The sequence below is a fragment of the Pseudonocardia alaniniphila genome, from assembly GCF_022524485.1.
GTDB classification, from domain to species: Bacteria; Actinomycetota; Actinomycetes; order Mycobacteriales; family Pseudonocardiaceae; genus Pseudonocardia; species Pseudonocardia alaniniphila.
The window spans coordinates 55,996-113,666 of sequence record NZ_JAKXMK010000019.1 but is presented as its reverse complement, the minus strand read 5'-3'; the positions used below and the strand labels follow the sequence as shown (position 1 = coordinate 113,666).

General features: G+C 71.8%; 52 protein-coding genes and 1 pseudogene (1 of these 53 running past the window's edge). 35 read left to right on the top strand and 18 right to left on the bottom strand.

Going from position 1 to position 57,671, the window contains the following annotated elements; all coding sequences use genetic code 11:
* The 7 genes from ruvA to MMF94_RS21935 all read left to right on the top strand — a co-directional run.
* Positions 1–477, top strand: partial view of a Holliday junction branch migration protein RuvA gene (ruvA, locus tag MMF94_RS21965; protein WP_241039008.1) — the 3' portion only. The gene continues 129 nt to the left of window position 1, outside the view; only the last 477 of its 606 coding nucleotides appear in the window; its start codon lies off the left edge, out of view; the stop codon is at positions 475–477.
* Positions 478–505: 28 nt separating this feature from the next.
* Entirely contained in the window at positions 506–1,537 is a 1,032-nt protein-coding gene (gene ruvB / locus MMF94_RS21960; RefSeq protein ID WP_241039007.1) for a Holliday junction branch migration DNA helicase RuvB, read from the top strand.
* A gap of 51 nt (positions 1,538–1,588) precedes the next feature.
* Complete coding sequence (gene yajC / locus MMF94_RS21955) at positions 1,589–1,996, top strand: preprotein translocase subunit YajC (protein WP_241039006.1); 408 nt, start codon at positions 1,589–1,591, stop codon at positions 1,994–1,996.
* A 36-nt stretch (positions 1,997–2,032) separates the two neighbouring features.
* Positions 2,033–3,835 (top strand): protein translocase subunit SecD, encoded by a 1,803-nt coding sequence (gene secD / locus MMF94_RS21950; protein ID WP_241039005.1) that lies wholly within the window; start codon positions 2,033–2,035, stop codon positions 3,833–3,835.
* Between the two features lie 3 nt (positions 3,836–3,838).
* On the top strand, positions 3,839–5,077 hold the full coding sequence (gene secF, locus MMF94_RS21945) for a protein translocase subunit SecF (protein ID WP_241039004.1): 1,239 nt from the start codon (positions 3,839–3,841) through the stop codon (positions 5,075–5,077).
* A 222-nt stretch (positions 5,078–5,299) separates the two neighbouring features.
* The gene (locus tag MMF94_RS21940) at positions 5,300–5,851 is read left to right on the top strand and encodes an adenine phosphoribosyltransferase (RefSeq protein WP_241039003.1); all 552 of its coding nucleotides are present in this window, start codon (positions 5,300–5,302) and stop codon (positions 5,849–5,851) included.
* A gap of 97 nt (positions 5,852–5,948) precedes the next feature.
* Positions 5,949–8,303: a RelA/SpoT family protein gene (locus MMF94_RS21935; RefSeq protein WP_241039002.1), complete on the top strand. Its 2,355-nt coding sequence runs from the start codon at positions 5,949–5,951 to the stop codon at positions 8,301–8,303.
* 43 nt (positions 8,304–8,346) lie between these two features.
* Here MMF94_RS21935 and MMF94_RS21930 read toward each other — a convergent pair whose 3' ends face one another.
* Complete coding sequence (locus tag MMF94_RS21930) at positions 8,347–9,987, bottom strand: carboxylesterase/lipase family protein (protein ID WP_241039001.1); 1,641 nt, start codon at positions 9,985–9,987, stop codon at positions 8,347–8,349.
* 8 nt (positions 9,988–9,995) lie between these two features.
* On the bottom strand, positions 9,996–10,826 hold the full coding sequence (locus MMF94_RS21925) for a peptidylprolyl isomerase (protein ID WP_241039000.1): 831 nt from the start codon (positions 10,824–10,826) through the stop codon (positions 9,996–9,998).
* Between the two features lie 150 nt (positions 10,827–10,976).
* On the opposite strand from MMF94_RS21925, the gene MMF94_RS21920 reads away from it, so the two are divergent.
* Genes MMF94_RS21920 through MMF94_RS21910 form a run of 3 tightly spaced genes read left to right on the top strand, consistent with a single transcriptional unit; the run spans position 10,977 to position 13,541 of the window.
* The gene (locus MMF94_RS21920; protein WP_241038999.1) at positions 10,977–11,666 is read left to right on the top strand and encodes an MBL fold metallo-hydrolase; all 690 of its coding nucleotides are present in this window, start codon (positions 10,977–10,979) and stop codon (positions 11,664–11,666) included.
* 32 nt (positions 11,667–11,698) lie between these two features.
* Positions 11,699–12,973, top strand: coding sequence for a histidine--tRNA ligase (gene hisS / locus MMF94_RS21915; protein ID WP_241039144.1), 1,275 nt, complete (start codon positions 11,699–11,701; stop codon positions 12,971–12,973).
* 10 nt (positions 12,974–12,983) lie between these two features.
* Positions 12,984–13,541, top strand: a complete 558-nt coding sequence (locus MMF94_RS21910) for a class I SAM-dependent methyltransferase (RefSeq protein ID WP_241038998.1) — start codon at positions 12,984–12,986, stop codon at positions 13,539–13,541.
* A 14-nt stretch (positions 13,542–13,555) separates the two neighbouring features.
* On the opposite strand, the gene MMF94_RS21905 is transcribed toward MMF94_RS21910, so the two are convergent.
* Together MMF94_RS21905 and MMF94_RS21900 are read right to left on the bottom strand one after the other, a co-directional pair.
* Entirely contained in the window at positions 13,556–15,079 is a 1,524-nt protein-coding gene (locus tag MMF94_RS21905) for a YibE/F family protein (protein ID WP_338104303.1), read from the bottom strand.
* Positions 15,080–15,130: 51 nt separating this feature from the next.
* On the bottom strand, positions 15,131–15,694 hold the full coding sequence (locus tag MMF94_RS21900; RefSeq protein WP_241038997.1) for a gluconokinase: 564 nt from the start codon (positions 15,692–15,694) through the stop codon (positions 15,131–15,133).
* An 86-nt stretch (positions 15,695–15,780) separates the two neighbouring features.
* Here MMF94_RS21900 and MMF94_RS21895 point away from each other — a divergent pair, with 86 nt between their 5' ends.
* The 7 genes from MMF94_RS21895 (at position 15,781) to MMF94_RS21865 (ending at position 26,075) form a co-directional block, all read left to right on the top strand.
* Positions 15,781–17,913 carry an intein-containing Rv2578c family radical SAM protein gene (locus MMF94_RS21895; RefSeq protein WP_241038996.1) on the top strand — a complete coding sequence of 711 codons (2,133 nt, stop codon included), beginning with the start codon at positions 15,781–15,783 and terminating at the stop codon, positions 17,911–17,913.
* A gap of 429 nt (positions 17,914–18,342) precedes the next feature.
* The gene (locus tag MMF94_RS21890; protein WP_241038995.1) at positions 18,343–19,404 is read left to right on the top strand and encodes a CHRD domain-containing protein; all 1,062 of its coding nucleotides are present in this window, start codon (positions 18,343–18,345) and stop codon (positions 19,402–19,404) included.
* 145 nt (positions 19,405–19,549) lie between these two features.
* Positions 19,550–21,358: an aspartate--tRNA ligase gene (aspS, locus tag MMF94_RS21885; RefSeq protein WP_241038994.1), complete on the top strand. Its 1,809-nt coding sequence runs from the start codon at positions 19,550–19,552 to the stop codon at positions 21,356–21,358.
* A gap of 46 nt (positions 21,359–21,404) precedes the next feature.
* Positions 21,405–22,346: a DUF389 domain-containing protein gene (locus MMF94_RS21880; protein ID WP_241038993.1), complete on the top strand. Its 942-nt coding sequence runs from the start codon at positions 21,405–21,407 to the stop codon at positions 22,344–22,346.
* Positions 22,347–22,357: 11 nt separating this feature from the next.
* Entirely contained in the window at positions 22,358–23,551 is a 1,194-nt protein-coding gene (locus tag MMF94_RS21875; protein ID WP_241038992.1) for a hypothetical protein, read from the top strand.
* Positions 23,552–23,732: 181 nt separating this feature from the next.
* Positions 23,733–24,515 (top strand): SGNH/GDSL hydrolase family protein, encoded by a 783-nt coding sequence (locus MMF94_RS21870; protein ID WP_338104302.1) that lies wholly within the window; start codon positions 23,733–23,735, stop codon positions 24,513–24,515.
* 162 nt (positions 24,516–24,677) lie between these two features.
* Complete coding sequence (locus MMF94_RS21865; protein WP_241038991.1) at positions 24,678–26,075, top strand: MFS transporter; 1,398 nt, start codon at positions 24,678–24,680, stop codon at positions 26,073–26,075.
* Between the two features lie 9 nt (positions 26,076–26,084).
* Here the strand turns inward: MMF94_RS21865 and MMF94_RS21860 are convergent, their stop codons facing one another.
* From MMF94_RS21860 to MMF94_RS21845, 4 genes are all read right to left on the bottom strand, one after another.
* Positions 26,085–26,297, bottom strand: a complete 213-nt coding sequence (locus tag MMF94_RS21860; protein WP_241038990.1) for a hypothetical protein — start codon at positions 26,295–26,297, stop codon at positions 26,085–26,087.
* Positions 26,298–26,385: 88 nt separating this feature from the next.
* Positions 26,386–27,540, bottom strand: coding sequence for an aminotransferase class I/II-fold pyridoxal phosphate-dependent enzyme (locus tag MMF94_RS21855; RefSeq protein ID WP_241038989.1), 1,155 nt, complete (start codon positions 27,538–27,540; stop codon positions 26,386–26,388).
* On the bottom strand, positions 27,540–27,968 hold the full coding sequence (locus tag MMF94_RS21850; protein ID WP_241038988.1) for an Lrp/AsnC family transcriptional regulator: 429 nt from the start codon (positions 27,966–27,968) through the stop codon (positions 27,540–27,542). The genes MMF94_RS21855 and MMF94_RS21850 overlap by 1 nt, the downstream gene beginning before the upstream one ends.
* Positions 27,965–29,227, bottom strand: a complete 1,263-nt coding sequence (locus MMF94_RS21845) for an aminotransferase-like domain-containing protein (protein ID WP_241038987.1) — start codon at positions 29,225–29,227, stop codon at positions 27,965–27,967. The genes MMF94_RS21850 and MMF94_RS21845 overlap by 4 nt, the downstream gene beginning before the upstream one ends.
* A 198-nt stretch (positions 29,228–29,425) precedes the next feature.
* Between MMF94_RS21845 and MMF94_RS21840 the strand changes: the two genes are divergently transcribed.
* Positions 29,426–30,028: an AAA family ATPase gene (locus MMF94_RS21840; RefSeq protein ID WP_241038986.1), complete on the top strand. Its 603-nt coding sequence runs from the start codon at positions 29,426–29,428 to the stop codon at positions 30,026–30,028.
* A 38-nt stretch (positions 30,029–30,066) separates the two neighbouring features.
* Here MMF94_RS21840 and MMF94_RS21835 read toward each other — a convergent pair whose 3' ends face one another.
* Positions 30,067–30,975 (bottom strand): TIGR03619 family F420-dependent LLM class oxidoreductase, encoded by a 909-nt coding sequence (locus tag MMF94_RS21835; RefSeq protein ID WP_241038985.1) that lies wholly within the window; start codon positions 30,973–30,975, stop codon positions 30,067–30,069.
* 39 nt (positions 30,976–31,014) lie between these two features.
* Entirely contained in the window at positions 31,015–31,572 is a 558-nt protein-coding gene (locus tag MMF94_RS21830; protein ID WP_241038984.1) for a Uma2 family endonuclease, read from the bottom strand.
* Positions 31,573–31,735: 163 nt separating this feature from the next.
* On the opposite strand from MMF94_RS21830, the gene MMF94_RS21825 reads away from it, so the two are divergent.
* Positions 31,736–33,049, top strand: a complete 1,314-nt coding sequence (locus MMF94_RS21825; protein ID WP_241039141.1) for a replication-associated recombination protein A — start codon at positions 31,736–31,738, stop codon at positions 33,047–33,049.
* A gap of 288 nt (positions 33,050–33,337) precedes the next feature.
* Here MMF94_RS21825 and MMF94_RS21820 read toward each other — a convergent pair whose 3' ends face one another.
* Positions 33,338–33,958 (bottom strand): TIGR03086 family metal-binding protein, encoded by a 621-nt coding sequence (locus tag MMF94_RS21820; RefSeq protein WP_241038983.1) that lies wholly within the window; start codon positions 33,956–33,958, stop codon positions 33,338–33,340.
* Between the two features lie 53 nt (positions 33,959–34,011).
* Between MMF94_RS21820 and MMF94_RS21815 the strand changes: the two genes are divergently transcribed.
* On the top strand, positions 34,012–34,431 hold the full coding sequence (locus MMF94_RS21815; protein WP_241038982.1) for a MarR family winged helix-turn-helix transcriptional regulator: 420 nt from the start codon (positions 34,012–34,014) through the stop codon (positions 34,429–34,431).
* Positions 34,432–34,552: 121 nt separating this feature from the next.
* The gene (locus MMF94_RS21810; RefSeq protein WP_241038981.1) at positions 34,553–36,718 is read left to right on the top strand and encodes an alpha-galactosidase; all 2,166 of its coding nucleotides are present in this window, start codon (positions 34,553–34,555) and stop codon (positions 36,716–36,718) included.
* A 9-nt stretch (positions 36,719–36,727) separates the two neighbouring features.
* Here the strand turns inward: MMF94_RS21810 and MMF94_RS21805 are convergent, their stop codons facing one another.
* Both MMF94_RS21805 and MMF94_RS21800 read right to left on the bottom strand, forming a co-directional pair.
* A complete protein-coding gene (locus MMF94_RS21805) occupies positions 36,728–37,900 on the bottom strand; it encodes an ROK family transcriptional regulator (protein WP_241038980.1) in 1,173 nt (390 codons plus the stop codon).
* A gap of 27 nt (positions 37,901–37,927) precedes the next feature.
* Entirely contained in the window at positions 37,928–38,896 is a 969-nt protein-coding gene (locus MMF94_RS21800; RefSeq protein WP_241038979.1) for an LLM class flavin-dependent oxidoreductase, read from the bottom strand.
* A gap of 86 nt (positions 38,897–38,982) precedes the next feature.
* On the opposite strand from MMF94_RS21800, the pseudogene MMF94_RS21795 reads away from it, so the two are divergent.
* Positions 38,983–39,755, top strand: a pseudogene (locus tag MMF94_RS21795) (MmyB family transcriptional regulator).
* Positions 39,756–39,789: 34 nt separating this feature from the next.
* Here the strand turns inward: MMF94_RS21795 and MMF94_RS21790 are convergent.
* The gene (locus MMF94_RS21790) at positions 39,790–41,010 is read right to left on the bottom strand and encodes an arginine deiminase (protein WP_241038978.1); all 1,221 of its coding nucleotides are present in this window, start codon (positions 41,008–41,010) and stop codon (positions 39,790–39,792) included.
* 49 nt (positions 41,011–41,059) lie between these two features.
* Here MMF94_RS21790 and MMF94_RS21785 point away from each other — a divergent pair, with 49 nt between their 5' ends.
* The 4 genes from MMF94_RS21785 (at position 41,060) to MMF94_RS21770 (ending at position 44,686) form a co-directional block, all read left to right on the top strand.
* The gene (locus tag MMF94_RS21785) at positions 41,060–41,515 is read left to right on the top strand and encodes an Lrp/AsnC family transcriptional regulator (RefSeq protein WP_241038977.1); all 456 of its coding nucleotides are present in this window, start codon (positions 41,060–41,062) and stop codon (positions 41,513–41,515) included.
* Positions 41,516–41,783: 268 nt separating this feature from the next.
* On the top strand, positions 41,784–42,572 hold the full coding sequence (gene ddaH, locus MMF94_RS21780) for a dimethylargininase (RefSeq protein ID WP_241039140.1): 789 nt from the start codon (positions 41,784–41,786) through the stop codon (positions 42,570–42,572).
* Entirely contained in the window at positions 42,569–43,828 is a 1,260-nt protein-coding gene (gene rocD, locus MMF94_RS21775; RefSeq protein WP_379660584.1) for an ornithine--oxo-acid transaminase, read from the top strand. The genes ddaH and rocD overlap by 4 nt, the downstream gene beginning before the upstream one ends.
* 246 nt (positions 43,829–44,074) lie before the next feature.
* Complete coding sequence (locus MMF94_RS21770; RefSeq protein WP_241038976.1) at positions 44,075–44,686, top strand: dihydrofolate reductase family protein; 612 nt, start codon at positions 44,075–44,077, stop codon at positions 44,684–44,686.
* A gap of 88 nt (positions 44,687–44,774) precedes the next feature.
* On the opposite strand, the gene MMF94_RS21765 is transcribed toward MMF94_RS21770, so the two are convergent.
* Positions 44,775–45,536 (bottom strand): TetR/AcrR family transcriptional regulator, encoded by a 762-nt coding sequence (locus MMF94_RS21765; RefSeq protein ID WP_241038975.1) that lies wholly within the window; start codon positions 45,534–45,536, stop codon positions 44,775–44,777.
* A 275-nt stretch (positions 45,537–45,811) separates the two neighbouring features.
* On the opposite strand from MMF94_RS21765, the gene shbA reads away from it, so the two are divergent.
* The 6 genes from shbA to MMF94_RS21735 all read left to right on the top strand — a co-directional run bounded on the left by shbA (position 45,812) and on the right by MMF94_RS21735 (position 51,885).
* Positions 45,812–46,546: an RNA polymerase sigma factor ShbA gene (gene shbA / locus MMF94_RS21760; protein ID WP_241038974.1), complete on the top strand. Its 735-nt coding sequence runs from the start codon at positions 45,812–45,814 to the stop codon at positions 46,544–46,546.
* A gap of 95 nt (positions 46,547–46,641) precedes the next feature.
* A complete protein-coding gene (locus MMF94_RS21755) occupies positions 46,642–47,052 on the top strand; it encodes a DUF948 domain-containing protein (RefSeq protein ID WP_241038973.1) in 411 nt (136 codons plus the stop codon).
* On the top strand, positions 47,049–47,360 hold the full coding sequence (locus tag MMF94_RS21750) for a hypothetical protein (RefSeq protein WP_241038972.1): 312 nt from the start codon (positions 47,049–47,051) through the stop codon (positions 47,358–47,360). The genes MMF94_RS21755 and MMF94_RS21750 overlap by 4 nt, the downstream gene beginning before the upstream one ends.
* 95 nt (positions 47,361–47,455) lie before the next feature.
* Positions 47,456–50,116: an alanine--tRNA ligase gene (alaS, locus tag MMF94_RS21745; protein WP_241038971.1), complete on the top strand. Its 2,661-nt coding sequence runs from the start codon at positions 47,456–47,458 to the stop codon at positions 50,114–50,116.
* A gap of 30 nt (positions 50,117–50,146) precedes the next feature.
* The gene (gene ruvX, locus MMF94_RS21740; RefSeq protein ID WP_241038970.1) at positions 50,147–50,572 is read left to right on the top strand and encodes a Holliday junction resolvase RuvX; all 426 of its coding nucleotides are present in this window, start codon (positions 50,147–50,149) and stop codon (positions 50,570–50,572) included.
* A gap of 107 nt (positions 50,573–50,679) precedes the next feature.
* Positions 50,680–51,885 (top strand): endolytic transglycosylase MltG, encoded by a 1,206-nt coding sequence (locus MMF94_RS21735; protein WP_241038969.1) that lies wholly within the window; start codon positions 50,680–50,682, stop codon positions 51,883–51,885.
* A 9-nt stretch (positions 51,886–51,894) separates the two neighbouring features.
* On the opposite strand, the gene MMF94_RS21730 is transcribed toward MMF94_RS21735, so the two are convergent.
* Positions 51,895–52,740, bottom strand: coding sequence for a spermidine synthase (locus MMF94_RS21730; protein WP_241038968.1), 846 nt, complete (start codon positions 52,738–52,740; stop codon positions 51,895–51,897).
* Positions 52,741–52,795: 55 nt separating this feature from the next.
* Positions 52,796–53,242: a PPOX class F420-dependent oxidoreductase gene (locus MMF94_RS21725; protein ID WP_241038967.1), complete on the bottom strand. Its 447-nt coding sequence runs from the start codon at positions 53,240–53,242 to the stop codon at positions 52,796–52,798.
* A gap of 541 nt (positions 53,243–53,783) precedes the next feature.
* Here MMF94_RS21725 and MMF94_RS21720 point away from each other — a divergent pair.
* Together MMF94_RS21720 and aroC are read left to right on the top strand one after the other, a co-directional pair.
* Entirely contained in the window at positions 53,784–54,521 is a 738-nt protein-coding gene (locus MMF94_RS21720; protein WP_241038966.1) for a prepilin peptidase, read from the top strand.
* A 13-nt stretch (positions 54,522–54,534) separates the two neighbouring features.
* On the top strand, positions 54,535–55,707 hold the full coding sequence (gene aroC, locus MMF94_RS21715; RefSeq protein ID WP_241038965.1) for a chorismate synthase: 1,173 nt from the start codon (positions 54,535–54,537) through the stop codon (positions 55,705–55,707).
* A 726-nt stretch (positions 55,708–56,433) separates the two neighbouring features.
* On the opposite strand, the gene MMF94_RS21710 is transcribed toward aroC, so the two are convergent.
* Positions 56,434–56,766: a hypothetical protein gene (locus tag MMF94_RS21710; protein ID WP_241038964.1), complete on the bottom strand. Its 333-nt coding sequence runs from the start codon at positions 56,764–56,766 to the stop codon at positions 56,434–56,436.
* Positions 56,767–57,030: 264 nt separating this feature from the next.
* On the opposite strand from MMF94_RS21710, the gene MMF94_RS21705 reads away from it, so the two are divergent.
* Positions 57,031–57,669 (top strand): shikimate kinase, encoded by a 639-nt coding sequence (locus tag MMF94_RS21705; RefSeq protein ID WP_338104296.1) that lies wholly within the window; start codon positions 57,031–57,033, stop codon positions 57,667–57,669.
* Positions 57,670–57,671 lie beyond the last annotated feature (2 nt).

Below are 57,671 nucleotides of genomic sequence, written 5' to 3'. Positions count from 1 at the left end.
AGCCGGCTCGCCACGGCGCTCGTGGTGCGGGAGGAATCCCTCACCCTGTTCGGTTTCGCCAACGACGAGGAGCGCGAGCTCTTCGGGCTGCTACAGACGGTCAGCGGCATCGGACCGCGCACGGCGCTCGCCACCCTCGCCGTGCTCGCGCCGGACGTGCTGCGCCGCGCGCTCGTCGACGGTGACCTGACGACGATCACCCGCGTGCCCGGCATCGGGCGCAAGGGCGCGGAACGACTGGTGCTGGAGCTGCGCGACAAGGTGGTGGCATCGGCGGCCGCGCCGGCCGCAGTGCCGTCGGCGGCGCTGAACAGCGCGAACCCGCGTCGTGACCAGGTGGTGGAGGCCCTCGTCGGGCTCGGCTTCACCGCGAAGCCCGCGGAGCAGGCGGTGGACGCGGTGCTGGCCGGTGAGGCCGACGCGGACGCCAGCACGCTCCTGCGGGCGGCGCTGACGCGCCTGGGCAGGTCCCGATGAGGACAACGTGCTCGGGCGGGGGACCGCGATGAACGACGTCGCACTCACGCCGGGGCCCGAGCCCGAAGACCTGGAGGTCGATGCCAGCCTGCGGCCTCGTTCCCTCACCGAGTTCATCGGGCAGCCGCGGGTCCGCGAGCAGCTGGAGCTGGTGCTGGAGGGGGCGCGGCGGCGCGGTGACCCACCCGACCACATCCTGCTGTCGGGCCCGCCGGGGCTGGGCAAGACGAGCCTCGCGCTGATCGTCGCCGCCGAGATGGGTGCCGCGATCCGGCTGACGTCGGGCCCGGCGCTGGAACGCGCAGGCGACCTCGCCGCGATGCTGTCCAACCTCGAGGCAGGCGACGTCCTCTTCATCGACGAGATCCACCGGATCGCCCGGCCCGCCGAGGAGATGCTCTACCTCGCGATGGAGGACTTCCGGGTCGACGTGGTGGTGGGGAAGGGCCCGGGCGCCACGTCCATTCCGCTGGAGATCGCACCGTTCACGCTGGTCGGGGCCACCACCCGGTCGGGGGCGCTCACCGGTCCGCTGCGCGACAGGTTCGGTTTCACCGCCCATATGGAGTTCTACGAGCCGGCGGAACTGGAGCTCGTGCTGCGCCGTGCCGCGGTGATCCTCGATGTCGATCTGCGCCGTGACGGTGCCCACGAGATCGCGGGCAGGTCCCGGGGCACCCCGCGTATCGCCAACCGACTCCTGCGCCGCGTGCGGGACTTCGCCCAGGTGCGCGCCGACGGCGCCGTCACCAGGGAGGTGGCCCGGGACGCCCTGGCCGTCTACGACGTCGACGAGCTGGGCCTCGACCGGCTGGACCGCGCGGTCCTGGGGGCGCTGGTCCGGTCGTTCGGCGGCGGGCCCGTGGGCGTTTCGACGCTTGCTGTCGCAGTCGGCGAGGAACCCGGTACGGTCGAAGAGGTCTGCGAGCCGTACCTGGTAAGGGCCGGAATGCTGGCCCGCACCCCCCGGGGACGGGTAGCCACGGCGGCGGCCTGGTCACATCTGGGCATCGCTGCGCCGCCGGACGTCACCCCGGGTGGCCCTCCCGCGTTGTTCTGAGCGGGGGCTGGCAGACTCTGGTGGCTCTCGACGTGCGGAGATACGGAGACCATGGACCTCTCGCTGCTGTTCCCACTACTCATCCTGCTGCTGTTCATCCCGATCTTCCTGTCCGGCCGGCGCCAGCGCCGGCAGATGGCGGAGACACAGGCGCTTCAGCAGTCGCTGGAGAACGGCGACGTGGTCGTGACCACGTCCGGTCTCCGCGGCACGGTCATCGACGCCTCCTACGAGGACACCGTCGACCTCGAGATCGCGGACGGCGTGGTCACCACCTGGCTGCGCGCCGCGATCCGGGAGAAGGTGACCCACCACGACCCGGTGGAGGAGCCGACCGTGATCGACGCGCCGCCGGCCCCGGTGGCGCCGGCCGATCCGACGCCCGACGCGTCGCCGTCGCTGGACAAGGCGCCATCGTTGGAGAAGGACGACTCCGCGAACGGCTCCTCCCGCAACTGACGATGCGGGCGTACTGACAGGAAGAGATCTGTAGCAGTGGCAACCACCCCGGGTCGGATCCGTCCCTGGCGCTACCTCGCGGCGTTCCTCGGCATCGTCGTCGTGCTCTACGCACTGGTGTTCTTCACCGGGGACGGCCGGGCCACACCAAAGCTCGGCATCGACCTGCAGGGTGGCACGCGTGTCACCCTGCAGGCGCGCACCGAAACCGGCGCCGAGCCGCCTCGGGAGCAACTCCTGCAGGCCCAGGAGATCATCGAGGATCGGGTCAACGGCCTCGGCGTCAGCGGCGCCGAGGTGGTGCTCGACGGCAGCAACCTCACCATCACGGTTCCCGGCCAGGAAGGGGACCAGGCCCGCGACCTCGGCCAGACCGCGCAGCTGAGGTTCCGCGAGGTCATCGGCGGTCCGGTGGCGGCCACTCCACCTGCCCCGCCGGGCGGCGCTCCCGCCGCTCCGGGTGGGGTCGCCCCCGCGCCGGGCGCCCCCGCTCCCGGCGCTCCGGCACCCCCGCCGGGTGCCCCTGCTGCTCCTCCGCCCGCCGCACCGGCGAACCCCGCCCAGCAGCCGCAGGGCGCGGCCGACCCGTCGGCGCCTGTCGAGCGCGGCGTCGCCCCGGTCGCCTTCACCCAGCCGCTGCAGAACCCCACGCCTCCGCCCACGCCTGCGCCGCCTCCGCCTCCTCCGCCGGCCGCGGGATCGGGCACGCCTGCGGGTCCGGCCGACCCGCAGCTCGCCGCCGAGATCAACCAGGCCCGCGAGCTCCGCCAGAGCACCGACCCGGCTGTCCAGCAGACGGCGCTGGCCACCCTGGACTGCAACGTGCGTGACCCTCTGAAGGGCTACGACGACCCGACGCGCCCGCTGGTCGCCTGCAGCCAGGACCGCACCGAGAAGTACGTCCTCGGCCCCGCCTTCCTCGAGGGCACGCAGATCGACAACGCCATCGCGCAGCAGAACACCCAGGGCGCCGGCTGGGTCATCAGCCTCACGTTCAAGAGCCAGGGTGCCGCGACCTGGGGCCAGTACACCTCGCAGAACATCGGCAAGAGCGCTGCGTTCGTGCTCGACGGCGAGGTCGTCTCGGCGCCCACGATCCAGAGCGCGATCTACGGACCCACCGAGATCTCCGGACAGTTCAACCAGGAGTCCGCTCAGCGGCTCGCGGGCATCCTGCGGTACGGCTCGCTGCCGCTGTCGTTCGCGTCGTCGGAGGCCCAGACGGTCTCGGCCACGCTCGGGCTGGCCTCGCTGCAAGCGGGCCTGATCGCGGGTGCGCTGGGGCTCGCCCTGGTGTTCGTCTACTGCCTCTTCTACTACCGGATCCTCGGGGTGCTGACGATCCTGTCGCTGGTGCTCTCCGGCGTGATCGTCTACGGCGTTCTGGTGCTGCTCGGGCGGTGGATCGGGTTCACGCTCGACCTCGCCGGGGTGGCCGGGTTCATCGTCGCCATCGGCATCACCGCCGACTCGTTCGTGATCTTCTTCGAACGGCTCAAGGACGAGATGCGCGAGGGCCGCACGTTCCGGTCGGCGGTCCCACGAGGCTGGGTCCGGGCGCGGCGGACGATCCTGTCGGCCGACGCGGTCAGCTTCCTTGCCTCCGCCGTGCTGTACCTGCTCGCGCTGGGGCAGGTGAAGGGCTTCGCGTTCACCCTGGGCCTGTCCACCGTGCTCGACCTGGTCGTCGTGTTCCTGGTGACCCATCCGCTGGTGGCGCTCGCGTCCAGCTCCCGGCTGTTCAGCAGTCCCACGCTGTCCGGCCTCGGTGCGGTGGCGCGGATCGGTGCCGATCGCAAGCGGGCCGCAGCCGCGGCCGGCGCATCGAAGGGAGCCTGAGGGATGGCCACCACCCCTTCCCGGAAGACGGGCCGCCTCTCCGGCCTCTACACCGGCACCGGCTCGTTCGACATCGTCGGGCGCAGGCGCGTCTGGTACGTCGTGTTCGGGCTGTTCATGCTCATCTGCATCGGGTCGATCATCTTCCGTGGCTTCAACCTCGGCATCGACTTCACCGGTGGCACGCAGATCCAGTTCTCGTCGGCCGGCACGGCCGTGTCTGCCGACGTGCAAGCGGTCGGCAGCGTCTACGAGCACGTCACCGGGCACGAGGCCGCCGCCGTGCAGACGGTCGGCACCGGCAACTCGGCCTCGGTGCTCATCCGCTCCGAGTCGCTGAACCCCACTCAGCTCGTGCAGCTCAAGCAGGCGCTGTTCGACACGTTCAAACCGATCGGGCCCACCGGGGCGCCCTCGCTGCAGGCGATCAGTGACAGCGACGTGAGCGGAAGCTGGGGCGGGCAGATCACCCGGCAGGCGATCATCGCGCTGGCGGTGTTCCTCGTGCTGGTGACGGTCTTCCTGGCGTTCTACTTCGAACGCGCGATGGCGATCGCAGCGCTGATCGCCCTCGCCCACGACGTGATCGTCACGGCGGGCGTCTACTCGATCATCGGGTTCGAGGTCAGCCCGGCCACGGTGATCGGCCTGCTGACCATCCTGGGCTTCTCGCTCTACGACACGGTGGTCGTGTTCGACAAGGTCAAGGAGAACACCCGCGGCCTGCTCGGGCTGACGCGGCGCACGTACGGCGAGGCGGCGAACCTCGCGCTCAACCAGACGCTGATGCGTTCGATCAACACGTCGCTGATCGCGGTGCTGCCGGTGGTCGGGCTGATGGTGGTCGGTGTTGGCCTGCTCGGTGTCGGCACGCTGGCCGACCTCGCGCTGGTGCAGATGGTCGGCATCATCGCGGGCGCGCTGTCGTCGCTGCTTCTCGCCACCCCGCTGCTGGTCGACATCAAGATGCGCGACCGCAGGTACCAGCAGCAGGCGGCGCGGGTGGTGGCCCGTCGCCAGCGGGCCGCGTCCGCACTCGCCGGTGAGCCGGACGGGCAGCCCGACGGCGACCCGGACCTGTCCGACGACGGGGTGCTCGCCACCGAGCTACGCCGGGAGCGGGCGATGGCCGCGGCGGCGAGCCGCCCGGCCCGGCCCGGCAAGTCGGTGGAGCAGCGCGGCGGCCGCACGGCCCGGCCCACGGGCAAGGCGTCGCGGCCCGCCGGCAAGCGGCGGGGATGAGCGAGCTCGCGAGCGAACCATCGACAGTGAGTGAGCTTGCGAGCGAACCCATCGATCACGCGCGAGCTCGCGTGTGCACCATCGACAGTGAGCGAGCTCGCGAGCGGAATCATTGATAGTGCGCGAGCCCGCCGGCGGATCATTGAGACAGCGCGAGCGTGCGAGCGAATCGGCGGTACAGCGCCTTCGCGCAGCGCTGACCGAGCGTAGCGAGGAATGACGATGAGCGAGCTGGACGTGTCCGACGCCGAGACGGAGGCCGCGCTCGAACGCGTGGCGGCGCTCATCCGTGACGTTCCTGATTACCCGGCACCCGGCGTCCTCTTCCGGGACATCACGCCGGTGCTGGCCGACCCGGAGGCGTTCGCGACGGTCACCACCGAGCTGGCGTCGCTGGTCGGTGATGCCGATGTCGTGGTCGGGGTGGAAGCTCGTGGTTTCCTGATCGGTGCGGCGGTGGCCGTCGTCGCCGGCACCGGCGTGGTGCCCGTCCGCAAGGCCGGGAAGCTGCCGCGGGTGGCGGCCTCTCGCACCTACGACCTCGAGTACGGCAGCGCCACTCTCGAGCTGTCGGCCGACACGGTGGCGCCGGGGGCGAAGGTGTTCATCGTCGACGACGTGCTGGCCACCGGGGGCACGGGGGTTGCGGCGTACAAGCTGCTGGCCGATGTGGGCGCCGACGTCATCGGCTTCGCGGTCCTGCTGGAGCTGGGGGCGCTCGGGGGTCGCGAGCAGCTCGCCCCGATCCCGGTGCACGCTTTGCTCAGCCTCTGAGCGGGCACCTGGTTCGAGCGCTACCGCCAGCAGGGGGATCAGCCCAGCCACTCCGCCGGCACGGGACTATCCTCCATCGGGTGGAGCGCGATATCGCATGACGGACCTACAGCCGGTCGCGCCGCCGCTCCCTGGTCCGGAGAGCCCGGTGGCGACCACGTCGAGGCCGTCGGCCACGCGTAGGGTGCGCGCCCGGATCGCCCGCCGGATGACGCCGCAGCGCGTTGCCGTCGTCGCCCCCGTTCTCGAGCCGCTCGCCAGCGTGCACCGCGCGCTGCACCCCAAGGCGGACCTCGCCCTGCTGCAGCGCGCCTACGACGTGGCCGAGTCGAAGCACGACGGCCAGAAGCGCAAGTCCGGCGACCCGTACATCACCCACCCGCTGGCCGTTGCCACCATCCTGGCCGAGCTGGGCATGGACACCACCACTCTCGTGGCGGCGCTGTTGCACGACACGGTGGAGGACACCGACTACCCGCTCGACCGGTTGCGTGCCGACTTCGGCGAAGAGGTGGCGCATCTCGTCGACGGGGTGACGAAGCTCGACCGGGTCGAGCTGGGCACCGCCGCCGAGGCGGAGACGATCCGCAAGATGGTCGTCGCGATGGCCCGTGACCCGCGGGTGCTCGTGATCAAGCTGTCCGACCGGTTGCACAACATGCGCACGATGCGCTTCCTGCCGCCGGAGAAGCAGGCCAAGAAGGCCCGCGAGACGCTCGAGGTGCTCGCGCCGCTGGCCCACCGGCTCGGGATGGCCACGGTCAAGTGGGAGCTCGAGGACCTGTCCTTCGCGATCCTGCACCCGAAGAAGTACTCGGAGATCGTCCGGCTGGTCGCCACCCGGGCGCCGTCCCGCGACACCTATCTCAAGCAGGTCATCGACGAGGTGATGCAGCAGCTCGACGCCGCCCGCATCGCCGCCACCGTCGAGGGCAGGCCGAAGCACTACTACTCGATCTACCGGAAGATGATCGTCAAGGGCCGGGACTTCGACGACATCCACGACCTGGTGGGCGTGCGTGTCCTGGTCGACGAGGTGCGCGACTGCTATGCCGCGATGGGAATGGTGCACGCGCTGTGGCAGCCGATGCCGGGGCGGTTCAAGGACTACGTCGCCCAGCCCCGGTTCGGGGTGTACCAGTCGCTGCACACCACGGTGATCGGGCCGGACGGCAAGCCCCTCGAGGTGCAGATCCGCACTCACGACATGCACCGCACCGCGGAGTACGGCATCGCGGCGCACTGGCGCTACAAGGAGAGCCCCCGCAGCCAGAACGGCGCGAACTGGTCCACGTCGGCCGTCGAGGTCGACGAGATGTCCTGGATGCGCCAGCTGCTCGACTGGCAACGAGAGGCGGCGGACCCCGGCGACTTCCTGGAGTCGCTGCGCTTCGACCTCGCCTCGCAGGAGATCTTCGTCTTCACCCCCAAGGGCGACGTCATCACGCTGCCCACCGGGTCCACCCCCGTCGACCTGGCGTACGCGGTGCACACCGAGGTCGGCAACCGGTGTATCGGGTCGCGCGTCAACGGCCGGCTGGTCGCGCTGGAACGCAAGCTCGAGTCGGGCGACGTCGTCGAGATCTTCACGTCCAAGGCCGAGGGCGCGGGTCCGAGCCGCGACTGGCTCGCGTTCGTCGCGTCACCGCGTGCCAAGACCAAGATCAAGCAGTGGTTCGCCAAGGAGCGCCGCGAGGAGGCGATCGAGGCGGGCAAGGAGGCGATCGCCCGGGAGGCACGGCGCACCTCGATGCCGCTGCAGCGGCTCGTCTCCGCCGACGCGATGGCGGCGTTGTCGCGCGAGCTGCACTTCCCCGACCTGTCCGGGCTCTACGCCGCGGTCGGTGAGGGCCACGCGAGCGCACGTCACGTCGTCCAGCGTCTCGTCGCGCTGCTCGGCGGTGTGGAGCAGGCAGAAGAGGATCTCGCCGAGCGCGCCACGCCGTCCACCGTGCGGCAGCGGCGCACCGGTGGTGACGCCGGCGTGGTGGTGCGCGGCGACGGCAGTATCACCGGTGGGGACCTCTCCGACCTGTACACCAAGCTCGCGCGCTGCTGCACCCCCGTGCCCGGCGACGACATCCTCGGGTTCGTCACGCGGGGCGGCGGCATCTCCGTGCACCGCACCGACTGCACCAACGCCTCCGACCTGCAGAACCGCTCGGAACGGCTGGTCGAGGTCACGTGGGCGGTCTCGCCGGGCTCGGTGTTCCTCGTGGCGATCCAGGTGGAGGCGCTGGACCGCCACCGCCTGCTCTCCGACATCACGAAGGTGCTGGCCGACGAGAAGGTCAACATCCTGTCGGCCTCGGTCACGACGTCGCGCGACCGCGTGGCGGTGTCGCGCTTCAGCTTCGAGATGGGCGACCCGAAGCATCTCGGCCACGTGCTGCGCGCTGTGCGCAACGTCGAGGGCGTCTACGACGTGTACCGGGTCACGAGCGCGAGCTAGCCGGCTCGCATGCCGCGTTGCCCGGCGAAGCGGACGCCGGGGATCAGCTCAGGTCCCAGAGGCCGCAGTTGTGCGCGGCAGCGAACTCGGCGGCCGGGCGCACTTCGGTGCCGTGCCCGGCGCCGGTGATCGTCAGGACCGAACCCGCGCCCGCCCATCGGGGCCAGACCGGGCCGCCCCCGCCGTTGGGGTTGCCGGTTGCGGCGAACCGCGCCCACGCGGCCACCATCTCCTTGGCCAGCGCCTGCTGTTCGGGGGTGAGCGCGGGCTGAGTGGGCACGAGGTCGAACAGGTAGGGCATCTCGGCCCCGTGGGTGACGCCGGTAGCGAGGTGGGGCGGCAGCGTCACGAACGGGGAGGGCGCCGTGGGGTCGGCGAACTCGTAGGCGTAGAGCGGTGCCCGGGGCCCGAGAATGCGCTGGGTGGCGAGCATGGTGCACGCATAGCCGCGGTCGGTGATGACGTCCGACCAGACCCGGCCCGGTGACCGGCCGGTGAGCGGGTAGGTGAGCATCGCGGCCTGGGCGCGCGTTCCGGCCGCCGCAGTGAGCAGGGTGCGGAAGCCGGCTGCGGTGAGCGGGGCGCCAGCCTGGTCGAAGAACACGGCGCTGAAGAGGGTGCCCTCGTCGCGAGTGATCCCGGCGAGCACCGGTACGGCACGCAGGTCGCGGTCCACCACGATGTCCGACGGGCGGCGCGGCAGCGCCGGGGTGCCCGTCGCAGGGCTCCAGTACACGCCTGCCCCCGCCACGAGCCGGTCGGTGGACACGGCACGCAGGCAGGCGACGGTCGGGGCAGGGGTCCGGCCGCGGTCGGGGCATCCGAACTGGCTCGCGACGGCCTCCCCGGCCGCCTCCACCAGGGGAAGCGGCTTCCAGGTGTCGCCACCGGGCCCGCTGCCGGGCCGGATGACGTCGACGATGTTCGCGGTGCTGCAGCCGCCGCTCTGCAGGATCACGCGGTGGAACAGCCCCACCGCACCGGGCGACGCGAGCTGCGCGCAGACACTGTCGGCACCCGCCGACTCTCCGGCCAGCGTGACCGAACCGGGGTTGCCGCCGAAGGCGGCGATGTTGCGTCGCACCCAATGCAGGGCCGCCTGCTGGTCGAGGATCCCGAACGTTCCGGAGCCGCTCAGTCCGGGCAGGCCGAAGAAGCCGAAGATGCCCAGCCGGTAGTTGACCGTGACGACCACCAGCGGCCCGGCTCTGACGAGGCGCCGCGGGTCGACGTCGGAGCCGGCACCGGCGTTGAAGCCGCCGCCGTGGATCCAGACGAGCACCGGCAGCTGCGATCTCGGCGTGGTGCCGGCCGGGACCGTGACGTCGAGCGTGAGGCAGTCCTCGCTCGTGCTGCCGGCTGCGGCGAGCGGGGCGGCGAGGGGTGTGGCCGGGGCCGCGGTGAGCTGGGCGCACCGGCTGCCCGGGCTGGTGGCGTTCCGCGTGCCGGTCCAGGACGGCGGCGGCTGCGGGGGTTCCCAGCGCAGCTCCCCGACGGGTGGCTCCGCGTAAGGGATGCCCTGGTAGCGCAGCACGTCGCCGTCGGTGGTGCCGAGGAGCTCGCCCTGCTCGATCCTGACCTGGTCGCCGAGCGGGGCAGCCGAGGGTTCAGGGGCCGCGGAACAACCGGTCAGCACGGCCGCCGCGGCCAGCACGACGACCGCTACGCGGCCCCCTCCGAACACCCGCCGGCTCAGCCGACGGTGACGGTCTGGATCTGGACGGGAGTGACGGGCTTGCCGTCACCGGTGCCGTTCGAGTTGTCCGACCCTGCCTTGGCGACGTTGTCCAGAGTGGCGAGGCCAGGGGCGCCGATCGTGCCGAAGACGGTGTAGTCGGGCGGGAGGGTGGAGTCGGCGTAGACGAGGAAGAACTGGCTGCCCCCGGAGTTGGGAGCGGAGGTCTTCGCCATCGCCACGGTGCCCCGCGGGTAGACCACGGAGCCGTTGGCAGCCGGGGCCAGCCCGGTGGGCGGCTCGTCGTTGATCGTGTAACCGGGCCCGCCCGAGCCGGTGCCGGTGGGGTCACCGCACTGCAGCACCTTCAGGCCCTCGGTGGTGGTGAGCCGGTGGCACGGGGTGTTGTTGTAGAAGCCCGCCTTCGCGAGGCTCATGAAGTTCTCCACGGCGCACGGACCGGTGGCGCGGTCCAGCGTCAGCGGGATCGCGCCCTTGTCGGTCTGGATCGTGGCCGGCACGGTGCCGTTGGTGCTCGCCTCCGTCAGGGTCGGGACGGGGACGGGCTTCGCGGCCGGATCCTGCGGCGTGGGCGTGAACGCGCAGTGGCCCAGTGCGGCGGGTGTGGCGGGAGCCGGTGTCGGACCCGGAGGGGCGGCGGCCGGGGACGGCGCGGAATCGCGGCCCACGGTGGAGAGCAGCACCACACCCACGACGACCACCACGACGACGGCGACCGATGTGATGATGGCGATCCGCTGGCGACGTTTGGCCCGCGCGGCCCGTCGCTGCTGCTGGTTCGCCAGCTTCCGCTTGGCCGCATCGCGCCGCATCTGGTTCGTCGCCACTCGGTACTCCCTCGCCCTCGTTACCCGGGCCGCAGGATAACGACTGTTCCTGTGAGGTTTCGGAGTGGTCACCAGCGCGTATGGGGAGTGCGGCTCCGTGCGGGGTAAACCGCGCGACCTGCGGTGGAGGGCAGGTCCTAGTCTGGTGGGGTGCTCGTCGCAGGATTTCCCGCCGGTTCGTTCCAGACCAACTGCTATGTCGTGGCAGCGGCTGCCGGCGAGGCGTGCGTGGTGGTCGATCCCGGCCAGGACGCCGTCGAGCCACTGGAGGAGCTGCTCGCCGAGCACCGCCTCACGCCGGTGGCGGTGCTGCTGACCCATGGCCACTTCGACCACACGTACAGCGTTGCGCCCGTGTGCGACGGCCATGACATCCCGGCCTGGATCCACCCGGAGGACCGGGAGATGCTCGCCGACCCGATGAAGGGCATCTCGGCGGAGGCGGCGGCGTTCTTCGGCGGCCGGATGGAGCTGCGCGAACCCCGCGAGGTCCGCGAGCTCTCCGACGGCAGTGCCCTCGACATCGCCGGGCTCACGCTGCGCGTCGACCACACACCGGGCCACACCCGCGGCTCCGTCGTCTTCACCACGCCCACAGAGGAGGGGATCGAGGTGATCCTTGCCGGCGACACGCTGTTCGCGGGCTCGATCGGCCGCACCGATCTCCCCGGAGGGGACCACGCGCAGATGATGGCGAGCCTGCACGACAAGCTCCTCACCCGCGACGACTCCGCGGTCGTGCTGCCCGGGCACGGGCCCACCACCACCGTCGGGCGGGAGCGGGCCTCCAACCCGTTCCTGCAGGGGCTGGACCTGCCCACCACGGGGCGTGGGCTGTGACGGCCGCGCGCAGCGAGGAGCGGGCCGACACCGTGGAACAGCGCCCTGCCGCGTTCGCCGCACCCAAGGGCATCCCGGAGTACGTGCCCCCGGAGTCGGCGGGTTTCGAGCACGTCCGCACCACGCTCGTCGCCGCGGCCGACCGTGCCGGGTACGGGCTCATCGAGCTTCCGGTGTTCGAGGAGACCGGCCTGTACGCCCGCGGGGTCGGCGAGTCCACCGACGTCGTGAGCAAGGAGATGTACACCTTCGCCGATCGCGGTGACCGGTCGGTGACGCTGCGCCCGGAGGGCACGGCCGGTGTCGTGCGCTCGGTGATCGAGCACGGCCTCGACCGCGCCGGGCTACCGGTGAAGCTGCGCTACGCGGGCCCGTTCTTCCGCTACGAGCGTCCGCAGGCCGGGCGCTACCGGCAGCTGCAGCAGGTGGGCATCGAGGCGATCGGCGTGGACGACCCGGCGCTCGACGCCGAGGTCATCGCCATCGCCGATGAGGGGTTCCGCGCGCTCGGCCTCACCGGCTACCGCCTGGAGATCACCTCGCTCGGCGACGCCGAGTCCCGCCCTGCCTACCGGGCGCTGCTGCAGGAGTTCCTGGCCGGGCTCCCGCTCGACGAGGCCACCCGCAAGCGGGCGGCGATCAACCCGCTGCGGGTGCTCGACGACAAGCGCCCCGACGTGCGCGCGCTGCTGGTCGACGCCCCGCTGCTCGTCGACCACCTCTCGGCCGCCTCCGCCGAGCACCACGCCGCGGTGAAGCAGCACCTCGACGACCTCGGCGTGGCCTACGTCGAGAACCCGCGGATGGTGCGGGGCCTGGACTACTACACGAAGACGACCTTCGAGTTCGTGCACGACGGTCTCGGCGCGCAGTCCGGGATCGGCGGTGGTGGTCGCTACGACGGTCTGATGGCCACGCTCGGCGGGCAGCAGCTGTCGGGCGTCGGCTACGGCATCGGCGTGGACCGCACGCTGCTGGCCTGTCGCGCGGAGGGCGTCGCGCCGTGGTCCGAGGCACGCTGCGAGGTCTTCGGCGTGCCGCTGGGCGAGGCGGCGAAGCGACGGCTCGTGGTGCTGGCCGCGCAGCTTCGCCGCGCCGGTGTCCGGGTCGATCTGGCCTACGGCGGCCGTGGGCTCAAGGGTGCGATGAAGGCCGCCGACCGGTCCGGCGCCCGCTTCGCGCTGGTGCTCGGCGAACGCGACCTCGAGGCCGGCACGGTGGGTCTCAAGGACCTGGTGTCGGGGGAGCAGCAGGACGTCGAGCTGGCGGGCGCGACCGATGAGGTGCTCGCCCGGCTGCGCGCCTAGGCTCACCTCCGTGGCGCGGGAAGATCGCGAGCGGTGGGACGCGCGGCACCGGGCCGTCGCAGCAGCGGGTGCGCCGGCCGTCCCCACGCCGCCGGATGCGTTGCGTGGTCGTGAGCACCTGCTTCCGACCGCAGGACGCGCGCTCGATGTGGCCTGCGGCCGCGGCACGGTGGCCGTGTGGCTGGCCGAGCATGGGTTCGGTGTCGACGCGGTCGACGTCTCGGAGCCCGCGCTGGCGGCGGGCGCTGCGCTCGCGGCCGACCGCGGGGTCGGCGAGCAGGTGCGCTGGTGGTCCCACGACCTCGACGAGGGGCTGCCCGACGGGTGCGCCGGGCCGTACGACGTGGTGGTGTGCCAGCGGTTCCGTGATCCCGCCCTGTACCCGGTGCTCGCGCAGCGCCTCGCTCCCGGCGGGCTGCTCGTGGTGACGGTGCTGTCGGTGGTCGGGGACGAGGGTGGGCCGTTTCGCGCCGACGCCGGGGAGCTGCTCGCCGCCTTCGACGGCCTGACCAGGCTGGATCACACCGAGCGCGACGGCGAGGCGAGCCTGCTGGCGCGTCGCCCCTGACCTGCGCGGAGCAGTCACGGCTCGACGTCGGCCTCGCGGCTGGCCACCACCGCGGCGAGCGCCGTGGTGATCGGGACAGAGGCCACCAGCCCGATGCTGCCCACCAGCGTGCGCACCACCTCGGTGGCCACGTCCTGTGTGGTCACCACTTCGCTGAGCGCGCGTCCCGACAGCGTGAACAGCAGCAGCAGCGGCAGCGATGCCCCCGCGTAGGCCAGCACCAGCGTGTTGACGGCCGACGACACGTGGTCGCGCCCGATCCGCATCGCCGCCGCGAAGAGGCCGGGTGCACCCAGCTCCGGGTTGGCGCGGCGCAGTTCCCACACCGCGCTGGTCTGGGTGACGGTGACGTCGTCGAGCACGCCGAGTGCGCCGATCACCACACCGGCGAGCAGGAGACCGCGCGCGTCGACACCCGTGCCGAGCGTGGCGATCAGGTTGCTGGTCTGGTCGTCGAGCCCGGTGAGCCGGGCGGCCACGGAGAACGCGGCGCCCAGCCCGCCGATCAGGGCGAGCGACAGCAGCGTGCCGAGGACGGCCGTGGATGTGCGCGCGGACGGTCCGTGGGTCAGGTAGAGCACCACGAACATGATCAGGCAGGACCCGACCACGGCCACGGCGAGCGGGTTGTGGCCGTCCAGGATCGCGGGCAGGACGAACATCAGCAGGACGACGAAGCTCAGCGCGAGAGCCACCAGCGCGGCGAGGCCACGCCAGCGCCCGAGCAGGAGCACCGCGCCCGCGAAGATCGCGGCGAGCCAGAGGAGCGGCGTTCCGCGCTGGAAGTCGACGACCTGGTAGGAGCCGGGGTCGTTCGGGTCGCCCCCGGAGAAGCCCAGCACCACCGGGTCGCCGACCGCGAACGTCGGCGAGCCGGGTTCGACCGGAACCACCTGCACGAGGTCGCGCCCGGGCAAGGGTCCGTCGGCCATCTTGAGAACGAGCCCGAGGCACTGGCCGTCGCCCGAGCCCGGGCTGCAGTCGGCCTTGCTGGTGGCGGTGACCTCGGCGTGTACGGGCTGCTGGGCGACGGGCTGGGCGGTGGGCGGCGGTCCGCCGCTCGGCCACAGCAGAACGATGCCGACGAGCGTCGCCAGTGCGCACGGGACGAGCAGCGCGGCGATGAAGATGCGCACCCGGCGTCCCGCGGGCGGGGCCGGCGAGTGGCCGTGTCCGTGCCCGTGGCCGTGGCCGTGGTCCACGGGCGCGGCGCGGCGCCGTCGCGGGGCGCGGGCGGGGTGCTCGTCCGGGTCCTCGGCATCCCGCCGGCGCCCCACCGCGGGAATGCCGATGGGCGAGGTCGGGGCGTCGTCGTCGACCGGCTCCTCGCGCTCCTGCGGCGAGGCGCGCCTGGTGGATCGGGACGGGTGGTCCGTGCGCTCCGACGGTCGGGGTGCGCCGGGCTCCGGGCGCGGGGAGCCAGGCGGACGGCTGATCAACGGCGTGGGTTGCTGTGCGATCGGGACGCTGGAACGCCCGTGCCGGCGATGCCCCTGCGGCTGCCGCGGACCGCGCGCCCCGGGCTCGTCGATCGGCACGCGATCATCCTGTCTACGGTTCGCCGGCTGGTGTGTACCCATTCACGCACATCACGAGGATGAGGCCGGGTGGTCCGGCTCGTCGCCGGAGGGTGGATCGGCGGGCAGCACGATGTCGTCGCCCAGTAGCTCCAGCACCCGTTCGGCGACGGCCGCGGGGTCGCCCGTGGTCTCGACCTCGATCCCCGGCTCGTCGGGCTGGAGCGGCTCCAGTGTCGCGAGCTGGCTCTCGAGCAGGGACGGCGGCATGTAGTGGTTGCGCCGGGCGGTGATCCTCGCCGAGATCAGCTCCGGCGGCGCGAGCAGGTGCACGAAGCGCGCGGAGGGGTGTCCGTCGCACAGCAGATCGCGGTACGAGCGCTTGAGGGCCGAGCAGGTGACCACGGCGTCGCGGCCCGCGGCCTCCTGCTCCCCGATCCACGCGGCCACCCGGCGCAGCCACGGCCAGCGGTCGTCGTCGTCGAGGGGAATGCCGCTGGCCATTTTCGCGCGGTTGCTCGCGGGATGCAGGTCGTCGCCCTCGACGAACGCCCATCCCGTACGCCTGACGAGCTCGGCAGCCACGGAGCTCTTGCCGACGCCCGACACACCCATCACCACCAGCGTCACCGTCATGAGCGGGTCCCGGTCATGGAGCCAGACTGGCGTATGCCCCTGACCCCGCCTTGCCCTGGGTGTCGAACACGTGTTCGAATGGTGGCATGCGCTGGAGCGGACAGCAGGTGCTCGACGACGGAATCGGGGCGGAGGCGGCGCTCCCGGGGATGCGCGGCCTCCTGCGCTCGGTCCGCACCCCGGAGTTCGCCGGCACGGTCTTCCACGAGGTCGAGGCCAAGTCGGTGCTCAACCGTGTGCCGGGCAGCTCGCCGGTTCCGTTCCGATGGACGGTCAACCCGTACCGCGGCTGCTCCCATGCCTGCGTGTACTGCCTGGCGGGCTCCACCCGCGTCCTGCTGGCCGACGGGCGCGTCCGGCCGATCGCGCAGCTGCGCGTCGGCGACGCCGTGATGGGCACGGAGGTCGTCGGCGGGCAGCGGCGGTACGTGCCCACCACCGTGCTGGCGCACTGGTCCACCAGCAAGCCCGCCTATCGGGTCCGCCTCGCGGGAGGCACAGAGCTGGTGGCCAGCGGGGAGCACCGATTCCTCAGTGATCGCGGCTGGCGCCACGTGAGCGGCGGCTGGTGCCGCTCCGGATTGCGGCCGCGGCTGCGTCCGGGTGCAGGCCTGCTCGGCCCCGGCCCGGAGGCGATGACCGGGTGGGAGCAGCGCCCGCACACCGCCGCCTACCGGCAGGGTTACCTGTGCGGGCTGGTCCGGGCCGACGGCCCGGTGGTCGACGATGTCCCCGGGTGCGGGGTGGATCAGTGCGGTGTGGATCACCGGGAGATAGGTCACTGCGGCGTCGACCACTCCGGTGGCTTTCCGTCCGACCACCTGGAGCTCGAGGCGCTGGGCCGGGTCCACCACTTCCTTGCCGAGGCGGCCCAGCACGTCGTGGAGCTTCCGGTGGCGGTGCCGGCCGGAGGCTGGGAGCCGGGCCGCATCGCCGCACCCACCGGCCGCGGTGGAATCGCGCCGATCACCGACGTGGTGCGCTGGCCCGAGAACCCTGGAGTCGACTGGAATGCCGGGTTCCTCGCCGGGGTGGTCGACGCCCGCGGCGCGGTCGAGGGCGGGGAACTGCGGATCCGCCACACCGCCCCCGAGATCGTCCGGCGGGTCACGAGCGCGCTGCGCCGCCTGGGTCTGCGGCACACGGTCCACACCGAGCGCCATGCGGAGGGCGGGCGACGCGCGGTCCGGACGGTCCGGCTGCTCGGTGGCGCCGGAGCGTTGCTGCGGCTGGTGCGCCTCGCCGATCCCGCGGTCGGCAAGCTGCGCGACCTGGGCGGCGCGCCCGTCAGCGGCGGGGCGGAGCTGGCGGTGGAGTCGGTGCAGTCGCTCGGTGTGGAGATGCCGATGTACGACATCACCACCGGCACGGGCGACTTCGTGGCGGAGGGAGTGATCAGCCACAACTGCTTCGCCCGCAACACTCACACGTATCTCGAATTCGATGCCGGCGCCGACTTCGACAGCCAGATCGTCGTGAAGGTCAACGTCGCGCGTGTGCTGGAGCGTGAGCTGCGCGCGCCGCGGTGGGGCCGGGAGCCCGTCGCGATGGGCACCAACACCGACCCGTACCAGCGCGCTGAAGGGCGCTACCGGCTCATGCCCGGCGTGATCCGGGCGCTGGCCGGCTCCGGCACTCCGTTCTCGCTGCTCACCAAGGGCACGGTGCTCAGCCGCGACCTTCCGCTCATCACGGCGGCGGCAGCCGACGTCCCGGTGGGGCTCGGTGTGTCCATCGCCCTCGTCGACCGTTCCTTGCAATCCCGGCTCGAGCCGGGCACCCCGTCACCGGCCGCGCGGCTCGACCTCGTCCGGCGGATCTCCGACGCCGGACTGTCCTGCGGCGTGATGGTGGCGCCCGTGCTGCCGTTGCTCACCGACTCGGCGGAGGCGCTCGACGCGCTGCTCGCGCAGGTGAAGGCGGCAGGCGCCACCGGCGCCACGGTGCTGGCCCTGCATCTGCGGCCGGGCACTCGTGAGTGGTTCCTGGACTGGCTGGCGCGCGAGCACCCGACGCTGGTGGAGCCCTATGCGCGGTTGTACCGACGGGGCGCCTACGTCGACCCCGCGTACCGCCACGCCCTCGCCGAGCGCGTCGCACCGTTGCTGCGCCGCCACGGCCTGTCCGGCGCCGCCACCATCGCGCGCGGGCACGCTCGGTCCGCGGAGCACGCCACAGTCACCCCGCCGTCGTCCGGGGAACAGCTCCGACTGATGTGAACAGGTTCGTCGTCGTGGTCATCCCATTGCTCGGAGCGAGCTCTGCCAGGCCTGACGTGCCCTGATTGCTGGTGCGCTCAACAATATCGCTGCCGGGGTTTTCGGGCGCGACCCGAAACATTTGCGTCGGTGAAACAATTTCTGTGATGACGCGCTGAGTGCCGGTCGGGAAGAACTCTTGGGTCTCCGATTGGTTCGGCATCGACGATCGCATCTGCAGGTAAAGAAAGCGTAGTGCTGTGGTATGCCATTCCTCTGGTTTCACATCAAGGCACTTCAGAGGAGCACGTACGGGAGGCCGTTCGGGTTGAACCCGAACGGCATGACGCTTGCCTCAGTGCTCTGGTTGACCACGCCACCGGATCCCGGCCGTGTTTGAACCACAAGGCCAGTTTCAGGAGAGCGACCGCTCTCGGTCGGGAGGACGGAATGAGTCGCATCATGGGCCGCTGGGTGCTGGGCGGTGCCGCTGCCGGGATGGCAGTCATCGGTTTGATATTCGTCGGCACGAACGGCGCTGCGATCGCCGCTCCGCCCGCCGTTGTCCCCGCTGCGCCGAACGGCGGCACAACGGCGTCCCCGCCGATGCCGATGCCGATGCCGATGAACATGGCGATGCCGACGGACTCGATCGGCAAGTACGACGCCAAAAACGAGAGCGATGCGATGTTCTTCGGCACCGTTCTGCGAGGGAGTAACGAGGTTCCGAGCAAGATGCAGCCGGCAGGTGGCGACAAGGACGGCAGCGGCACCTCCCTGGTTCGCATCCAGGGCAACCAGGTGTCCTACGCCTTCACCTGGACGGGCATCGGCGCGCCGATCTCGGGGCACATCCATCAGGGCCCCGCAGGCGTGAACGGCGCCGTCAAGATCCCGTTCTTCGGCACGAAGCTGCCGGACGGCCGCACCTCCGTGGTCGGCACCGTGACGGTGAACGACCCCGATCTCCTGGCGAACATCAAGAGCCACCCGGAGCAGTTCTACGTCAACCTGCACACCGCGGACTTCCCGGACGGAGCCATGCGCGGACAGCTGCACGCGATGCCCGTGCAGCTCAATCTGCAGAAGGCGATCAACCAGGACCAGAACCACCCGGTCGTCGAAGGTGACCAGATCTATTCCTGCACCAGGCAGGAATCCGATGGTTCGTTCAAGTTCACGCCGGTCAACGTCGACACCATGCTCACCGGCGGTATCCGGCACACGTTCGTCAAGCCCGGCCCGGGCGGGCCGCCGCAGTGGATTGCGCCCGACAACTCGGCGGTGACCGGCAAGGCCGTCGACACGATCTACAACGGCGCCAACAACATCCCTGAGCTCATCCTCGCCGCAACGCAGTCGGGCGCACCCGACGGCCAGCTGTCGTCGACCCACGCCGTCCTTCGCCTGGACACCATCGGTGGCGTCGCCCCGGTGGGCACCTGTGACCCGACGACCCAGGCCGTCACCGCGGTGCCCTACTCGGCCGACTACCTGTTCATCAACTCGTAGCGGTGGGCTTCGAAACTGCTCTGGATCGATGCGCTCCTGATGGCGGCCCGGACGGGCGCACTCAGGAGCGCATCGGCGTGAGCAGCGGCGATCGGCGGGGAAACCTGCTGGCAGGCCGACCGGGGTCGGCCGATAACCTCGACACGTGATGCGTACCCACCCCGCCGGCACTCTGCGTGCCGAGCACGCCGGACAGTCCGTGACCCTCTCCGGGTGGGTGGCGCGCCGCCGTGATCACGGCGGGGTGATCTTCATCGACCTCCGCGACGCCTCCGGCTCCGCCCAGGTGGTGTTCCGCGAGGGAGAGATGGCCGAGCGCGCCCACCGGCTGCGCGGCGAGTTCTGCGTCCTGGTCACCGGCGATGTCGTCCGTCGTCCGGCGGGCAACGAGAACCCCGAGCTCGCCACGGGCGAGATCGAGGTGACCGCCACCGAGCTCACCATGCTGTCCGAGTCGGCGCCGCTGCCGTTCCCGCTCGACGAGCACACGGAGGTCGGCGAGGAGGTCCGGCTCAAGTACCGCTACCTCGACCTGCGGCGCAGCGGTCCGGCGGCGGCGCTGCGGCTGCGCAGCGAGGCCAACCGCATCGCGCGCACCGTGCTGCACGACCGCGAGTTCGTGGAGGTCGAGACACCCACACTCACCCGCTCGACCCCCGAGGGTGCCCGCGACTTCCTCGTGCCCGCCCGGCTCCGCCCGGGTTCGTGGTACGCCCTGCCGCAGAGCCCGCAGCTGTTCAAGCAGCTCCTGATGGTGGCAGGCGCCGAGCGCTACTACCAGATCGCGCGGTGCTACCGCGACGAGGACTTCCGGGCCGACCGCCAGCCCGAGTTCACCCAGCTCGACATCGAGATGAGCTTCGTCGAGCAGGACGACGTGATCGAGCTGGGCGAGACGATCATCTCCGCTCTGTGGTCGGAGCTCGCCGACTACGAGATCCCGCGCCCGATCGCGCGTCTCACCTACGCCGACGCGATGGCCCGCTTCGGCTCCGACAAGCCGGACATGCGGTTCGGCGTCGAGCTCACCGACCTCACCGAGTACTTCGCCGACACGTCGTTCCGCGTGTTCCAGGCTGCCTACGTCGGCGCGGTCGTGATGCCCGGCGGGGCGAGCCAGCCGCGCAAGCAGCTCGACGCCTGGCAGGAGTGGGCGAAGCAGCGCGGGGCGCGCGGTCTCGCGTACGTGCTGGTGGACGATGACGGCGCGGTGAGTGAGCGGGGCCCGGTCGTCAAGAACCTCTCCGAGGTCGAGCGCGACGGCCTGGCGAAGGCGGTGGGTGCCGAGCCGGGCGACGCCATCTTCTTCGCCGCCGGGCACCCGTCCGACGCGCGCGAGCTGCTCGGCGCCGCCCGCGGCGAGATCGCGCGGCGCTGCGGCCTGGTGGACGAGAACGCGTGGTCGTTCGTCTGGGTCGTCGACGCGCCGATGTTCGAGCGCGTCCGCGACGACAAGGGCAACGAGATCGGCTGGACCGCGGTACACCACCCGTTCACCTCGCCCAACGCGGAGTGGATGGATCGCTTCGAGGAGGCGCCCGACCAGGCGCTCGCCTACGCCTACGACATCGTCTGCAACGGCAACGAGATCGGTGGCGGCTCGATCCGTATCCACCGCTCCGACGTCCAGGAGCGGGTGTTCGCGCTGCTCGGCATGGACGAGGAGGAGCAGCGGGAGAAGTTCGGCTTCCTGCTCGACGCGTTCCAGTTCGGCCCGCCGCCGCACGGCGGCATCGCGTTCGGCTGGGACCGCACCTGCATGCTGCTCTCGCACACCGACTCGATCCGTGACGTCATCGCCTTCCCGAAGTCGGGTGGCGGATTCGACCCGCTCACGGGGGCGCCCGCGCCGATCACGCCCGAGCAGCGCAAGGAGGCGGGGATCGACGCGAAGCCGTCGGCAGCGCCCGCGGCCGCCTCACCGGTCGCCGACGAGCCGCCCACGAAGTCCTGAACGCGCAGCCGGTCCATCCGGTCGATCGCGGGAGCAGGTTGTCGCTGTGCTGCACATGAGAGTGATCTCGCCGGTGGAGCACACCGAGGCGGTGCGGGATCTACTGCTCGGCGAACCGGGTGCCGCCCATGTCACGGTCCTGCCCGGGATCGCGCTGAAGCCCCCGGGTGATGTCGTCGAGGCCGACGTGACTCGGGAATCGGTCGACGCGGTGCTCGGCGCGCTGTGCGAGCTGGGTGTCGACCGATCGGGTGGCGTGACGCTCGAGGCGATCGACACCACGCTCTCCAAGGCGGCCGACGCCGCGGAGGAGGCCGCCCCCGGAGACCCCGCCGATGCCGTGATCTGGGACGAACTGGTGGCACGCACCGGTGACGAGTCTCGGCTGTCGGTGAGCTTCCAGGCGTTCCTGACCATCGCCTGCCTGCTGGCGGCGATCGGTGTCATCACGGACTCGGCGGTGACGGTGGTGGGCGCGATGGTGCTCGGCCCCGAGTTCGGGCCGCTCGCTGCGATCGCGGTCGGCGCGGTGCTGCGTCGGGGGGATCTGGTGCGCCGGGGCGCGATGGCGCTCGCCGTCGGTTTTCCGCTCGCGATGCTGATCACGGCGCTCGCTGCCGTGGCACTCGACGTGACCGGACTGCTGTCGACCGCGACCCTCGACAACGTCGGTCAGGTCGACTTCATCTACAAGGTGGGTCCGTTCTCCTTCATCGTGGCGCTGCTCGCCGGAGCGGCCGGGATGCTCGCGCTGACGTCGGCGAAGTCCGCTTCGCTGGTTGGTGTGTTCATCTCCGTCACCACCGTTCCGGCAGCAGCGTTCGCGTCGACCGCCCTCGTGGAGGGGCGTTATGGCCAGGCGGGCGGATCCGCGCTTCAGCTGTTGGTGAACCTCGTGGGCATCGTCGTGGCCGCGATCGCCGTGCTGATCGTGTCGCGGCGGACGGGTATGAGTGAGGGGCGGCTTCGTTGGTTGTCGGCGAGGTAGGGTCACAGACGATGGTTCAGGACCTGGGCAGCTTCCCCAGGCCGGTACTTGCTGCGCTCACTGCTGCCGAGCGGCTCCTCACCCGCCGGTCGGGAGCCGGCATCGTACTGGCCGACCCCGAGGATCTCGGGGGCAGTGACCGGTCGGTGGTGGCCCGGGCGCGCGTGGCTCGCAATCCGTTCTCGCTGCCGCGCACACTCGTCGTCAAGCACTACCTGGGACGGCCGGATCCCGACCGGCCCGACCCGTTCCACTACGAGGTGGCGAGCTGCCAGCTGTTCACGGCGCTGCCGACGGATGCGCGGCCCAGCCCGGTGCTGATCGCGCACGACCCTCAGAGCCGGTTGCTGGTGATGGAGGACCTCGGCCGCAGCTCCACGCTCGCCGACAAGCTGTTCGGTCCCGACCCGGCCGCCGCGCAGCGTTGCCTGCTGAGCTGGGCCCGGGCGCTCGGGCGCATGCAGGCCGCCACGGCGGGCCGCGAGAACGACTTCGGGGCGTTGTTGCGCAGGCTGGGGGAGCGGGCCTGGCGCGACCCGATGGCCGAGGACGCGCGTGTCGCTCTGGCCGGGGTCACGGGGCTGCTGGAGCAGGAGCTCGGGGTCACGGTGCCGCGCGCGGCCATACAGGAGGCCCACGAGACCGCGCGGCTGCTGGGCGGCACCCGCTACCGCGCGTTCAGTCCGTCGGACACCTGCCCGGACAACAACCTCGTCACCAGTCGGGGGGTCCGGTTCGTCGACTTCGAATGGGGCTGCTTCCGCGACGTCGCACTCGACGCGGCCTACTTCCGTGTCCCCTTCCCCGGCTGTGAGGCGAGTTTCGCCCTGCCTCCGGGGTTGGCCGACACGATGCTCGAGGCGTGGCGCAACGAGATCGCCGCGGTCTGGCCGGATCTCGACGAGCCCGATCGCCTCGAGCACAGGCTGCTGCACGCGCAGCTGCTGTGGGTGTGGTTGTGCACGTGGTGGCTGCTGCCGCGCATCCGCGTACGTGACATGCCCGTCGGACAGGACCCCACCCGGTCCCCTCGGATCAGCACCGCGCTCGCCCACTACTGGCGGGAGATGTCCGGCGCTGCTGCCGTTGGTGGGCTGCCGGCCACTGCCGAACTTGGCGCGCTGGTGGCGGATGCGCTGGTGAAGCGCTTCCCCGACGCCCCCGGATCGCTGCCGGTGTACCCGGCATTCCGGTCGGTGGCCTGAGACCCTGCTGGTCAGAGCACCGATCGTTCCTTAATCCGCCCACAGCCGGTCATCCGACGCACACCCGAGGTGAGTCGACGTCGGTGATGGTGTCGGCGTGACCTTGCAGCCGCTGCTCGCGTCCGCCACGTCCGTGTCGATCATACCGCCGGTGCCAGGCCCAAGGTCGGTTGCAACCTTGGTGACGCTCGGCGACTCCACAGCTGTGGGGCTGGGCGATCCACTGCCCGGCGGAGGCTGGCGGGGCTTCCCGATGCTGCTGCGCGATGCCCTCGGTGCCTCGACGCTGCTCAACCTCGGGTGCACCGGGGCCCGCATGTCCTGGGTGCGCGACGACCAGCTTCCCGGGGCACTGACCGCGAGCCCGGACGTCGCAGTGCTGTCGGTCGGGATGAACGACACGCTGCGCTCCGACTTCGACCCCCGGCAACTGCACGACGACTGTGCCGCGATCGTGGGCGCGCTGCGGGCCGAGGGCACATACGTCCTGATGGTTCGCTACCACGACCACACCCGGGTGTTCCGGCTGCCCGCGCCGCTGCGCCGGGCCCTGTACCGGCGGATCGTGGCGCTCAACGCCGTGATCGACGCGGTGGCGGCCACCGACCCGGCGGGAATCGGTGTGTTGGATCTGGACCTGCTGCCCGGTGGCTACGAGCGTTCGGCGTGGTCGGTCGACCGGCTGCACCCCTCGGAGCGCGGGCACCGGATGCTCGCGGCGGGTTTCGCGGAGTTGCTCTTCGACGCGGGGTTCACGGTGCCGCATCCGGTGAGCCTGGAGTGCGCGGGCGGGCGTGAGGTGACGGCCGTGCAGCGGACGGCCTGGCTGGTGGTGAAGGGCGTGCCCTGGCTGGCCCGGCGTGGACGCGACCTCGGCCCGGTGATCGTGCAGAGCCTGGTGGGCGAGTTGGTGCGCAGGCCTGCCCCCGTCGCCATCCGCCGCGGTCCGGCACCCGATTGCTGATCTGCTCATTATTCGCATTGTTCGTTCGGCCCCATTTGTTCGAGCGCGACCAGCGTCACTCATCGTCGACCGGATGCGCGATTACGCTCGAATTTCGTCGGCGACAGGCGCTGCCGACTCGGGAGTCCTCTGTGCGGCCCCGCTGAGGAGGAAGGGGCTGTGATGACGTCCCAGGTCGCCGTCGCCCCGGACGCCCGCGCCGGGCACCGATGGGTCACCCTGGCCGTCGTGCTGGCGGGCCAGTTCATGGCGTCGTTGGACACCACTGTCGGCAACGTCGCGGCCCCGGACATCGGCACGGAGCTGCAGGTATCGGCGGGAACGGTCCGGCTCGCGATCGTGGCCTACACCCTGCTGTACGCGAGCCTGCTGATCACCGGGGCCCGTATCGGCGCCGATCGCGGCAGGCGACGGGTGTTCCTCGCAGGGGTGGTCGTCTTCACGGTTGCGTCGGCAGCGGCGGGCGCGGCCCCCTCCGCGGCGGTGCTGGTGGGAGCACGGGCGGTGCAGGGAATCGGCGCCGCGCTGATGATTCCGCAGATCGTGTCGGTCATCCAGATCAGTTTCACCGATTCTGCGCGGGCCCGGGCATTGTCGGCTTTCAGCGCGATGATCTCGATCGGGGGAGCCGTCGGGCTGGCTGCCGGAGGTGGCCTGATCGACCTCGATCTCCTGGGGCTGGGCTGGCGCTCGGTGTTCCTCGTCAACGTGCCCATCGGCATCGTGCTCGTCGTTGTGGCAGCGCTGGTGCTGCCGCGCGTCCCGGTGGCCGAGCGGCGCCTCGACGTTCCGGGTGTGGTGCTGCTGACCTGCGGCGCAATCCTCGTGATCTCGGCGTTGACGCTCGGCACCGACAGCGGACGGCCACCGTGGAGCATCGCCGCCGCGATGGCAGGCGTCGCCGTGCTCGCGGTGTTCGCCGCCCACCAGCGACGTACCAGCCGCCGAGGCCGGCCGGTACTGGTGGAACCGGCCCTGTTCACCACCAGAGGCGTCCGTCCGGGGCTGCTCGGGCTGCTCCTCCTCGGCACCCCCTACACCGGCATCCTGTTCTGCGTCGCGGCGGACCTCCAGGTCCGGCACGGAAGCACAGCCGGGGTCGCGGGATACGCGCTCCTGCCGCTGGCGATCGGCTTCGGCATCGGCGGGGTGATCCCGTCGCTGGTCCGGCCCGGGCGTCAGCGAGTGCTCCTCATCGGCGGGGTGGTCATCGCCGGTGCAGCGCTTCTCCTCCTGGCGTGGCTCACCAGAGGCGAGCGCTGGCCCGTTGCGGCCGCCGCGGTGGTGCTCGGCGTGTGTGGCCTGGGCTTCGGGGCGGCCTTCTCACCGCTGTTCGCTCTCACCGTGGCCCATGTCCGGCGCGTCAACATCCCCGACGCCAGCGGGATGGCGACAACGGTGATCCAGTTCAGCTTCGTCGCCGGAGTGGCGGTCTTCGGCAGCGTCTACCAGGCCACCGGGCACCTCGCCACGGCCTTCGTCGTGATGGCGGTCGTGGTGCTGGTGGCTCCGGTCCTCGCGCGCCTGCACACGTTGCGCGAGGCCGGTACGCCGGAGTGAACGTCCCGGTCAGGCTGCGGGGCGCAGCGGAAGCGGGGCGAGCGGCGCGGTCGGCGAGGCCACCGCGAGCATCGCCTCGATCCGCCACAGCTGCGCACGGGTGCACGTGGGGCAGATGAAGGTGATCGAGCCGTCGGCCTCGTGCTGACTGCTCCAGGCGAGACCGGCGGCATCGGCCGGTGTCCGTGGGCGGCTGCACAAGGGGCAAGGTCGTGTGTCCATGCCACTGAAGTCTGGTGGTGCGGCTTTGCGGGGCTGTGAACCCGACGCAAAGGTTACGGTGCGTGGACGTCCGACTACCGGAGGTCCGTCAGAGCGAGCCGAGGAACCGGTCGATCCGCACGAGAGCCTCCTCGAGCAGGGGCAACGCGGTGGCGTAGGAGCAGCGCACGTGTCCCTCTCCGGACGGGCCGAACACGCTGCCGGGCACCACGGCCACGTGCTCCGCACGCAACAACTGCTCGGCGAAGGTCTCCGAGTCGAGACCGGAGCGGCGGATCGACGGGAACGCGTAGAAGGCGCCCTGCGGCTCGGGAGTGTCGAGTCCGATCTCCCGCAGGCCCTTCACGAACACCCGACGCCGCCGGTCGTAGTCCGCGACCATCGACTGCACCGCGTCGTCCGGCCCCGACAGTGCCTCCACCGCCGCCAGCTGCGAGACGTGTGGCGCGCACAGCATCGTGTACTGGTGCACGCGCACGCACAGCTCGGCGACGGGCCGGGGCGCGCAGATCCAGCCGACCCGCCAGCCCGTCATCGCATGGGCCTTCGAGAACCCCCCGAGCAGCACCGTGCGGTCGCGTGCGCCGGGCACCGTGCCCAGGCACGTGTGGGTGCCCGTGTAGGTGAGGCGGTCGTAGATCTCGTCGGAGACGATGTAGAGGTCGTGCTGCTCGGCGAGCCGGACCAGGGCTTCGAGCGCGCTGCGGGGCTGCACGGCACCGGTGGGGTTGGCGGGGGAGCCGAGAACGATCGCCTTCGTGCCGGGTGTGATCGCCGCGGCGACGACCTCGGCGTCGATCGCGAAGTCGTCCTCCCAGCGGGTCGGCACCCGCACCGGCACGCCGCCGGCGAAGGCGACGCACGGCTCGTACGCGACGTAGCAGGGCTCGGGAACGATCACCTCGTCGCCGGGGTTGAGCAGCACGCGCAGCGCGAGGTCGAGCCCTTCGGAGACGCCGGTGGTGATGAGGCACTCTCCGTCGGGGGCGTAGTCGGCGCCGTAGCGCGCCGCGAGATCAGCACAGATCAGCTCGCGCAGGCGCGGCAGCCCGGCGTTCGACGTGTAGGTGGTGTAGCCGTTCTCCAGCGCGTAGATCCCCGCCTCGCGCACGTGCCATGGCGTCACGAAGTCGGGCTCGCCGACCCCGAGTGAGATCACGTCGTCCATCTCGGCGGCGATGTCGAAGAACCGCCGGATCCCCGACGGGGGACAGGCGGCGATGACGGCGTTGAGCTCCTTCATCAGGGGGTCACCGGGAGCCGGTGGTCCTGCTCGGCAGGGGTGAAGGAATCACCGTCACGCTTGTAGGTCTTCAGCACGAAGTACGTGGCGGTGGCCCGCACACGGTCGATCGTGGAGAGCTTCTGGGAGACGAAGTCCGATACGGCCCGGATGCTGCGTCCGGTGACGGTGCAGCGCAGGTCGTGGCCGCCGGAGACGAGGTGGACGCTGCGCACCTCGTCGAAGCGGGCGATCCGGGCGGCGACGTCGTCGAAGCCGACGCCACGGGCGGGTGCGAGGGACACGTCGATGAACGCGATGACGATCTCGCTCGTCGGGTCGTCGTCCACGGCGTCCCAGTCGATGACCGCCTTGTAGCGCCGGATGGCGCCGGACGCCTCCCATTCCGCGATCGCCTTGCTCACCTCGGCCACGGGCAGGCCGGTCATGGTCGCGATGGTGTCATGGGAGAGCTGGGCGTCACGCTCCAGCAGTTCGAGGATTTGCCGCACGTCTCGACATTACGTCGCAACTGTCGGTGCTGGCGCCATGCGGTGGCCAGCCGGTGCACGGCCGTGCGCAGAACCGGTGCCGGGTTCGACGCGAAGCAGAGGCGTGCCGCCTCGTCGAGCGGCCGGTTGACGGCGAACGCGTCGCCCGGCACGAACCCGACGCCGTTCCGGAGGGCGTGGGGGAGCAGTTCGGCCGGGCGCGTCCCGTCGGTGAACTCCAGCCAGCAGAACATGCCGCCGGTAGGGACGGAGCAGGTGACGGCGTCCCCGAACGCCTCGCGGACGGCCTCGGTGAGCGCGCCTGCCCGCTCGCGCAGCGCGGCACGCAGCATGCCCAGGTGCCCCTCGAACCAGGGCACGTCGGACAGCAGTTCGGCGGCGACGGCCTGGCTGAGCGTGGAGCCGCAGAGGTCGCTGCACTGCTTGAGCCGCTCCACCGCGGTGAGCAGCGGCGCGGGACCGGTCAGCCAGCCGACCCGCAGAGCGGGCGCGACGACCTTCGACACGCTCCCCAGGCGGACGACCCGGTCGCCGTGGGCGGCCACCGGCACCGGCGGTGGGCCGTCGAAGGAGAGCAGACCGTACGGGTCGTCCTCCACCACGAGGAAGCCGTACCGGTCGGCCAGTCCGGCGAGCAGGCCCCGCCGCCGGTCGTCGAGCGTCGCCCCGCGCGGGTTGTGGAAGCTGCTGACGGTGTGGACGAGCCGGGGGCGCAGGCCCGCGGTCAGCAGGTCGGCGAGTGCGTCGACGTCCATGCCGTCGGCGTCGACGGGCACAGCGTGCAGCGCCGCACCCGCGGCCTGGAACACCTGGAGAGCGCCGACGTACACCGGGTCCTCGACCACCACCACGTCACCCGGATCGATCATCGTGCGGGCGACGAGGTCGAGGCCCTGCTGCGAGCCGCTGGTCACCACCACGTCGGTGGCGGTGAGGGCCCGCCCGAGCCGGGCGCCCTCCGCTGCCGCGAGGACCTCCCGCAGCTGTCTCAGCCCGATGGTCTCGCCGTACTGGAGGTTCGCCGGGTCCACGGCCGCGGTCGCGAGCGCGGTGGCGATCCGCTCCCGGGGCAGCAGTTCGGTGCCGGGTAGGCCGCCCGCGAGGGAGATGACGTCGTCGCGAGCGGTGAGGGCGAGCAGGTCGCGGATGGCCGAACCGCGCACGTCGCGTAGCCGGCTGGAGAGGTGGACGGTCACGGAGATCTCGCCTTCGGACGTCGATGCAGGGACGAATCTGGTCGTCCTGGATCGACAGGGCGAGGCGGTGCCGGACCTCGGTTGGGGATCCGACCTTTCACAGCATGCCTCACGTTCCTGCGATGCGGAAACTGGTTCCCATTAGCTGGGAGAAGAGTCGGGCGATCGCCGTGAAGTCGCCGGGATACGGTCAATCGCATGCTGCTGTGGATCAACGGCCCGTTCGGCGGTGGCAAGACCCAAACGGCGTACGAGCTGTGCCGACGGCTGCCGGGCAGCATCGTGTGCGATCCCGAGCACGTCGGTTTCGGGCTGCACCGCACGATGCCGCGCGTGCTTCGCGGCGACTTCCAGGATCTCTCCGCCTGGCGCCAGGGCGTGCGCGAGGTGCTCGACATCGTGCTCCGCAAGCACGACGGCCCGGTCATCGCGCCGATGACCCTCGTGCACCCGCTCTACTTCGCCGAGGTCGTCGGGCAGTTGCGCGAGGATGGCCACGAGGTGCGCCATTTCGCACTGCTCGCCGAGCGGGCCACCGTGCTGAGGCGCCTGCGGGAGCGGGGGTTCGGTCGTGGGCTCTCACGCGAGAGCTTCGCGGTGCGCCGGCTCGACGACTGCCTGGAGCGACTCCGAGAGCCGGAGTTCGCGGAGCACATCCGCACCGACCACCTCCCGATTCCGCAGGTCGCCGAGCGCATCGCGCGCTCCGTGGGCCTGTCCATCGACCGGAACACCGACAGCCTGCTGCGCGGACGGCTCCGCCGGTACGCCACGGGATTGCGGCACATCCGCTTCGACTGACGGCGCCGATGCTCCCGGTTCCGCTGCGTGAGGCCGGTTCAGCGGTCGAGACGCTCGCGCAGGTCGGCGAGGGCGTCGAGAGTGGCCTCGGGTGGTGCGGCGACCTGCAGCACGATCTGGCCGACCCCCAGCTCCGCCACCCGGCGGGCGTCCTGTGCCCAGTGCTCGACCGTGCCGCGGAACAGCGGACGACCCTCGCCGGCGTCCTGGTCGGGCACGGCGTCGCCGCGCAGCACGACCGGCAATGCGCCGGGATCCCGGCCGGCCTCGGCTGCCGCGGCCCGGAAGACGGCGAGGTCGGCGGCCAGCTCGTCGAGGTCGGTGCGGTAGGGGTGGAGCCCGTCGGCGACACGGGCCGCCCGCCGAATCCCCGCTGTGGTGCTGTAGCCGAGAAGGATCGGGATCGCCGCGCGGCGGAAGGGCTTCGGGCCGATGTCCGACGGCGGCACCGGGTGGGAGCCCGTGGGGATCTCGACGGGGTCCGGACCCCAGACGGCGCGCAGTGCCGCGAGATGCTCGTCGAGCCGCAGGCCCGTGTTGCCGGCAGGTGCGCCGGCGGCGGCGAACTCCTCGCGCATCCACCCGGCGGCGAGGCCGGCGACGACCCGCCCGTGGGAGAGCTGGTCGACGGTTGCGAGCCTTCGGGCGAGCAGCACCGGCGGCTGCAGCAGCGCCAGCACCGCGCTCGTGCCGAGCAGAACGCGACGGGTGAGCGCGGCGAGATGGGCGAGGACGTCGATGGGGTCGAGGACGCACGCGTAGCTGTCCGCCGGCAGCTCGACCGGCACGGGCACGCCGGGGATCGTGACGGGGCCGCGCGGGCGTAGCCAGCGGTCCATCACCCAGACCGAGTGCAGACCCGCCGCCTCCGCGCCCGTCGCCAGCCGGACCAGATCGTCTGCGACCACAGTGGCGCCACCGTTGGGCAGCGCGATGCCGATTTCCATGACCTGTTGACGAATGGGACCGGCTGCGATCGACATCGGTCAGCGCTGGGTGAGTGCGGCGAGGTCGACAGTGACGCAATGTCCGGAGACGTCGAGGTCGGCGATGCCGGTGTGCTCGCCGGAGAGCTCGTAGTCGCCGTCGACAAGCACGTACGCGGTGAGGCTGTGCGGCTGACCCAGGTCGATGATCCAGTACTGCGGGATCCTGGCCTCGGCGTACTCGGAGAACTTGAGGACCCGATCGACCCGACGCGTCCCATCCGAGAGCACTTCGACGGCGAGCAGCAGGTCGTCCGCGGACAGCCGGGGCGGGTTGCGTTCGACGACCTGACTGCGGGTCACGATGATGTCCGGCACCCGCACTGTGGCGGGACGGACGGACACCACCACCTCGACCTCGGTGAGCGCGGTGAGCTCCTGCGGAAGCTGTTCGTCCAGGCGGTAGCCCAACCGCATGGCCGCCCGCTGGTGAAAGAACAGCGGCTTCGGTGACATCACGACCAGGCCTTCCGCGAGCTCGAGCCGCACGCCCTCGGACTCAGGCAGTGCTTCCCACTCTTCGAGCGTGAGCAGGTGGTTCGGCCACGACAGGGTCATCGCCGTCTCCTTCCGACCGCGGCATGATTGCACGCTGTACCGACATCTCGGGCGGATTCCGAACTCGTCGTACCGGGATGGCAGGCTGCATGCGATGAGCGCGGAAATGAGCGGAGGGGCGGAGGGCCTCTTCGAGCTGCACGAGCCGGAGCCGGCGACCCCCATGGAGGACGTCGGCGGCGATCCGGCACGCACCACCGCGCCCCTGGCCGTGCGGATGCGCCCGCGCTCGCTCGACGAGGTGGTCGGCCAGGCCCACCTGCTGCGGCCCGGTGCCCCGTTGCGGCGGCTCGTCGAAGGCGGCGCGGCGGCGTCCGTGCTGCTCTACGGCCCTCCCGGCACCGGCAAGACCACCATCGCGCGGCTACTGGCCGGAGTGGGCAGCAGGCATTTCGTCGCGCTCTCGGCGCTCTCGTCGGGGGTCAAGGAGCTGCGTGCCGTGATCGACGACGCCCGCAGGCGCCGCGACCGGCTCGACCAGCAGACGGTGCTGTTCATCGACGAGGTGCACCGGTTCTCCAAGACCCAGCAGGATGCGCTGCTCGGTGCCGTGGAGGACCGGCTGGTGCTGCTCGTCGCCGCCACCACGGAGAACCCGTCGTTCTCCGTGGTGTCCCCGCTGCTCTCCCGCTCGCTGGTGCTGCAGCTGCAGTCGCTCACCGAGGACGACGTGCGGTCGCTCCTGCGTCGAGCCGTCGCCGATCCGCGGGGGCTCGGCGGCGCCGTCGAGCTCACGTCCGAGGCCGAGAACGCGCTGATACGGCTCGCGTCCGGCGACGCCCGCCGCGCCCTCACCGCGCTCGAGGCGGCCGCCGACGGCGTGGCAGGCACCGGCGACACCGAGATCGACGTTCCCGCCGTCGAGCGGGCGGTCACCGAGGCGACCGTGCGCTACGACCGCCAGGGCGACCAGCACTACGACGTGATCAGCGCGTTCATCAAGTCGATCCGCGGCTCCGACGCCGACGCGGCGCTCCACTACCTCGCCCGGATGCTGGTGGCGGGGGAGGACCCACGGTTCATCGCGCGGCGGCTCATGGTGCACGCGAGCGAGGACATCGGGCTCGCCGACCCCACCGCGCTGCAGGCGGCCGTCGCCGCGGCCCAGGTGGTGCAGCTCGTGGGGCTCCCGGAGTGCCGCATCGCGCTGGCCCAGGTCACCCTGCACCTGGCCACCGCCCCGAAGTCCAATGCCGTGATCACCGGCATCGACGAGGCGATGGCCGACGTGCGTGCCGGGGCCACCGGCGCCGTGCCGCCGCATCTGCGCGACGGCCACTACGCCGGGGCGGAGAAGCTCGGCAACGCCGTGGGCTACCGCTACCCCCACAACACTCCGGAGGGGGTGCTGGAGCAGCAATACCCGCCCGACGCCCTGGTCGGCCGCGACTACTACCGCCCCTCCGGCCGGGGCGGCGAGCGGCTGCTGGCCGAGCGTCTGCCGAAGCTGCGCCGGGCGATCCGCGGCGAGAACTGAGCCCCGGATTCGCTCCGCAGGCCAGGTTCACCGCTGATCGGGCGAGCGGGTTGATGGTGCGGTCCTCGTGGATGGGTGGGCCGGCCGTCCACTCCCGGGATCTGTTCTGCGGGGGGCCGGCTCGCCGCTGCTTGAACGCCGGCTCGGAGGTGCGGCCCTGTCGGGCGGACGGGCCGTGTTGCGTCGCAGGTTGCCCCGACTGGGCCGGGTCGCCCTGTGGTGCGCCCGTCGGTGATCGTGCGAGATGCCCCTTCGTGCGTACGGGCCGGCCGTTCGCACGGTGGGCTGCTACCGGGTGGGAGTGGCGGTAGGGCGGGTGGGGGTCCAGTGCGGGTCGCGTCCCAGCAAGGTCAGGGTGCGCTCCCACGGGTCTGATCCCGTCATCGCCAGGGCCGGGCCGAACGGTGATTCGGGCTGTTCCCGGAAGGCGCCGGTCGGCACCTGTTCGGCCACCGTGAGACCGGCGGCGACGAGGTCGTCGTCGTAGTCGACGGCGAGCCCGAGCGTCACGGCGGCGTCCCAGCCGTGCACGAGCGTGTCGATCAGGTGAAAGCCCGCGACCTGTTCCAGCGGGAGTCGGTTCCGGAACTCCGCCAGCCAGACCGTGCGGGCCGGGTCGGTGGCGGCCTCGGCGAAGGCGGCCCCGGCTGCGGCCGACGACGCAGTGGCGGCCGCAGCCGGGTCGTCCCCGAGCGAGCGCGGGGCGAACGCGTCGATGTCGACGTCGGTCTCGTTCCCCGCACGCACAGCCGCCGAGAAGCCGTGGTCCTGGCCGGTCATGTGCTCCAGCAGGGCACACAGGTCCCAGCCGGTGCAGGGAGTGGGAAGTCCGAGGTCGACCGGGCGGACCCGGGTGAGGACCGGAGCGACGGCGGCGACGGCCCGTCGGTGCAGCACAATGGTATCCATGAGGCGACTATCTACCTGGGTAGACGATTGGTCAAGCACTATCGTCGCGCCACATGGAGCAGCGTCACGACCTCGGGGCCGCGTTCGCCCGCCTGACGCGGATGATGATCGAGGCGGAGACGCCGGTATTGCGGGCTCACGACGTCGAGATGTGGGACTACGCCGTGCTCAGCACCCTCGAGGAGGGGGCGGCGCCGACGCAGTCCGAGCTCGCGGCCGCCGTCGGGAGGGACAAGACGCGGCTGATCCCGATCCTCGATCGCCTGGAAGCACGCGGCCTGCTCCGCCGCACCCCGGATCCGGCGGATCGTCGTAACCGGATCGTCGCGCTCACCGACGATGGCCGTGACCTGGTGCGGTCCTGCCGGGCGGGGATACGCGGGGTCGAGGCCGAGCTGCTCGCCGCCATCGATCCCACGGAGCGGGCCGTGTTCGTCGCCGTGCTCGATCGCCTGGCCGACACCGCTCGCTGAGGACGTGGCTGCCGCCGGACCGTTGCCCGGTGGAGAAGCGTCCGAGGCCGCCGTTGACCTCCATTAACTTCTGTCGTAAAACATATCCGCGATCAGCGCTACGACGACGTCCGGAGCGGCCATGCCCCCCACCCCTGCCGGCCCCGTCCACCTCAGGGCAGCGGGGGTGAGCGTGGTCCTCGGCACGGACGGGCTGCGCCTGCCTGCCGTGCTGCATTGGGGCCCCGACCTCGGCGAGCTGGACGCCTCCGATCTCGCGGGCCTCGCCGCGGCGGCGATCCCCGGCACCGTGCCCAACGATGTCGACGAGGGAGCGCGCGTCGGCGTCGTGCCCGAGCAGGCGAGTGGGTGGCTCGGCCGGCCGGGGCTCGCGGGGCACCGCGCGGGTGGCGCCTGGTCACCGCTCTTCACCCTCGTCGCGCTCGACGTCGAGACCGGTCCGCACGGTGGCGGACAGGTCCGCGCGGTCGGCCGCGACGACGAGGCAGGTCTCGAGGTCCGGCTCGACATCGAGTTGCTGGCGTCCGGACTGCTGCGCCAGCGGGCCACGGTCGCGGTTCCGCAGGGAGCGGCCGCGGAGCCGTTCGTCGTCGACGGCCTCGCCGTCGCGCTTCCGGTGCCGTCGGAGGCCACCGAGCTGTTCGACATGGCTGGCCGTTGGGGCCGGGAGCGGGCTCCGCAGCGCGCGCCGTTCGTCGTCGGGGTGCACGCGCGGGAGAACAGGCGCGGTCGCACCGGACCGGACGCGCCACTGATCCTCGCTGCCGGCACCGCGGGCTTCGGCTTCCGCGACGGTGACGTGTGGGCGGTGCACGTGGCGTGGAGCGGCAACCACGTCTCGTATGCCGAGCGACTGTCGACCGGGGCCGCCGTGCTCGGCGGCGGCGAACTGCTGCTCCCCGGAGAGATGGCGCTTACTCCCGGCGAGCACTACGCGGGCCCGTGGGTCTACGCCGCGTACGGCAGGGGCCTCGACGGCGTCGCCGCGCGCTTCCACATGCACCTGCGCTCGCGGCCGCAGCACCCGCGCACCCCGCGCCCGGTCGTGCTCAACACCTGGGAGGCCGTCTACTTCGATCATGACCTCGACCGGCTCGTCGAGCTCGCCCGGGCAGGCGCCGATGTCGGTGCCGAGCGCTACGTGCTCGACGACGGCTGGTTCCGCCGCCGCCGCGACGACACGGCGGGTCTGGGCGACTGGTACGTCGACGAGGACGTCTGGCCCCGGGGCCTGCATCCGCTGGCAGAGGAGGTGCGCCGGCTCGGCATGCAGTTCGGGTTGTGGGTGGAGCCGGAGATGGTCAACCCCGACTCCGACCTCGCGCGCGCCCACCCGGAGTGGATCCTCGCGACCGGTGGGCGTCAACCTCTGCTCTCCCGGTCGCAGCAGGTGCTCGACCTCGCCCGGCCCGAGGCGTTCGCCTACGTCCTGGAGCGGCTCGACGCCCTGCTCACCGAGTACCCGATCGCCTACCTCAAGTGGGACCACAACCGCGACCTGCTCGACGCCGGCCACGGACCGCTCGGCACACCGGGCGTCCACGCGCAGACCCGTGCCGTGTACCGGCTGATCGACGAGCTGCGCGCCCGGCATCCCGACGTCGAGATCGAGTCCTGCTCGTCGGGGGGCCTGCGCGTCGACCTGGAGATCCTGGAGCGCACCGACCGGATCTGGGCCAGCGACAACATCGACCCCCTCGAACGCCAGCAGATCCAGCGCTACACCGCTCAGCTGCTGCCGCCCGAGCTCGTCGGATCGCACGTCGGGTCGCCGCGCTCGCACTCCACGGCCCGCACCCACGACCTGTCGTTCCGGGCCGGGACGGCACTCTTCGGCTCGTTCGGCATCGAGTGGGACATCACCACCGCGAGCCCGCAGGAGCGCAAGGAGCTGGCCGCGTGGGTGCAGCTCTACAAGGACGTGCGGGGTCTGCTGCACACCGGCACCGTGGTGCGAGCCGACCAGCACGACCCGTCGTTCGCGCTGCACGGCGTGGTGGCGGCCGATCGGTCCGCCGCCCTGTTCGCGCTGGTCCAGCTGGCCACGCCGCTGGCCGCCGTTCCCGGCGCCCTGCGTCTGCCCGGCCTCGACCCCGAGCGGCGCTACCGGGTGCGGACGCAGCCGCCGGGCGACGCACCGGCGCTGAGGCAGAGCCGGCCGCCGGCATGGCTCGCCGACGGGGTGGAGCTGCCCGGCCGGGTGCTCGGTGCGGTCGGGCTGCGGGCTCCGGCGATCAACCCGGAGCAGCTGCTGTTGCTGCGGGCGGATGCGGTGGACACGCGCTGACGGCGCGCCTCACGCGGGCGCGGCAGGCCCCAGCACGTGCGCCTGTATCGCCACGGCGGCCGCCCCGCGTGCCCACTCGGTGAACGGGAACGGCTGCACGTCCACCCGGATCGGCGGTCCCGCCGGATCGCGGCCCTCCTCCAGAGCGGCGTCCAGCTCGGCCCTGGCGATGTCGACCGCGCCGACGCCCTCACCGGTGAGGATCACGAGGTCCGGGTCGACGAGGCCCGCGATGTCGGCGACGAGCAGGCCGAGGGCCCGGCCGGCGTCCGCGACGGCGCGGCGGGCCGCGGGCTGCCCGGCGACGGCGAGCTCCAGCACCTCGTCGTAGGTCACAGACCTGCCCAGAGCCTGCCCGACGGCGGTGGTGATCGCCCCGGACGTCAGCACGGCCTCGGCACATCCGCGGTGCCCCTGAGCGCACATCGCCCAGCCCGGCAGCGGCCGGTGCCCGACCGACCCACCTGCCCCGTGTGCGCCCTCGACCAGCCGGTCGTGGACGACGATCCCGCATCCGACGCCGACGCCGATCGTGACGACCACCAGCGACTGCAGCCCTCGACCGGCGCCGAACCAGTGCTCGGCCACGGTGAGCGCCCGGACGTCGTTCTCGACGACGGTGGGCAGGTCGGTGGCCGAGTGCAGCCACGCCGCCAGCGGCACCGTCTGCTGCCAGCCGAGGAACTGCGCCTTCGTGACGTCGCGGCGCTCCGAGACCCGCCCGCCGATGCCGATGCCGAGCCCGGCCGGCTCGCCGTGCTCCCCGCGCATCCGGGCGACGGCATCGGTGACCGCGTCCACCACGGCGTCCGGCCCGCGCCCGGGGAGCGGCACCTCGTGCTCGACGAGGACGGCGGCGCGCAGGTCGGTGACCACGGCGAAAAGAGCGTCGCCGGTGATCTTGACGCCGACGAACCGGCGGGAGGAGGGCCGCACGTCCAACGGGAGCGAGGGTCGTCCGGTACGGGTGTGGACGTCGCTGGTGCCCTCGACCAGCAGGCCGGAGTCGACCAGCGGGCGGGTGAGCCGCGTGAGCGAGCCGGGGGAGAGTCCGAGCCTTCGCGCGAGCTCGGCGCGGGGGAGCGGGCCGTGGCGCAGCACCTCCACCGCGACGCGCTGCTGGCTGCCGTCGAGCGTGGTCCAGTCGCCGGCGACCCCAGTTTCTTCCGCGACGGAACTCACGGGTGAACACTACCGCTCGCACTCTCGTCAGACCGTCGATGTCACCGGGTCGCGTATGCCGAGCAGCAGGCCGGCGAGCCGGTCGAGCTGGTCCCGCTGCCCGTCGAGCCCGGGAGCCGCGATGCGCAGGACGATGTGACGGGCGCCGGCATCGACGAACCGGCGCAGTCCCGCGGCCACGTGCTCGGGCGGTCCCGCCACGATCGTCTGGATCCGCTCGACCACCTCGAGCGGAAGCCCGTAGTTCTCCCGGCAGAACTCGTCGACGGCGCGCAGCCCCGACGGCACGTCGGACGCCAGCAGCACCGTCGCGAACAGCGCCGGCGTGATGGCGTCCTGCGGCCGCCCCGCCGTGACGGCGGCGGTGCGGACATCGGCGAGACCGGTGGCGTAGGTCGCAGGCTGCGGCGGGTAGGGCAGCCAGCCGTCGTAGTGGCGCCCGGTCCGGGCCAGCGCGGCGGGAGTGGCTCCCGCGAGCCAGATGGGCGGGCCACCTCTGCGGTACGGGCGGGTGCCTGCCGGGATGTCGGACAAGCGCAGCACGTCGCCGGTGAACGAGGTGGGTCCCTCGGCGGTCCACAGCTGCCGCCAGAGTGCCACCGTGTCGTCGAGCCGGGCGAAGCGGCGCGTCCACGGCACTTCGGACGCCGCGTACTCCGGTTCGGAGCGCCCGGGGAAACCGGCCCCGACGCCGCGCACCAGGCGTCCGCCTGCCAGGAGGTCGAGCGAGGAGATCACCTTGGCGGCCTGCACGGGCCGCCGGAACGCGGGCAGCAGCGCCGCGGTGCCGAGAGTCATCTGTTCGGTCGCCGCCGCGACCGCGGCGAGGACCGTCAGCGGGTCGATGTGGGCGCCGAGGAGCGTGTCGTTGGCCCAGACCGAGTCGTAGCCTGCCCGCTCCGCCCGGACCGCCAGTTCCACCAGCTCCCGCGGGTCCGCTCCCGCCCACTGCTCCGCCTTGAGCGGGAGCAGCACACCTGTCCGAACGAGATCCATGCCGCAGAGGCTCGTTCGGCCGGTGCGCAGCGGCAATTCCCCAGGGGGAATGGCCGGGCGGCACACCCCAGGGCTAGGAACACCCTGTGAACTTCCCCGCCGCGCTCCGCGAGCGCCGTACCCGGCTGCGGGTCAGCCAGCTGGACCTGGCGCTGCGCGCAGGGACGACGCAACGGCACGTCAGCTTCATGGAGAGCGGCCGCTCGGCGCCCGGCCGGGCGATGGTCGTGCGGCTCGCGGAGTCGATGGAACTGCCCCTGTGTGACCGCAACGCGCTGCTGCTCTCGGCCGGATTCGCGCCCGCATATCCCGAAACCGGCCTCGACGAGCCCGGCCTCGCCCCGGTGCGCGACGCCCTGCGGTCCGTGCTCGACGGCCACCGGCCCTATCCGGCGATCGTCGTGGACCGCCACGGCGACCTGGTCGCGGCGAACGCGCCGTTCGGGCTGCTCACCGAGGGGGTCTCCGCCGACCTGCTGGCTGAGCCCGCCAACGCCTATCGCGTTGCCCTGCACCCCGAGGGGCTCGCCCCACGGATCGTCAACCTCGCCGAATGGGCTCGTCACGTCCTCGAGCGGCTGGACCAGGCACTCGAACGCGGCCCGGACGAGCGGCTGGCCGCATTTCGCGCCGAGCTCGGTCCTACGCGCCGCCTGCCGCTGTCGGGCCGGACCACCTGGGTTTCGCCGTGCCACTGCGGCTGCGGTCCGAACGGGGCGAACTGCGGCTCATCACGACCGTGACGACCTTCGCGACAGCCGTGGATGTCACGCTCGCGGAGCTGAAGCTCGAGGCGTTCCTGCCCGCGGACGCGGCGACCGCGCAGTCCCTCGCCGCGTGGGGGTCGTCGCCCGGATGAGCGGCACGGTCGTCCGCCCGCAGTCACGCAGCGATCATGCGCCGTCGCGCACGATCGGGCAGCTCATGCACCGCGGGCCGCCCCGTCCCCGGCCCAGCTCGCCGCCGGGGATGTCGAGCACCTCGATCCCGTGCTTGCGCAGGAAGGTGTTCGTGGTGACGTTGCGCTCGTAGGTCACCACCACGCCGGGCGCCACGGCCAGCGCGTTGCACCCGTCGTCCCACTGCTCGCGGGCTGCGGCGTGCACGTCCTGCTCGGGGGTCAGGACCCGGACCGACGAGAGCCCGAGCACCGCGGCGATCGCCTCGTGCATCTGCTCCGGTGGGTGGTCGGTGACGTCGAGCTCCTTCTCCGAGTCGCCGGGCCGCACGGTGTAAGCCGGCAACTTGCCCAGCCCCGCGTACTCCACGAACGTCTCCGGGTCGACCATCGTCATCACGGTGTCCAGGTGCATGAACGCGCGCTGCTGCGGCATCCGCAGCGCGACGATCCGGTCGATCTCGCCGCCGGCGAACAGGCGCGTGGCCAGCCGCTCGACGCCTGCGGGGGTGGTGCGCTCCGACAGCCCGATCAACACGGCCCCGCCGCCGAGCACATGCATGTCGCCGCCCTCGGTGGTCGCGGGCCCGTTCGCCGAGCCCTCGGACCAGATCGCGTAGTCGGAGCGGGCGAAGAGCGGGTGCCAGCGGTAGACGGCCTCGTAGTGCACGGTCTCGCGCATCCTGGCCTTCTTGCGCATGCTGTTGATCGCCACACCGCCGTAGAGCCAGGCCGACGTGTCGCGGGTGTAGAGGTGATTGGGGAGCGGCTCCAGCACGAAGTCGTCGGGAGCGAGCACGTGGAAGGCGATCGAGCGCGGCTCCGGGATGCGGTCCATCACCTCGCGCTTCGTGATCCCGCCGATGAGGTGGTCGGTGAGGGTGTCGACGTCCATCGCGTCGAAGCAGTTGCGCATCGCGTCGATGGCGAGCGGCCCGTAGACGCGGTCGTCGAAGATCCGGTCGAGGATGTACTTGCGCGCCTCGTGGATCTCCACCGTGGTCCGCAGCAGCTCGCCGAAGAGGTGCACGGTGATCCCGCGCTCCCGCAGCAGTGCCGCGAATCGGTCGTGCTCCTCCTGCGCCCTGGCCACCCACAGCACGTCGTCGAACAGCAGGCGGTCCTTGTTGGCCGGCGTCAGCCGCTTCAGCTCGAGCCCGGGGCGGTGCAGGATCACCTGGCGGAGCGGCCCGACCTCGGAATCCACGCGGTACATGCCGGACATCCTGCACGTGCTTCGCCCGCTCGGCGTGCAGGATGAGCGCGTGCAACTCGATCGGCTCGACGAGGACCTCATCGCGCTGCTCGTGGACGACGCGCGCCGCAGCTACGCCGACCTCGGCGCGAGCGTCGGACTCTCGGCATCAGCGGTGAAGCGGCGGGTCGACCGCCTGCGGGCAGGTGGGGCGATCACCGGGTTCACCGTGCGGCTCGACCCGGGTGCGCTGGGCTGGTCGGTGGAGGGCTACGTGGAGCTCTACTGCCGCATCAGCACCGCACCCGCCACCATCCGCTCCGCCGTCGCCAAGTTCCCCGAGGTGGTGGACGCCAGCACCGTCTCGGGCGACGCCGATGCCGTGCTGCGCATCCTCGCCGCCGACATGCGCCACTTCGAGCAGGTGCTCGAACAGATCGGTGCCCAGCCCTTCGTGGCGCGTACCCGCTCGGTGCTCGTGCTCTCGCCCCTGCTCCGCCGCCCGGCAGCGCCACTCCCGCACTGAGCCCGATCCGGACTGCCGGACGAGCGGCGTACAGCGGTTCGAGTGCTGCGCAAAGAACGTGCGTCAGCTGCGATCAACGAGCAACGTTTCCCCATGTACGGGCAACGCTTCGCAATTGTCCGGCGTCCGTGCCGTTCCTAGCCTGATGAGCGTCCCGGTCCCGACGCCGCGGCCACCCCCGTACACCTCGTGGAGCGAGCCCGTGACCAGCGTCCTGCCCCGCCCGAGCGAACCCGCCGAGCGCACCGCCACCCGCCGCCACTACCTCATGTGCGCGCCGGTGCACTTCGCCGTCGAGTACGCGATCAACCCGTGGATGAACCAAGGCGTCCCGGTCGACCGCGACCTGGCGATGGCCCAGTGGGACGCCTTGCGTCGCACCTACCTCGACCTCGGCCACCGGGTCGACCTGCTCGATCCCGTCCCGGGCCTGCCCGACATGGTCTACGCGGCCAACGGCGCCACCGTCGTCGGCGGTGTCGTGCTCGGCGCACGGTTTCGCCACCGCGAGCGGGCCGCGGAGGCCGTTGCGCATCGCGAGTGGTTCCGGGCCGCCGGCTTCACGCGGGTCGTCGAGCCGGAGTTCGTGAACGAGGGGGAGGGCGATCTGCTCGTGCTGGGCGGCCGGGCCGGCGCCGTGGTGTTCGCCGGCACCGGGTTCCGCACCGACCCGCGAGCCCATGCCGAGGCCGCAGCCGTGCTGGGCAGGCCCGTGGTGTCGCTCGAGCTGGTCGATCCCTGCTACTACCACCTCGACACGGCGATGGCGGTGCTCGACGAGGACACGATCGCCTGGCTCCCGGAGGCGTTCACCCCGGAGTCCCAGGCTGTGCTGCGCGAGCGGTTCCCCGGTGCGCTCGTCGCCGACCCGGCCGACGCCGCGGTGCTCGGGCTCAACGCCGTGAGCGACGGCCGGCACGTCGTCCTGCCCGCGGAGGCGACCCGGCTCGCCGCCGAGCTCGCCGCGCGCGGGTTCGTCCCTGTCCCGGTCGAGATGTCCGAGCTGCTCAAGGGCGGCGGCGGACCCAAGTGCTGCACGCTGGAGGTACGGCCATGACGATCATCGAGGACGGCACGGCGACCGGCGCCGCGGGCGGGAACGCCACCGCACACCACGAGCTCCTCATGGAGGAGCACTCGGCACACAACTACCACCCCCTGCCGGTGGTGGTCGCGCACGCCGAAGGCGCCTGGGTCACCGACGTGGAGGGCCGCCGGTATCTCGACTGCCTGGCCGGCTACTCCGCATTGAACTTCGGCCACCGCCACCCCGCGCTGATCGCAGCGGCCCATGCCCAGCTCGACCGCGTGACCCTCACCAGCCGCGCGTTCGGCAGCGACCAGATCGGCCCGTTCTGCGCGGAGCTCGCCGCGCTCGTCGGCAAGCAGCTCGTCCTGCCGATGAACACCGGCGCCGAGGCGGTCGAGAGCGGGCTCAAGGTCGCGCGCAAGTGGGGCTACGAGGTGAAGGGCGTACCTCCCGGACGCGCGCGCATCGTCGTCGCGGACGGCGGCTTCCACGGGCGCACCATCAGCATCGTCAGCTTCTCCACCGACCCGGACGCCCGCGGCGGGTTCGGGCCGTTCACTCCCGGCTTCGACATCGTCCCCTACGGCGATCCGGACGCGCTGAGCGCCGCGATCACACCCGACACGGTCGCGGTGCTGATCGAGCCCGTGCAGGGCGAGGCGGGCGTGGGCGTCCCACCTGCCGGATATCTGGCGGCGGTCCGCGAGATCTGCGACGAGACGGGCGTGCTGTTCATCGCCGACGAGGTGCAGTCCGGCCTCGGGCGCACCGGGCACGTGCTGGCCACCCGCGGCGCGGGAACCGACGCCGACGTCTACCTGCTCGGCAAGGCCCTCGGCGGCGGGATCGTGCCCCTGTCGGCCGTGGTCGCGGACTACGCGGTGCTCGGGGTGCTGCGGCCGGGGCAGCACGGCAGCACGTTCGGAGGCAACCCCCTCGCGTGTGCGGTCGGCCGGGCCGTGATCGAGCTGCTGACCGACACCGGTCCGGAGGGGATGCTCGCCAGGGCGGCCCGCCTGGGCGATGTGCTGCAGGGGCGGCTGGCGGGGCTCGTGGGCGACGGCGTGGTCGCCGTGCGCGGGTGCGGTCTCTGGGCCGGTGTCGACGTCGACCCGCGGCTGGGGAGCGGGCGGGACGTCGGCGAGGCACTCCTCCGGCGTGGCGTGCTGGTCAAGGACACACACGGTTCCACGATCCGGCTCTCGCCGCCGCTGGTGATCACCGAGGACGAAGTGGCGTTCGCGGTCGACGCGCTGGCCGGTGCGCTGGCTGAGCTGCGCTGAGTCCGTCCCGACCGCCGCCACCACAGGCGTGATCTTCTCGCCGAACCGGCGGTAGGAGACGACACGGGCAAGCCGGGCGCCGGACGTGAGTCCCGTCCGGCGCCCCGGTGCGCCGTTAAGATCAGCAAGCGTGGGTCGGCACGCTCGGGGAAGGCGGCCGGCCCCCTGGCGTGCCGACGAGCTTCCCGGACGGCGCCGGTCCCCGGCGTGGCCAGTGCGCCGGTGCCGCGGACGAGGAGAAGCCTGGTGAGATTGACGTTGACGGGGTACTTGTCGCTGGACGGTGTCTCGCAGAGCCCTGGGTCTCCCGACGAGGACAGCAGCGACGGGTTCACACGCGGCGGCTGGCTCATGCCCTACCTGGACGAGGATTTCTTCCAGGTGGCCGGGTCGTGGTTCGACGAGGCGGATGCGTGCTTGTTCGGCGCTCGTACCTACGCCGGCTTCTCGAGCTTCTGGCCGCTCTCCGATCCGGACGACCCGTTCGCCGGCAAGATGAACAGCATGCCCAAGTACGTGGCATCCCAGAGTCTGCGCCGGGCCGATTGGGCGCGCACGACGATCCTGTCCGGAGATGTATTGGCGCAGGTCGCCGAGCTCAAGCGGCAGCCTGGCCGGGAGCTCCAGATCCACGGCAGCGCGCGGCTTGCCCAGTCGCTGCTGAGTGCCGGGCTGATCGACGTGATCCGGTTGATGATCGCCCCCCTCGTGGTGGGCTCCGGCAGGCGGCTGTTCCCGGACGGCGCGGCGCGCACCGGCCTGCGACTCGTCAGCAACGGCACCACGGCGGCAGGTCTCACCGTGCACACGTACGAATCGGCGGAGCTGCCCGACTACGGCACGTACCGAACCGAGTAGTAGGCGCATCCACGGTCTCCGGCCGGCCACGGCTGGAAGAAGCGCTCAACGGGACCGCGGCGTCGCCGAGCGGCACGCGCGGATGGAATCACGGTCGGAGCCGGTTGCGGAACGGCCGTCCGTCGTCGCCCGCGTCGACGAGCAGTTCCGGTCGGAGCATGCCGAACATTACGGTCAGTAACATCTCGCACGTGAACTCCGCCGACTCCTGCGGCCGGTTGACGCTTCGGATCAATGCCATGTTGACGATCAGCCCGCTCACTTCGACGGCGCTCGGGAATGGTCGCAGCTCTCCGGTTCCCTGCCCGTGCTCGATGAGCATCTGAATAGGGACGGGGACGGGTGCCAGGATTCGGGGATCGATCTCGTCGGCGGGGTCGGCGGGCCCGGCGACCCTGATCGTGTACTCCTGCACGGCCGACCAGAAGGACGCGGTGAGCGACCGGAACCGGAAGGTGATCAGTGTCAGGCTGCTGACCTGGTCACACAGGGCGTCGACCATGGATCGGGCCGTCGCGACGTCCTGCTGCGCCTGCGTCAGGAGGGGCAGGACGACCGGCCGGAAGATGTGTCCGACGAGCGCATGCTTTGTCGGAAAATGGTTATACGCGGTGGCCGCACTCACACCCGCGGCGGCAGCGATGTCTTCCATCCTCGCGTTCGCCCAGCCGTGTGAGGCGAACGCCGTGTCGGCGGCATCGAGTAACGCTCGGCGTGTTCGATCACGCTTCGTTTGTGCCGCTCGGGCGCGCGGATCGCGCGGATGGGGTTGATCGGTCGCAGGCATTGACCGGAGAGTAACTAACCGTCCGTCGAACTTCTCTTGACTCCAACTTGGGGTGTCACCCAAACTGCGTACTTGAAGGTAGAACGACTTCGATCACCTTGCTGGGCACGGCAGGTGTGCGAAGGCACGAGGCGACATCGGACGTCGGCCCTGCCGTCGGGGGATCGCAGGTATCTGTCGGCTGTCCGGTTTCTCCTGAGTACGACGGCACGACCCGCCACCACGCCCAACGGAGGGCAGGCGGCAGACGCGTCACACCGGTGAGGCGCCGGTGCAGGGAGGGGACCCAGCATGTTGTCTGTTGAGCGCCACGTCGTTGCAATCACAGGTGAAACCCGATGAGCGCCCTCGCAGTGGCGGTCGACACGGGGGGATCATCCGGCCTGGTCCCGGCCCAGCGCGGGCCGGCAGAGCCGTATCGCGCCGTCCGACTACGGGCGGCAACGGAAAGCTCCACACAGGACGCACAGGAGGAGGCAGCCGAGCCGGCACTGCTGGACCTCCTGGTCGCAGAGGCCGTGGCAGGAGAGCCGCGGGCGAAGGACAGGCTGCTCACGGCCATCCATCCGCTCGTGCTGCGCTACTGCCGCGGACGGCTCGGCCGCCAGGAGACCGTCATCGGCTCGGCCGACGACATCGCCCAGGAGGTCTGCCTGGCCGTCGTCAACGCGCTGCCCGGCTACACGATCAGGGGGCTGTCGTTCCGGGCGTTCGTCTACGGAATCGCAGCGCACAAGGTGACCGACGCGTTCCGGGCCATCAGCCGCAACCGCTCGGAGCCCATGGCCGACCTGCCGGACGTTCCGGCCGTGCACGACGGCCCGGAGCAGCACCTGCTCGCAGCCGAGCTCACCGAGCGTCTCGTCGGGCTGCTGTGCCACCTCACCCCGCGCCAGCGCGAGGTACTGGTGCTGCGCATTGCGGTCGGGATGAGCGCCGAGGAGACGGCCCACGCCGTCGGCTCGACGCCGGGGGCCGTGCGGGTCACCCAGCACCGCGCACTCAACCGCCTGCGCCGGATCCTGGCCGGCTTCTTCGTGGAGGACGGTGAGGAGGAACCGGACGAGGAGTGAGCCGTGGGAGATGCCGGGCCTCCAGCTCGTCCGTGACGGCCGGGGAGTAACCTGTCCGCGATCAACTTCGGGTCGGACGGGTATGGGGAGGCGTCGTGTCAGCAGGCCAGATCGCGGCACTGATCGCGGCTGGGGCCTTCGTGGTGCTCGTCCTGCTGCTGGCCGTTCCGTTGCTGAAGCTGTCCCGCACGCTCGACGAGGCCACGATCGCGATCCGCAAGGCCCACGAGGGCAGCGCGCCGCTGCTGGACAACGCGCAGACCACGCTGCACCAGGTCAACACGCAGCTCGAGCGCGTCGACGGCATCACCTCCAGCGCGCGCACGGTCACGAGCAACATCTCCGTGCTCACGTCGCTGTTCACCGCCACGCTGGGCGGTCCGCTCGTCCGCGCCGCCGCGTTCTCCTACGGCCTGAACAAGGCCGTCAAGGCGCGGCGGGCGGGCCGCGATGCCGGTGCCCACTCGCGGCGCGGCCGCCTCGGCCGCCGGAGGGGACGCCGGTGAGCAGGCTGTTCTGGCTCGGGCTCGGGATCGCCGCGGGCGCGTACGTCACTCGGCGGGCCAGCGCCGCGGCCCACAGCCTCACCCCCGCCGGGGTCGGGGCCAACATCGCCGACGGCCTGCGCGAGGTCGGTGCCGGCCTCGGCGCGTTCGGCGCGGAGGTGCGGGCCGGGATGGTCGCACGCGAGCAGGAGCTCACCGACCTCGTGGAACGCCGCACCGGTGGTGGCCTGCCGACGATGAGGGAAGCCATCTACGAGCCGTATCCTGTGGTGCGGCCGGGCGCGCGAGCGCGCAGGGCAGGGGAGTAGCGGCGCCGCTGCGCCCTCCCCTGCCGATCCGCGTCCCCGCCCCTGAGGGAGACTGGAGACGGCCTCCCTCGTCGTACCCACCAGGAAGCACCGCCGTGCAGACCCACGAGATCACCCGTCGCTTCATCGACCACTTCGTCGCCGCCGGGCACACCAAGGTGTCCAGCGCGTCGTTGATCCTCGACGACCCCAACCTGCTGTTCGTCAACGCAGGCATGGTGCAGTTCAAGCCGTACTTCCTCGGCGAGGTGCCGCCGCCCTACGCGCGCGCCACCTCCATCCAGAAGTGCGTGCGCACCGGCGACATCGACGAGGTCGGGCGCACCACCCGGCACAACACGTTCTTCCAGATGGCCGGCAACTTCTCGTTCGGCGACTACTTCAAGGCCGGCGCGATCGAGCACGCCTGGAACCTGATCACCAGCAGCCAGGACGCCGGAGGCTACGGCTTCGACCCCGACCGCATCTGGGTCACCGTGTACCGCGACGACGACGAGGCCATCGAGCTCTGGCGGAAGATCGCCGGGCTGCCGTTGGAGCGCATCCAGCGTCGTGACGGCAAGGACAACTACTGGGACATGGGCGTGCCCGGCCCGGGCGGTCCGTCGTCCGAGATCTACTACGACCGGGGGCCCGAGCACGGCCGCGAGGGCGGGCCCGAGGCCGACGAGGACCGGTACCTGGAGATCTGGAACCTCGTCTTCATGCAGGACGTCCGCGGCGAGCTCAGCCCGAAGGACGGGCATCCGCCCATCGGAGCGCTGCCGCACAAGAACATCGACACGGGCATGGGAGTCGAGCGGGTCGCGTACCTGCTCCAGGGCGTCGACAACGTCTACGAGACCGACCTCGTGCGCCCTGTCATCACCCGCGCCGAGGAGTTCTCCGGCCGTCGCTACGGCGTCGACGCCACCGACGATGTCCGGTTCCGCGTGATCGCCGACCACGCGCGGTCCGGCGTGATGATCATCGGCGACGGGGTCACGCCCTCCAACGAGGGCCGTGGCTACGTGCTGCGCCGGCTGCTGCGGCGCATCGTGCGCTCGTCGCGGCTGCTGGGGGTGAACGAGCCGGTGCTCCGGTCGTTCGCCGAGGTCGTGCGCGACGAGATGGCGCCGACCTACCCGGAGCTCGTCAGCGGCTTCGAGCGGATCTCCGCGGTCGTCGAGGCCGAGGAGGAGGCGTTCCTCGCCACGCTCAGCGCGGGCTCGCGCATCTTCGACACCGCCGTGGCGGAGACCAAGCGCAGCGGCGGGCTCGTGCTGCCAGGGGACCGGGCGTTCCAGCTGCACGACACCTACGGATTCCCGATCGACCTCACCCTCGAGATGGCGTCCGAGGCGGGCCTCGAGGTCGACCAGGACCGTTTCCGCACGCTGATGAACGAGCAGCGCTCCCGGGCCAAGGCAGACGCCGCCACGCGCAAGGTCGGCCACGGCGACGGATCCATCTACCGCACTGTGCTCGACACCCACGGCGTCACCGAGTTCCTCGGGTACACCGAGCTCAGCGCCGAGGCCACGATCGTCGGCCTGCTCGTCGACGGCGTGCCGGTGGCCGCCGCGCGGGAGGGCGAGCACGTGGAGGTCGTGCTCGACCGCACCCCGTTCTACGCCGAGGCGGGCGGTCAGCAGGCCGACACCGGTGAGCTGCGCGGGGCGTCGTTCACCGTCCGCGTCGATGACGTGCAGTCGCCGGTCGCCGGGCTGCGGGTGCACCGCGGCGTCGTCGTCGCCGGTGAGGTGTCGCTCGACGCCGCCGTCGTGGCCGAGGTCGACCGGTCGCGGCGTGCGTCGGTGTCGCGGGCGCACACCGCCACACACCTCGTGCACGCCGGTGTTCGTGGCGCGCTGGGCACCGCCGCCGCACAGGCCGGCTCGCTCAACGCCCCTGGCAGGTTGCGGTTCGACTTCACCTCGCCCACCGGCGCCGTCCAACCGGCCGCGCTCGCCGAGATCGAGGACGAGGTCAACACGGTCCTGCAGCAGAACCGTGAGGTCGAGGCCTACGAGACCACGATGGACGAGGCCAAGCGCCTCGGCGCGATGATGCTCTTCGGTGAGAAGTACGGCGACCGCGTCCGGGTGGTCGACATGGGTGACTACTCGCGCGAGCTCTGCGGTGGCACCCACGTCGGGCGCACCGGTGAGATCGGCATGATCAAGGTGCTGTCGGAGGCCTCGATCGGTTCCGGCGTGCGACGCGTGGAGGCGCTCGTCGGGCTCGACGCGTTCCGCCATCTGTCGAAGGAGCACCTGCTCGTCTCCACGCTGGCCGACCAGCTGAAGGCGCGCCCCGAGGAGCTCCCGGAGCGGATCAACGGCCTGATCGAGCGGCTGCGCACGGCCGAGCGCGACCTCGAGAAGGTGCGTGCCGACGCTGTGCTGGCCTCGGCCGGGGCCCTCGCCGCAGGCGCCGAGGACATCGACGGGGTCTCGCTCGTCGCGGTGGCTGCACCCGACGGGGTGGCCGGCAACGACCTCCGTGCGCTGGCCTCCGATGTCCGGGGCCGGCTCGGTTCCCAGCCGGGAGTCGTCGCACTCTTCTCCGGCGACGGCGAGAAGGTCTCGTTCGTGGTAGCCACCACGGCTGCCGCCCGCGACCGCGGCCTGGCTGCGGGCGCGCTGATCCCCACGTTCGCTGCGGCCGTCGGTGGCCGGGGCGGCGGCAAGGCGGACCTGGCGCAGGGCGGTGGCACCGACCCGGCCGGTATTCCGGACGCCGTGCGGGCTCTGCGCTCGGCCCTGCGCAACTGACCGGCGGACCCCGGACGTGACGGTGGCGGTGTGAGGGGACGGCGGCTCGGCATCGACGTCGGAGCGGTGCGTGTGGGGGTTGCTCTGTCCGATCCGGACGGAGTGCTGGCCACGCCGCTCGTCACCGTCCCGCGCGACGTCGCGGGCGGCAGCGACCTGACGGCGATCGCCGGGCTGGTCGCCGACCACGAGGTCGTCGGCATCGTCCTGGGGTTGCCACGCACGCTGGCCGGGCGGGAGGGGCCTGCTGCCGAAGCGGCGCGCGACTTCGCTGCCGGGCTGGCGTCGGTCGTGGATGTGCCGGTCGAGCTGTCCGACGAGAGGCTCACCACGGTCGTCGCCACCCAGCAGCTGCGTGAGCGTGGTGTGAAGGGCCGTAAGCAGCGCGCGGTGGTCGACCAGGCCGCTGCCGTGGCGATTCTGCAGGGCTGGCTGGACGCCGCGCGCCGTCGCTGACCCGGCTCTGCAGGTTCCTCGGAGCCATCGATACTGTCGGAACCGTGACCTCGGACGGTTGGGACCAGCGAGTACCGCCTCACCACAGTGGTGCAGCGGACGACTCGGTGGCAACCGGACCCATCGGCGTGTACCCGGGCCCGCAGGACGAGCCGCCGCCGCCCCCACGGGGGCGGCAGCGGGCCGCCACCCGCCGACGGCGCCGCAGCGGCGGCGTCCTGCTGCTCGCGGTGCTCCTGCTGCTCGGCGCCATCGCGGGCGGCGGCTACTACGTGTTCTCGTCGCTGTTCTCCACGCCCGACTTCGACGGTGACGGCTCCGGTTCGGTCATCGCGCAGGTGAAACCGGGCGACTCGACCACCCAGATCGGCAGCACCCTGACCCAGCGCGGGGTGGTCGCGAGCGTCCAGGCGTTCAACGAGGCCGCGGCGGAGGACAGCCGGATCCGGTCGGTCCAGCCGGGCTACTACCAGATGCGGTCTCGGATGTCGGGGGCGTCAGCCGTGTCGCTGCTGCTCGACCCGGTATCGCGGGTGGGCCAGCTGGAGATCCGGGGAGGGGTGCAGCTCGATGACACGCGCGCGCCCGACGGCACGGTCGCCCCTGGCGTGCTCAGCCTGATCTCGAAGGCCAGCTGCTACACAGTGGACGGCACGCAGCAGTGCGCCTCGGTCGACGCGCTGCGCGCAGCGATGGTCGACACCGACCCAGCTGCGCTCGGCGTTCCGGCGTGGGCGCTCGAAGGCGTCGAGAAGGCCGACCCTGTCCGTCGGCTGGAAGGCCTGCTGATGCCGGGCATCTACAGCGTCGAGCCCGGCGCCTCGGCCGTGGACGTGCTGCGCAGCCTGCTCGCCGCCTCGGACACGCGCCTCGAGGCCTCCGGCCTGGTGTCGGGCGCGCAAGCCATCGGATCCACCCCGTACGACGTGCTGACCATCGCCTCGCTCGTGGAGAAGGAGGCCATCACCCCCGACATGCCCAGGGTGGCCCGGGTGATCTACAACCGGCTCGGAGCCGGTCAGCGCCTCGAGCTCGACTCGATGGTGAACTACCCGCTCGACCTGCAGGCCCTGCGCACCACCCCCGAGGACAGGGCGCGCCCCGGCCCCTACAACAGCTACGTCGTGGCCGGCCTCCCGCCCACCCCGATCGCCGCGCCCGGCGCAGAAGCGATCAAGGCGGCCCTGGAGCCGACCCCAGGGCCCTGGCACTTCTTCGTCCGCTGCCAGAAGGACGGCACCTCGTGTTTCGCTGCGACCTTCGCCGAGCACGCGGCCAACGTGGCGGAGGCACGCGCCAACGGCGCGTTCTGACGCCGGGCGTCATGCTGGTGGGCGGCCGAAGAACCCCGGCGGGGGGAGCGGCGACGGGGTAGCCGCGCGGTCGGAGGGCGGGCAGGCGTCCGCAGCGAACCGCCGGACGTCATCGCCCGCGAGCACTGTGGCGGGGAACGGGTCGCCCGCCGCTCGTCGCACCAGTCCGTCCACGGGGAGCTCGGCCGCGCTGCCGATGAGCACGAGGTTGCCGAACCGCCGCCCGTGGAGCACGTCCGGCGAGGCGAGTACCGCCACGTCGGTGAAGCGCGCGACGGCGGCGGCCACCTGGCTCCGCGCGAACCGCAGATCCCCGCCGTCGGCGACGTTGGCCGCGTACACGCCGTCGGGCGCGAGCGCGGCCGCCGCCGACTCGAGGAACTGTGTGGACGTCAGGTGGGCCGGGGTGCGGGCGCCGGCGAAGACGTCGAGCACGAGCAAATCGACCGAGCCGGGCACGGCCCGGGTGAGCATGGCCCGCGCGTCGCCGACGACCACGTCGATCCCGAGCCCGTCGGCCGGCAGCCGGGAGGACACGAGGTCCACGAGCGCCGCGTCGACCTCGATGACCTGTTGCGTGGACCGCGGCCTCGTGGTGGCGACGTAGCGAGCCAGGGTCCATGCCCCGCCGCCGAGGTGCAGCACCCGCTGCGGCACCGCCTGCGGCGCCATCAGGTCGACGACGTGGCCCAGGCGGCGTACGTACTCGAACTCCAGATGTGTCGGATCGTCGAGGTCGACGTGCGACTGCGCGGTGCCGTCGAGGAGCAGCGTCCACCCCTGTGGCCGATCGGGGTCGCCCAGTAGTTGGGCGTAGCCATGGTCGACCTCGGCGTCCACTACCGCGCGCGCCACGCGCTCCCTTCGTTCCGGCCGCCCGCTCACCCCTCGATCCTGCTCCCTCGGCCCGTCAGCCGGTGGGCCGGGCCCAGCCGTAGACGTGGTCGAGCCGCAACGTGAGCATCACCCGGCCGTCGGCCACCATGGCCGCGCGGTACTCGTCCCAGTTGGGGTGCTCGCCGCGCAGATCGCGGTAGTAGCCCACGAGGGCCTCGACCGTGTCGTCGTGGGGTTCGGTGGCCACGGGGCTGAGCGCCGCAATGCCCTCACCGACGACGTAGCCGCCGTAGTCGGCCCGGCTGACGTGGTAGGTGGCGCGAGGGTCGCGGCGGAGGTTGCGCGTCTTCGCGCGGCCGTCGGTGATGGAGATGCGCAGCGTCCTCGATTCGAGGTCGAACGCGTGGGTGACGACGGACGACTGCGGCCGGCCATCCCGCTTCAGGGTGATGAGGATGCCGTTGGGCTGCTGGGTGAACAGCTCGAGCAGGGCGGGGTCAATGGTCGTGCTCGCCGACATGCTTCTCCTCGGATCTGCGGACGTGACCACCGGATCATGCCAACGTTCCCGGATCCGGTGGTCGCGCTCGGAGCGTGGTTGTCCACCTCGTAGGTCAGTCATCCACAGATCCGAGCGGGCGGTGGTGGGCGTCCCCGGCGACCCCGACGATCACGGTGTGGCGAATGACGAGCGGTGCGGCAGCGGTGGGGCCGGCCGGCCGCTGGTGCCGGGTGTGAGACGGCGCTTGCGGCGGTGGCGGGGTTCTGGGCACCGGCCGCGTCCGGTTCGGTCCTGGTCGGTGCTGGGGCGTTCTGAAGGCGGCGGTTCGAGCTGGGCTACGGGGGAGCGAGGGGCCGGCGGGTGGCGGTGCGGAGGTGCTGTGGGCGGTCGTTCGACGTGAGCGTTGTCAGGAATCGCAGGCTCGGTCCCGGCCCGGCGGGTGTCAGGGCAAGGCCGGCTCGGTGCGTGGCGGTGCTGGGGCGGTCGTGGGCCCAGGTTCGGGTCCTGGGGATGGAGGGCCGGTCCGGTGTGTGCAGCGGTGCGTGAGGGTGCCGGGGCGGTGAGCCGGCTGTCGGCCGGTGCGTCGGTGGCCGGCCTGGCGGCGGTGGCGGCCGTGGTGTTCCGGGCGCTCGACGTGACAACCGTGGGGGCTGTGGGGATCTGTGCCGGGGTTGCCGGTGCAGCGGCCGGCGGTGTCGCGCGACGTCTCCTGGGGTGGCTGCGGCGCGGCGCACGGATTCCGCCGCCATGGTGCGAGATCGCGGTGGGCGTGCTGTGGGCGGCGGTCGCCACGGCCTGGGCGGGCGGGGTGGTCCCGGCGGCGTGGGTGCCCGTGCTCCTCGCGCTCGCGTGGTTCGGCGTCGCGGCCGGTGCGGTCGACCTGGCGCACCGCAGACTGCCCGACGCGCTGACGCTTCCGGCGCTCCCCGCAGCCTTGCTGCTCCTGCTTCCGTTGGGCCCCACAGCGGTCCTGCACGGGCTCGCGGGTGCCGCCGTGGCCGTAGGGGCGCACGGTGCCGTCCATCTCGCGGTCCCGCGCGCGATGGGCGCTGGTGACGTGAAGCTCGCAGCCCCACTCGGCGCCGTGCTGGCGGCCGCCGGATGGCCCGCGCTGGTTCTGGCGGCGCTCCTGGCCGCGGCGCTCACCGCGGTACTGGGCATCGCCGGCATCTCCACCCGCAGGCTCGGGCGTCGAGCGGCGCTGCCGCACGGACCGTCGATGCTCGCGGCCACCTGGCTGGTCACCTCGTGGCTGGCGGCCGTGGGTGCGGCAACGGCTGCCGATGCAGGGGGGTGAGAGAATCGGCAGCGTGTTGCGTTGGATCACCGCAGGGGAGTCTCACGGTCCCGCGCTGGTCGCCGTGCTCGAGGGCATGGTCGCCGGCGTCGAGGTCACCACCAAGGAGCTGGCCGCCGAGCTGGCCCGCCGCCGCCTGGGTTATGGCCGGGGCGCGCGGATGAAGTTCGAGGCCGACGAGTTGGAGGTGATCGGCGGTCTGCGCCACGGGGTCACCCAGGGCGGCCCGGTCGCGGTGCGGATCGGCAACACCGAGTGGCCAAAGTGGGAGACGGTGATGGCAGCCGACCCCGTCGACCCCGAGCTGATCGCGGGCCGGGCCCGCAACGCGCCGCTCACCCGGCCGCGCCCGGGCCACGCAGATCTGGCCGGAATGATCAAGTACGGCTTCGATGACGCCCGTCCCGTACTCGAGCGCGCCAGCGCCCGGGAGACGGCTTCGCGGGTGGTGCTGGGCACCGTGGCCAAGGCGTTCCTCGATCAGGCGTTGGGCGTCGCCATCGTCTCCCACGTCGTCGCTCTCGGGGCCGCTGAGGCGCCCGACGACGAGCAGCCCGGTCCCGACGACCTGGAGCGCGTGGACGCCAGCCCGGTCCGCGCGTACTCGGAGGCCGCCACCGCGGCGATGGTGGCCGAGGTCGACGCCGCACAGCGCGACGGCGACACTCTCGGCGGCGTGGTGGAGGTCATCGCCTACGGCCTGCCCGTCGGACTGGGCTCGTACGCGCAGTCCGACCGCAGGCTCGACGCCAGGCTCGCTGGTGCGCTCATGGGCATCCAGGCGATGAAGGGCGTCGAGATCGGCGACGGGTTCCGCACCGCTCGCCGCCGGGGCAGTGCGGCGCACGACGAGATGATCCCCGGCGACCCGGTGAAGCGGCTGTCGAACCGGGCCGGAGGCATCGAGGGCGGCATGTCCAACGGCGAGCCCGTCCGGGTGCGGGTGGCGATGAAGCCGATCTCCACGGTGCCCCGTGCCCTGCAGACGGTGGATATCGCGACCGGAGAGCCCGCTGAGGCCATCCACCAGCGCTCCGACGTGTGCGCGGTGCCCGCGGCGGGCGTGGTGGCCGAGGCGATGGTCGCCCTGGTGCTGGCCGACGCGGCGCTGGAGAAGTTCGGCGGCGACTCGCTCGCCGAGACCCGCCGCAACCTCCGTGCCTACCGGGACGCCGACCACCACTGACCGTTGACGGGCTCGTGAGCTCGGGGCCGGCCGAGTGGTGGCCTGGATCATTGGTCGGGACCGGCAACCGCGCCATGTGCGGCTGGCGGCCCCCACTGATGATCGTGATCGGCGCTGGCCCTGGATTGGGCCCCGCGGTGGTGGGCGTGGGCGGGTCGGTTCCTGTCCGCAGTGTGAAGCGTCCGGGCTTGATCATCAGCTGTGGACCGGGCGTGGCGCGATATGTGACCGGCGGTCCCGAATTGATGATCTTGATTGTCCGGCAGCGCGGAATTGCACCCGCCGGTTGTGGTGGTGTCCGACCGCCGGCGATCGGGTGGCCGGATCCCACCTCGGCCCGAATACCGGGCTTGATCATTAGTTGGGGACAGGCAACAGCGCTATGGGCGGCGGCGAGTCCCGAATCGATGATCTTCGCCCGGGGTTGGCCGAGTGTCCGTCCTTGATCGCCGGTTGTGGTCCGGCGACCGGGTCAGAACGGTTGCGCGTCCCCGATCAGCGATCGTGGATGTGTGCGCACCCGCTGCTGTGGCCCCCACACCGCGACGCTGCTGTTCGGCCCTGAGAACCGGGCCGGGACCATGACCGTGCCGAAGCGGCCGCAGGTCGCGCCGCGACCGCTCGGCCGCTCCATGTCGTGATTTCACCCGATCCGGTGATCATCAGGTCGGCCGGCGCCGCAGGAGACCGCACTCCGGACGGGACCTCGATCAGCTCGCCGGGGACCTACCGCGCCTGGTCCTCCGGCGGCGGCGTCCGTCCGCCGCCCCTGCCCTCGAAGAACTGTGGGCGCCGGTGCAGCCGCCCGCGCCGGGTGGCGGAGTGGAATGCGGCAGCCACGTCGGAGCCGGAGGGTGGGGTGCTGGGCTCCGGCTGGGGGTCCTCCCGGGGAGCTGCCTCCGGGGCAGGTGCCTGTGTGGCGAACGCGGCGAAGGGCGTGCCTGCCTCGTTGTTTCCCGGGTTGCGCAGCTGCGGCTCCAGGTGGGCCTGCCGACGCCGTCGGGGGAGGGGGAGCTGCTCGCGCGCCGGTGGTGGCGGGTCATCTCCCGTACGCAGCACGGGAGGTTTGTCCTGGTGATGGCTCAACCGGCGGTCCACCGGCCGCCGTGCTCCGCCGCCGGATGCTCCCCGACCGCCCTGTCCGCCCCCGACGTCGTTCATCCAGCACTCCGATCGCGCAACCCCACGTGCCGTTTCCGCACAATCCGGCAAAGCCGCAGAGATCGCAGGTATTCGCCGCAGTGATCGCAGGGTATCTGGCCCCCATGGTCGTTCTACCAAGGGCCTCCATGAACATCCGCGGCAGTCACTACCCTGAGGCCGGTGAGTCTCGAAACACGTCCCACGATGGTCATCGTCGGTCCGCCGGGCGCGGGCAAGACCACCGTCGGCCGGGTGCTTGCGCGACGGCTCGTTGTGGAGTTCACCGACGTCGACGCGCTCATCGTCGAGCGGGCAGGGAAGCCGATCGCCGACATCTTCCTGCAGGACGGGGAGGACGCGTTCCGCGCGATGGAGCACGAGGTCGTCATCGAGGCTCTGGCCGGCACCGACGGCGTGCTCGCGCTGGGCGGTGGCTCTGTGCTCGCGGCGGCCACCCGCGAGAAGCTGCGGGACCACCGGGTCGTCTACCTCACCGTCGGGCTCGCGGACGGGCTGCGCCGCACGGGCATGTCCACCGCGCGCCCGCTGCTGGCCGGGGTCAACCCGCGGGCCACGTTCAAGGCGCTGCTCGACGCGCGTGCCCCGCTCTACCGGGAAGTCGCAACGGTCGAGGTCGAGACCGACCGGCGCAGCGCCAACCAGGTGGCGCGGGCGGTGCTGGTGGCGCTCGGGGAGCTGCCGGCGTCGGCGCCCGAGGAACCGGTCGATCCCGACGATCCGCTGGACCGGCCCACTCCGCACGAGAGCGCCATGCTCCCCGATCCCGGTGTGCTCCCGGGGGCCGGTCGGCAGCCCTGAGC

Coding starts and splice junctions, on each gene's coding strand:
- MMF94_RS21810 (WP_241038981.1), top strand. CDS start 34,553: ATGCCCCCCACCCCTGCCGGCCCCGTCCACCTCAGGGCAGCGGGGGTG.
- MMF94_RS21820 (WP_241038983.1), bottom strand. CDS start 33,958: ATGGATACCATTGTGCTGCACCGACGGGCCGTCGCCGCCGTCGCTCCG.
- MMF94_RS21860 (WP_241038990.1), bottom strand. CDS start 26,297: ATGGACACACGACCTTGCCCCTTGTGCAGCCGCCCACGGACACCGGCC.
- yajC (WP_241039006.1), top strand. CDS start 1,589: ATGGACCTCTCGCTGCTGTTCCCACTACTCATCCTGCTGCTGTTCATC.
- rocD (WP_379660584.1), top strand. CDS start 42,569: ATGACGATCATCGAGGACGGCACGGCGACCGGCGCCGCGGGCGGGAAC.
- ruvB (WP_241039007.1), top strand. CDS start 506: ATGAACGACGTCGCACTCACGCCGGGGCCCGAGCCCGAAGACCTGGAG.
- secF (WP_241039004.1), top strand. CDS start 3,839: ATGGCCACCACCCCTTCCCGGAAGACGGGCCGCCTCTCCGGCCTCTAC.
- MMF94_RS21895 (WP_241038996.1), top strand. CDS start 15,781: ATGCGCTGGAGCGGACAGCAGGTGCTCGACGACGGAATCGGGGCGGAG.
- ddaH (WP_241039140.1), top strand. CDS start 41,784: ATGTGCGCGCCGGTGCACTTCGCCGTCGAGTACGCGATCAACCCGTGG.
- MMF94_RS21830 (WP_241038984.1), bottom strand. CDS start 31,572: ATGACCCTGTCGTGGCCGAACCACCTGCTCACGCTCGAAGAGTGGGAA.
- MMF94_RS21855 (WP_241038989.1), bottom strand. CDS start 27,540: ATGAAGGAGCTCAACGCCGTCATCGCCGCCTGTCCCCCGTCGGGGATC.
- MMF94_RS21840 (WP_241038986.1), top strand. CDS start 29,426: ATGCTGCTGTGGATCAACGGCCCGTTCGGCGGTGGCAAGACCCAAACG.
- MMF94_RS21790 (WP_241038978.1), bottom strand. CDS start 41,010: ATGTACCGCGTGGATTCCGAGGTCGGGCCGCTCCGCCAGGTGATCCTG.
- shbA (WP_241038974.1), top strand. CDS start 45,812: ATGAGCGCCCTCGCAGTGGCGGTCGACACGGGGGGATCATCCGGCCTG.
- MMF94_RS21825 (WP_241039141.1), top strand. CDS start 31,736: ATGGAGGACGTCGGCGGCGATCCGGCACGCACCACCGCGCCCCTGGCC.
- MMF94_RS21875 (WP_241038992.1), top strand. CDS start 22,358: ATGGTTCAGGACCTGGGCAGCTTCCCCAGGCCGGTACTTGCTGCGCTC.
- MMF94_RS21835 (WP_241038985.1), bottom strand. CDS start 30,975: ATGGAAATCGGCATCGCGCTGCCCAACGGTGGCGCCACTGTGGTCGCA.
- MMF94_RS21800 (WP_241038979.1), bottom strand. CDS start 38,896: ATGGATCTCGTTCGGACAGGTGTGCTGCTCCCGCTCAAGGCGGAGCAG.
- MMF94_RS21940 (WP_241039003.1), top strand. CDS start 5,300: ATGAGCGAGCTGGACGTGTCCGACGCCGAGACGGAGGCCGCGCTCGAA.
- MMF94_RS21850 (WP_241038988.1), bottom strand. CDS start 27,968: ATGACCGGCCTGCCCGTGGCCGAGGTGAGCAAGGCGATCGCGGAATGG.
- MMF94_RS21900 (WP_241038997.1), bottom strand. CDS start 15,694: ATGACGGTGACGCTGGTGGTGATGGGTGTGTCGGGCGTCGGCAAGAGC.
- MMF94_RS21725 (WP_241038967.1), bottom strand. CDS start 53,242: ATGTCGGCGAGCACGACCATTGACCCCGCCCTGCTCGAGCTGTTCACC.
- MMF94_RS21935 (WP_241039002.1), top strand. CDS start 5,949: ATGACGGACCTACAGCCGGTCGCGCCGCCGCTCCCTGGTCCGGAGAGC.
- MMF94_RS21865 (WP_241038991.1), top strand. CDS start 24,678: ATGACGTCCCAGGTCGCCGTCGCCCCGGACGCCCGCGCCGGGCACCGA.
- MMF94_RS21815 (WP_241038982.1), top strand. CDS start 34,012: ATGGAGCAGCGTCACGACCTCGGGGCCGCGTTCGCCCGCCTGACGCGG.
- MMF94_RS21890 (WP_241038995.1), top strand. CDS start 18,343: ATGAGTCGCATCATGGGCCGCTGGGTGCTGGGCGGTGCCGCTGCCGGG.